Origin of the sequence: Candidatus Pelagibacter sp. HIMB1623 (assembly GCF_052047695.1) — a bacterium.
In the GTDB taxonomy this organism is placed as follows: Bacteria; Pseudomonadota; Alphaproteobacteria; order Pelagibacterales; family Pelagibacteraceae; genus Pelagibacter.
Genome location: NZ_JBNAJN010000013.1, coordinates 288,358 through 346,028, shown reverse-complemented (window position 1 = coordinate 346,028; position 57,671 = coordinate 288,358). Strand labels below are relative to the sequence as shown.

54 protein-coding genes (2 of these 54 only partly in view) are annotated in these 57,671 nt (G+C 31.4%); 16 read left to right on the top strand and 38 right to left on the bottom strand.

From position 1 onward, the window contains the following. Together ACTTBN_RS06260 and ACTTBN_RS06255 are read right to left on the bottom strand one after the other, a co-directional pair. Positions 1–555, bottom strand: partial view of a quinone-dependent dihydroorotate dehydrogenase gene (locus ACTTBN_RS06260; RefSeq protein WP_440681550.1) — the 5' portion only. Its footprint begins 498 nt before the window's first position; 555 of the gene's 1,053 nt are visible here — the first part of the coding sequence; the start codon lies at positions 553–555; the stop codon falls past the left edge of the window. Continuing rightward, entirely contained in the window at positions 555–2,117 is a 1,563-nt protein-coding gene (locus ACTTBN_RS06255) for a lysine--tRNA ligase (RefSeq protein ID WP_440681549.1), read from the bottom strand. Before ACTTBN_RS06255 ends, ACTTBN_RS06260 begins: the two co-directional genes overlap by 1 nt. An 87-nt stretch (positions 2,118–2,204) precedes the next feature. On the opposite strand from ACTTBN_RS06255, the gene ACTTBN_RS06250 reads away from it, so the two are divergent. From ACTTBN_RS06250 to ACTTBN_RS06240, 3 genes are read left to right on the top strand one after another with little or no spacing between them, the layout of a single operon-like run. After that, positions 2,205–3,644, top strand: coding sequence for a TrkH family potassium uptake protein (locus ACTTBN_RS06250; RefSeq protein WP_440681548.1), 1,440 nt, complete (start codon positions 2,205–2,207; stop codon positions 3,642–3,644). Positions 3,645–3,646: 2 nt separating this feature from the next. Further along, positions 3,647–5,023: an AmpG family muropeptide MFS transporter gene (locus ACTTBN_RS06245; RefSeq protein ID WP_440681547.1), complete on the top strand. Its 1,377-nt coding sequence runs from the start codon at positions 3,647–3,649 to the stop codon at positions 5,021–5,023. Further along, the gene (locus ACTTBN_RS06240; protein WP_440681546.1) at positions 5,013–5,756 is read left to right on the top strand and encodes a C40 family peptidase; all 744 of its coding nucleotides are present in this window, start codon (positions 5,013–5,015) and stop codon (positions 5,754–5,756) included. The genes ACTTBN_RS06245 and ACTTBN_RS06240 overlap by 11 nt, the downstream gene beginning before the upstream one ends. Here the strand turns inward: ACTTBN_RS06240 and ACTTBN_RS06235 are convergent. Both ACTTBN_RS06235 and hisC read right to left on the bottom strand, forming a co-directional pair. Then, a complete protein-coding gene (locus ACTTBN_RS06235) occupies positions 5,753–6,649 on the bottom strand; it encodes a prephenate dehydrogenase (protein WP_440681545.1) in 897 nt (298 codons plus the stop codon). The genes ACTTBN_RS06240 and ACTTBN_RS06235 overlap by 4 nt on opposite strands. Further along, positions 6,650–7,732 (bottom strand): histidinol-phosphate transaminase, encoded by a 1,083-nt coding sequence (hisC, locus tag ACTTBN_RS06230; RefSeq protein WP_440681544.1) that lies wholly within the window; start codon positions 7,730–7,732, stop codon positions 6,650–6,652. Between the two features lie 192 nt (positions 7,733–7,924). Here hisC and metX point away from each other — a divergent pair, with 192 nt between their 5' ends. The 12 genes from metX to ACTTBN_RS06170 all read left to right on the top strand — a co-directional run bounded on the left by metX (position 7,925) and on the right by ACTTBN_RS06170 (position 16,954). Then, positions 7,925–9,055, top strand: coding sequence for a homoserine O-acetyltransferase MetX (gene metX, locus ACTTBN_RS06225; protein ID WP_440681543.1), 1,131 nt, complete (start codon positions 7,925–7,927; stop codon positions 9,053–9,055). Then, the gene (gene metW / locus ACTTBN_RS06220) at positions 9,045–9,641 is read left to right on the top strand and encodes a methionine biosynthesis protein MetW (RefSeq protein ID WP_262589873.1); all 597 of its coding nucleotides are present in this window, start codon (positions 9,045–9,047) and stop codon (positions 9,639–9,641) included. Before metX ends, metW begins: the two co-directional genes overlap by 11 nt. Beyond that, on the top strand, positions 9,642–10,361 hold the full coding sequence (gloB, locus tag ACTTBN_RS06215; protein WP_440672573.1) for a hydroxyacylglutathione hydrolase: 720 nt from the start codon (positions 9,642–9,644) through the stop codon (positions 10,359–10,361). A 66-nt stretch (positions 10,362–10,427) separates the two neighbouring features. Then, positions 10,428–10,826 (top strand): 50S ribosomal protein L21, encoded by a 399-nt coding sequence (rplU, locus tag ACTTBN_RS06210; protein ID WP_075506490.1) that lies wholly within the window; start codon positions 10,428–10,430, stop codon positions 10,824–10,826. A gap of 14 nt (positions 10,827–10,840) precedes the next feature. Then, entirely contained in the window at positions 10,841–11,095 is a 255-nt protein-coding gene (gene rpmA, locus ACTTBN_RS06205) for a 50S ribosomal protein L27 (RefSeq protein WP_075506491.1), read from the top strand. 26 nt (positions 11,096–11,121) lie between these two features. Beyond that, on the top strand, positions 11,122–12,105 hold the full coding sequence (cgtA, locus tag ACTTBN_RS06200; RefSeq protein ID WP_440681542.1) for an Obg family GTPase CgtA: 984 nt from the start codon (positions 11,122–11,124) through the stop codon (positions 12,103–12,105). After that, positions 12,095–13,201: a glutamate 5-kinase gene (proB, locus tag ACTTBN_RS06195; RefSeq protein ID WP_440613704.1), complete on the top strand. Its 1,107-nt coding sequence runs from the start codon at positions 12,095–12,097 to the stop codon at positions 13,199–13,201. Before cgtA ends, proB begins: the two co-directional genes overlap by 11 nt. Continuing rightward, positions 13,202–14,452: a glutamate-5-semialdehyde dehydrogenase gene (locus ACTTBN_RS06190; RefSeq protein ID WP_440681540.1), complete on the top strand. Its 1,251-nt coding sequence runs from the start codon at positions 13,202–13,204 to the stop codon at positions 14,450–14,452. 1 nt (position 14,453) lies between these two features. Further along, a complete protein-coding gene (nadD, locus tag ACTTBN_RS06185; RefSeq protein WP_440681539.1) occupies positions 14,454–14,975 on the top strand; it encodes a nicotinate (nicotinamide) nucleotide adenylyltransferase in 522 nt (173 codons plus the stop codon). A gap of 17 nt (positions 14,976–14,992) precedes the next feature. Then, on the top strand, positions 14,993–15,343 hold the full coding sequence (gene rsfS / locus ACTTBN_RS06180; protein WP_440681537.1) for a ribosome silencing factor: 351 nt from the start codon (positions 14,993–14,995) through the stop codon (positions 15,341–15,343). After that, positions 15,340–16,476 carry a S41 family peptidase gene (locus ACTTBN_RS06175; RefSeq protein WP_262589881.1) on the top strand — a complete coding sequence of 379 codons (1,137 nt, stop codon included), beginning with the start codon at positions 15,340–15,342 and terminating at the stop codon, positions 16,474–16,476. The genes rsfS and ACTTBN_RS06175 overlap by 4 nt, the downstream gene beginning before the upstream one ends. A 1-nt stretch (position 16,477) precedes the next feature. After that, the gene (locus tag ACTTBN_RS06170; RefSeq protein WP_440681536.1) at positions 16,478–16,954 is read left to right on the top strand and encodes an RNA pyrophosphohydrolase; all 477 of its coding nucleotides are present in this window, start codon (positions 16,478–16,480) and stop codon (positions 16,952–16,954) included. Here the strand turns inward: ACTTBN_RS06170 and atpC are convergent. From atpC to ACTTBN_RS06115, 11 genes are all read right to left on the bottom strand, one after another. Then, positions 16,947–17,339: an ATP synthase F1 subunit epsilon gene (gene atpC, locus ACTTBN_RS06165; RefSeq protein WP_440681534.1), complete on the bottom strand. Its 393-nt coding sequence runs from the start codon at positions 17,337–17,339 to the stop codon at positions 16,947–16,949. The genes ACTTBN_RS06170 and atpC overlap by 8 nt on opposite strands. After that, entirely contained in the window at positions 17,339–18,757 is a 1,419-nt protein-coding gene (gene atpD, locus ACTTBN_RS06160; protein WP_440681533.1) for a F0F1 ATP synthase subunit beta, read from the bottom strand. The genes atpC and atpD overlap by 1 nt, the downstream gene beginning before the upstream one ends. Before the next feature lie 2 nt (positions 18,758–18,759). After that, positions 18,760–19,632, bottom strand: coding sequence for a F0F1 ATP synthase subunit gamma (locus ACTTBN_RS06155; RefSeq protein WP_440681532.1), 873 nt, complete (start codon positions 19,630–19,632; stop codon positions 18,760–18,762). Positions 19,633–19,638: 6 nt separating this feature from the next. Beyond that, on the bottom strand, positions 19,639–21,174 hold the full coding sequence (atpA, locus tag ACTTBN_RS06150; RefSeq protein ID WP_440681530.1) for a F0F1 ATP synthase subunit alpha: 1,536 nt from the start codon (positions 21,172–21,174) through the stop codon (positions 19,639–19,641). Beyond that, a complete protein-coding gene (atpH, locus tag ACTTBN_RS06145; RefSeq protein WP_440681529.1) occupies positions 21,175–21,732 on the bottom strand; it encodes an ATP synthase F1 subunit delta in 558 nt (185 codons plus the stop codon). 109 nt (positions 21,733–21,841) lie between these two features. Then, positions 21,842–23,797, bottom strand: a complete 1,956-nt coding sequence (gene priA / locus ACTTBN_RS06140; protein WP_440681528.1) for a replication restart helicase PriA — start codon at positions 23,795–23,797, stop codon at positions 21,842–21,844. Between the two features lie 300 nt (positions 23,798–24,097). Further along, positions 24,098–25,444: an aminomethyl transferase family protein gene (locus tag ACTTBN_RS06135; RefSeq protein ID WP_440681527.1), complete on the bottom strand. Its 1,347-nt coding sequence runs from the start codon at positions 25,442–25,444 to the stop codon at positions 24,098–24,100. A gap of 5 nt (positions 25,445–25,449) precedes the next feature. Further along, positions 25,450–26,553, bottom strand: a complete 1,104-nt coding sequence (locus tag ACTTBN_RS06130; RefSeq protein ID WP_440681526.1) for an aminomethyltransferase family protein — start codon at positions 26,551–26,553, stop codon at positions 25,450–25,452. Between the two features lie 451 nt (positions 26,554–27,004). Beyond that, positions 27,005–27,796 (bottom strand): crotonase/enoyl-CoA hydratase family protein, encoded by a 792-nt coding sequence (locus ACTTBN_RS06125; protein WP_440681525.1) that lies wholly within the window; start codon positions 27,794–27,796, stop codon positions 27,005–27,007. After that, positions 27,793–29,406 (bottom strand): class I adenylate-forming enzyme family protein, encoded by a 1,614-nt coding sequence (locus ACTTBN_RS06120; protein WP_440681524.1) that lies wholly within the window; start codon positions 29,404–29,406, stop codon positions 27,793–27,795. The genes ACTTBN_RS06125 and ACTTBN_RS06120 overlap by 4 nt, the downstream gene beginning before the upstream one ends. A gap of 2 nt (positions 29,407–29,408) precedes the next feature. After that, on the bottom strand, positions 29,409–30,620 hold the full coding sequence (locus tag ACTTBN_RS06115; RefSeq protein ID WP_440681523.1) for an aminomethyltransferase family protein: 1,212 nt from the start codon (positions 30,618–30,620) through the stop codon (positions 29,409–29,411). Positions 30,621–30,769: 149 nt separating this feature from the next. Between ACTTBN_RS06115 and ACTTBN_RS06110 the strand changes: the two genes are divergently transcribed. Then, positions 30,770–31,669 carry a LysR family transcriptional regulator gene (locus ACTTBN_RS06110; RefSeq protein ID WP_440681522.1) on the top strand — a complete coding sequence of 300 codons (900 nt, stop codon included), beginning with the start codon at positions 30,770–30,772 and terminating at the stop codon, positions 31,667–31,669. 202 nt (positions 31,670–31,871) lie between these two features. On the opposite strand, the gene lpdA is transcribed toward ACTTBN_RS06110, so the two are convergent. The 23 genes in view from lpdA to ffh are tightly spaced (at most 39 nt apart) and all read right to left on the bottom strand, a layout consistent with a single transcriptional unit that may run on beyond the window. Then, positions 31,872–33,272 (bottom strand): dihydrolipoyl dehydrogenase, encoded by a 1,401-nt coding sequence (lpdA, locus tag ACTTBN_RS06105; protein ID WP_440681521.1) that lies wholly within the window; start codon positions 33,270–33,272, stop codon positions 31,872–31,874. After that, positions 33,273–34,571: a 2-oxoglutarate dehydrogenase complex dihydrolipoyllysine-residue succinyltransferase gene (gene odhB, locus ACTTBN_RS06100; protein WP_440681520.1), complete on the bottom strand. Its 1,299-nt coding sequence runs from the start codon at positions 34,569–34,571 to the stop codon at positions 33,273–33,275. A 6-nt stretch (positions 34,572–34,577) separates the two neighbouring features. Further along, a complete protein-coding gene (locus tag ACTTBN_RS06095; protein ID WP_440681519.1) occupies positions 34,578–37,496 on the bottom strand; it encodes a 2-oxoglutarate dehydrogenase E1 component in 2,919 nt (972 codons plus the stop codon). A gap of 36 nt (positions 37,497–37,532) precedes the next feature. Next, complete coding sequence (gene sucD / locus ACTTBN_RS06090; RefSeq protein WP_440681517.1) at positions 37,533–38,408, bottom strand: succinate--CoA ligase subunit alpha; 876 nt, start codon at positions 38,406–38,408, stop codon at positions 37,533–37,535. Continuing rightward, positions 38,409–39,569, bottom strand: a complete 1,161-nt coding sequence (gene sucC, locus ACTTBN_RS06085) for an ADP-forming succinate--CoA ligase subunit beta (RefSeq protein WP_440681516.1) — start codon at positions 39,567–39,569, stop codon at positions 38,409–38,411. Between the two features lie 2 nt (positions 39,570–39,571). Next, positions 39,572–40,534, bottom strand: a complete 963-nt coding sequence (gene mdh / locus ACTTBN_RS06080; protein WP_440681515.1) for a malate dehydrogenase — start codon at positions 40,532–40,534, stop codon at positions 39,572–39,574. Positions 40,535–40,544: 10 nt separating this feature from the next. Then, positions 40,545–42,038, bottom strand: a complete 1,494-nt coding sequence (locus tag ACTTBN_RS06075; RefSeq protein WP_440681514.1) for a CoA-acylating methylmalonate-semialdehyde dehydrogenase — start codon at positions 42,036–42,038, stop codon at positions 40,545–40,547. A gap of 39 nt (positions 42,039–42,077) precedes the next feature. Next, a complete protein-coding gene (locus ACTTBN_RS06070) occupies positions 42,078–42,857 on the bottom strand; it encodes a succinate dehydrogenase iron-sulfur subunit (RefSeq protein WP_440681513.1) in 780 nt (259 codons plus the stop codon). Beyond that, positions 42,857–44,632, bottom strand: a complete 1,776-nt coding sequence (gene sdhA / locus ACTTBN_RS06065; RefSeq protein WP_440681512.1) for a succinate dehydrogenase flavoprotein subunit — start codon at positions 44,630–44,632, stop codon at positions 42,857–42,859. Before sdhA ends, ACTTBN_RS06070 begins: the two co-directional genes overlap by 1 nt. Beyond that, positions 44,632–44,958 carry a succinate dehydrogenase, hydrophobic membrane anchor protein gene (gene sdhD / locus ACTTBN_RS06060; protein ID WP_440681511.1) on the bottom strand — a complete coding sequence of 109 codons (327 nt, stop codon included), beginning with the start codon at positions 44,956–44,958 and terminating at the stop codon, positions 44,632–44,634. Before sdhD ends, sdhA begins: the two co-directional genes overlap by 1 nt. A gap of 1 nt (position 44,959) precedes the next feature. Beyond that, complete coding sequence (gene sdhC / locus ACTTBN_RS06055) at positions 44,960–45,343, bottom strand: succinate dehydrogenase, cytochrome b556 subunit (protein ID WP_440681510.1); 384 nt, start codon at positions 45,341–45,343, stop codon at positions 44,960–44,962. Continuing rightward, on the bottom strand, positions 45,333–46,340 hold the full coding sequence (locus tag ACTTBN_RS06050) for an aspartate-semialdehyde dehydrogenase (RefSeq protein ID WP_440681509.1): 1,008 nt from the start codon (positions 46,338–46,340) through the stop codon (positions 45,333–45,335). Before ACTTBN_RS06050 ends, sdhC begins: the two co-directional genes overlap by 11 nt. A 15-nt stretch (positions 46,341–46,355) precedes the next feature. Then, positions 46,356–47,465, bottom strand: a complete 1,110-nt coding sequence (locus tag ACTTBN_RS06045; RefSeq protein WP_440681508.1) for a dimethylsulfoniopropionate demethylase — start codon at positions 47,463–47,465, stop codon at positions 46,356–46,358. Then, entirely contained in the window at positions 47,462–48,238 is a 777-nt protein-coding gene (locus ACTTBN_RS06040; protein WP_440681507.1) for an alpha/beta fold hydrolase, read from the bottom strand. Before ACTTBN_RS06040 ends, ACTTBN_RS06045 begins: the two co-directional genes overlap by 4 nt. Before the next feature lie 8 nt (positions 48,239–48,246). Then, complete coding sequence (locus ACTTBN_RS06035; RefSeq protein ID WP_262589904.1) at positions 48,247–49,863, bottom strand: acyl-CoA synthetase; 1,617 nt, start codon at positions 49,861–49,863, stop codon at positions 48,247–48,249. A 2-nt stretch (positions 49,864–49,865) separates the two neighbouring features. Continuing rightward, positions 49,866–51,629 carry an acyl-CoA dehydrogenase family protein gene (locus ACTTBN_RS06030; RefSeq protein WP_440681506.1) on the bottom strand — a complete coding sequence of 588 codons (1,764 nt, stop codon included), beginning with the start codon at positions 51,627–51,629 and terminating at the stop codon, positions 49,866–49,868. Between the two features lie 26 nt (positions 51,630–51,655). Beyond that, on the bottom strand, positions 51,656–52,762 hold the full coding sequence (leuB, locus tag ACTTBN_RS06025; protein WP_262589906.1) for a 3-isopropylmalate dehydrogenase: 1,107 nt from the start codon (positions 52,760–52,762) through the stop codon (positions 51,656–51,658). Beyond that, a complete protein-coding gene (gene leuD, locus ACTTBN_RS06020; protein WP_262589907.1) occupies positions 52,755–53,360 on the bottom strand; it encodes a 3-isopropylmalate dehydratase small subunit in 606 nt (201 codons plus the stop codon). Before leuD ends, leuB begins: the two co-directional genes overlap by 8 nt. Next, on the bottom strand, positions 53,361–54,764 hold the full coding sequence (gene leuC / locus ACTTBN_RS06015) for a 3-isopropylmalate dehydratase large subunit (protein ID WP_440681505.1): 1,404 nt from the start codon (positions 54,762–54,764) through the stop codon (positions 53,361–53,363). Positions 54,765–54,775: 11 nt separating this feature from the next. Next, positions 54,776–55,312 (bottom strand): 50S ribosomal protein L19, encoded by a 537-nt coding sequence (rplS, locus tag ACTTBN_RS06010; RefSeq protein WP_440681504.1) that lies wholly within the window; start codon positions 55,310–55,312, stop codon positions 54,776–54,778. 16 nt (positions 55,313–55,328) lie between these two features. Beyond that, positions 55,329–56,015, bottom strand: coding sequence for a tRNA (guanosine(37)-N1)-methyltransferase TrmD (gene trmD, locus ACTTBN_RS06005; protein ID WP_440681503.1), 687 nt, complete (start codon positions 56,013–56,015; stop codon positions 55,329–55,331). Positions 56,016–56,029: 14 nt separating this feature from the next. Then, the gene (gene rpsP / locus ACTTBN_RS06000) at positions 56,030–56,686 is read right to left on the bottom strand and encodes a 30S ribosomal protein S16 (RefSeq protein WP_440681502.1); all 657 of its coding nucleotides are present in this window, start codon (positions 56,684–56,686) and stop codon (positions 56,030–56,032) included. 17 nt (positions 56,687–56,703) lie between these two features. After that, a protein-coding gene (ffh, locus tag ACTTBN_RS05995; protein WP_262589911.1) for a signal recognition particle protein crosses the window boundary here: on the bottom strand, positions 56,704–57,671 show its 3' portion. Its footprint extends 391 nt past the window's final position; 968 of the gene's 1,359 nt are visible here — the last part of the coding sequence; its start codon lies off the right edge, out of view; the stop codon is at positions 56,704–56,706.

The window sequence follows — 57,671 nt, the reverse complement described above, 5'->3', positions numbered from 1 at the left end:
TTTATTTTCATCATGAAAATTTCTTAAATTTTCAGTATTAGGAGAAGAAATATTTATTGTAATATAGTCAGCAACTTCATAAAATTTTTCTAATCCAATTAAATAATCATTCAATCGATTATCAGAGTCTTTATTTGGTCCAACATTTACTCCAAGTATTCCAATTTTTTTATTTGATTTTATTCTATTTAAAATAGTTTCAGATCCTTGATTGTTGAATCCCAATCTATTAATTAACGCTTGATCTTCAACTAATCTAAATACTCTTGGCTTTTCATTACCATATTGTTTTAAAGGAGTAACAGTTCCAACTTCAACAAAACCAAATCCCAATTTAAACAAAGGATTGTAAACTTCTGCATTTTTGTCAAAACCAGCTGCTATTCCTATTGGATTGCTTAAATCTTTACCAAATATTTGTGTTTTGAAAATTGGATCATTTTTATTTTCATCAAATACATTTGATACTAAATTAAATTTTAAAGATTGAATTGCTAGAGTATGGGCTTTTTCTGGATCTAATTTAAAAATTAAAGATCTTAAATTTGAATACATTATTTGAGTTTACTCATTATAAGGTCTTTTGTTTCATTAACACCAAAAAAACTTATAAAAAATCCCATTCTTGGACCATTTTCATCACCAAAAACCACCTCATAAATAAGTTTAAACCAATCTCTTAAATTTTCAGCATAACCATTTTCTTTTCCAGTAGAATAAATCAAAGTTTGGATTTCCTCTGGTGGCATCTGATCATTGCATTTTTCTAAAGTTGAAATTAAAGCCTCAAGAGCTTTTTTTTCATCTTCAGAAGGTTTTTTGTATTTTTTTTGAGACTTAATTACATCATTAAAATATTTAATTGCGTAGCCTACTAATGCATCAAAAATTGGAAAGTTAGTTTCTTGAATATTTGGTTTGTATTTTTTTACAAATTTCCATAACAAATCTTTACTATCTGCATTACTTGTTTCTACTAAGTTCAATAACATTGAAAAACTCATAATCATATCTTCTTTTGGAATGCTGCCATTGTGGACATGCCACACTGGATTCATTACTAATTGCTGCTCAGTCTGTTTTTTAGATTTTTCAATGTTATCCAAATATTCATCTACTGCTTTTGGAACTATTTCTTTATAAAGTTTTTTAGCTCTTTTTGGATTTTGATACATATATAGAGATAAACTTTCTGGTGAAGCATACTTCAACCATTGATCAATAGTTATTCCATTACCTTTAGATTTAGAAATTTTCTCACCCTTTTCATCTAGAAAAAGTTCATATGCAAACCCTGATGGATTCTTTTTACCCAATAAATTAATGATTTTTGTAGATAAAATTGCACTTTCAATCAAATCCTTACCATACATTTCAAAATCAATATCTAAAGCAAACCATCTCATTGCCCAATCTACTTTCCACTGTAATTTACAATTCCCGTCTAAAATACTACTCTCTAATTTTTTACCTTTATTATCGAATATTATTTTAGAATTAGACTGATCAATTTCTATTACAGGTATTTCCAAAACATGACCAGTATCAGGACATACTGGTAAAAAAGGACTGTATGTTTTTTGTCTTTCTTTCCCAAGTGTTGGTAAAATAATATTCATTATTCCTTCATAATTTTCTAAAATGATTTTCAAAGTTGGATTAAAAAATCCTGCCTTGTACAAAGATGTGGAACTTTTAAAATTATATTTAAAATTAAAACTGTTTAAAAAATCCTTCAGCATTTCATTATTATGTTCTCCAAAACTATTAAATTTTTGAAAAGGATCAGGTACTTGCGTTAAAGGTTTGTGAAGGTTTTGTTGCAACAATTCTTGGTTAGGAACATTATCTGGAACTTTTCTTAAGCCATCCATGTCATCTGAAAATGTAATAATTTCTGTTGGTAAATCTGTGAGTTGATTAAGTGCATTTACCATCATTGAAGTTCGTGCAACTTCTCCAAAAGTTCCTATGTGAGGTAATCCACTTGGACCATATCCAGTTTGGAGAGTAATCTTACCTTTTTTTTCAATAAAAGCTTTTCTTTCACGAAGCATTTTTTTAGCTTCAACAAAAGGCCAAGCACTTGTCTTTTCTAGGACATCTTTTTTAATCATGAATTGCTCTTTTTAACCTTAAACTAGTGATTATATTAATTCTTATAGAGTTGAAATTTATTTACCATAAAATATTGTTCTTTCAAAATGTCTAATTACAAAACTGTTTTTTTTACACTGGGAATTTTGCAAATAATATTGGGTGTATCAATGTTCATCCCAATTATAGTACAATTCTTTTACTCTGAGATAGACTCATCTTTCTTTGGTTCATCTATTGTAACTATAATTTTTGGAACTTTGTTTTTTTTATCTAATTTAGATCATGATAAAAAACTTAATCTACAACAAGCTTTTTTATTAACCGCCTTATCTTGGATTAGTATTGCAATATTTGGGTCTTTACCGTTTGTATTCTCTAGTATTGAGCTTTCAATTACAGACTCCTTTTTTGAAAGTATGTCAGGAATTACTACAACTGGATCTACTATAATCTCAGATTTAGAGAATGCCCCAAAAAGTCTTCTTTTATGGAGAGCTATTTTACAATGGCTAGGTGGAATTGGAATAATTGTAATGGCGATTACTTTAATGCCAATAATGAATGTTGGAGGTATGCAATTATTTAAAATTTCAAGTAATGACTCTTCAGAAAAAATACTCCCTAAGTCAAAAGAAATAGCACTTAGACTTATTTATATTTACTCAGGATTAACAGGAGTTTGTGCAATCACTTATTGGATATTTGGTATGGGTAAATTTGACAGCTTAACCCACTCAATGACTACAATTGCTACTGGGGGCTTTTCTAACTACAATGAGTCCATTGGATACTTTAATAGTTTACCAATTGAAATTTCGTCAATGTTTTTTATTATATTAGGAAGTATTCCTTTTATTGCTTACATTAAATTTATAAGTGGAAACAAAAAAATTTTTTTAAATGATATTCAAATCAAAACTTTTTTAAAAATAATAATATTCACTGTTATTATTTTATCTATTTATCTATTATTTTCTAACCACGAAAACTTTAATTTAAGATCAATATTTTTTAATACTATATCAATCCTGAGTGGTACTGGTTATGTAAACGCAGAATTTGATAGATGGGGTAGTTTTCCTATAACTTTATTTCTTGCGCTAATGTTTATAGGTGGATGTGCAGGATCTACAGCTTGTGGTGTAAAAATATTTAGAATTCAAATTCTTTATCTATTTATTCTAAACCAATTAAAAAAAATAATTTATCCTAAAGGAGTATTTGTAATTAAGTATGATCAAAGTTCAGTTGATGAAAAGTTTATAGCTTCAATTATTTCATTTATTTATTTTTATATCGTAATATTTTTTATTCTTACTACATTATTATCCTTAACTGGTTTAGATTTTATTACTGCTATCTCAGGTGCCGCTACATCTATTTCAAATGTTGGACCTGGTCTTGGTCCAATAATTGGTCCAAATGGAGATTTTTCTTCATTACCAGATCTTTCTAAGTGGATTTTAACAGTTGGTATGATTTTAGGTAGACTTGAGCTGTTTGCGATATTAGTATTGTTTTTACCATCATTTTGGAAAAATTAATTATGTCTGAAATAAAAAAAACATCTTGGTTAGAATCCATCTCAGTTTACAAAGATATCCGAATGCTAAGAATTTTATTACTTGGTGCAATCAGTGGATTTCCATGGGTATTGATTGCTAGTAGTTTAAGTCTTTGGTTAAAAGAAGAAGGATTAAGTAGATCTACTATCGGATGGGCAGGACTTATTTTTGGAGTTTATGCTTTTAATTATCTTTGGGCACCAATTATAGATAGAATTCAAATTCCTTTCCTAACTAAAAAATTAGGTCACCGAAGAGGATGGATTGTTTTAATGCAATTAGTAATTCTATTAAGTTTACTAGTTTGGAGTATTATAAATCCTACAGAAAATTTAGCATTGATAATTACAGTTGGATTAATCATTGCTATAGCATCAGCAACTCAAGACATAACGGTAGATGCATTAAGAATTGAACAAATTAACGAAAATGAGGGAAAATCAATGGCAGCTGGTGCTGCTATGGCTGTAGTTGGTTGGTGGACAGGTTACAAATTAGGTGGTGTAGTTGCTTTATTTACTGCAGAGTTCTTTGAAAATATTGGTATCCAAGATTACTGGCAAGCAACTTTTTTAATTTTAGGTGTTCTAATTATTTTAATGAATATCGCCCTAATGTTTGTTCATGAACCAATAGAAACTGACAGACAATCAAAACAAAAAGAAACTGACAATCTAATTAAAGGTAAACTAGGATCTAGCAATATCATTACAACTTTTGTTGCCTATATAACTGGAACAATTGGTGGGCCCATTATTAGCTTTTTTAAAAAAAATGGTTTTGCCATAGCTGCAGGAATTTTAGGATTTGTCTTTTTATTTAAAATTGGAGAAGCGTTCATGGGTAGAATGTCGATTGTATTTTATAAAGAAATAGGCTTCTCAAAAGGACAAATAGCAATCTATTCGAAAGGCCTGGGTTGGATCACAACTGTCGTATTTACTTTAATTGGTGGGGTAATGGCCATGAGGGCTGGAACTATAAAAACTATGTTCTTTGCTGGAGGATTAATGGCGATCACAAATCTGTTATTTGCTGTATTAGCATGGACTGGTAAATCTGAACTATTATTTGCAATAGCAGTTATTGCTGACGATATTACTGCAGCTTTTGCCACTGTTGCATTTGTAGCCTTTATATCTTTACTGGTTGATCGAACATATACAGCAACACAATACGCATTACTTGCTTCTATAGGAACTGCTGGAAGGACAACTTTAGCATCATCATCAGGAGCTTTGGTAGATTGGTTAAACGGAGATTGGGGAACATTTTTTGTCTTAACAACTATTATGGTAATTCCTTCATTAATATGTTTATGGATGATAAAAAATAAAATTAAAATTGGTGCAAAATAAATTTTGTTTTATAGGTAGTTTTTCTAATATTTATAAAAAACCTTCTAAATTTTCAGAAGTAACTTCACAAATATTGTATGGAGAAAAATTTAAAATTTTATCTAAAAATAAAAATTGGATAAAAATAAAATCTAATTTTGACAATTATACTGGTTATATTCAAAATAAAGATTATTCAAAAGAATTTAAAGCTAATTATAAAGTAAGTAGCTTAAAAGCAAATATCTATAAAAAACCAAATTTAAAAACAAATATTTTCCTGTCTCTTGGATCAAAGTTGTCGGTTAAAGAAACTAATAAAAATTATGCCAGAATTGATAAAAATAAGTGGATCAAAAAAAGAGATATAAAAAATATAAATTATAAAGAAAAAAGCTTCATTAAAATTTTTAAAAAATTTTTGAATATAAAATATATCTGGGGTGGAAAAAGTTATAGAGGAATAGATTGCTCTGCCTTATTACAAATATTTTACTATTATAATAACAAGTTTTTTCCTCGAGATACGAAGGATCAAATTAAATATTTAAAAGGAAAAATAAAAAGAAATTATCAAAAAGGAGATATCATTTTTTGGAAAGGACATGTAGCAATGTGTTTAAATCCCAAGCAATTAATACATGCATATGGACCTGAAAAAAAAGTATTGATTATGCCTATACTTAAAACAATTAAAAGAATTGAAAAAACTGCAAAACTTAAAGTTAAAAAAATAGCTAAAATTAAAATTTAGCTTCTTCCAAAATCTGGCTTATTAATATCTTGTTTAAGTTTAATAATTTTTGATCTGACTTTTTTAGTTTGAATAAGCTTGTTAATAATCGATTTATTATTTTTTGAATTAATATCAGATTTAAATGATTTCAAATTTTTAATAAACAAATCAATAGCATTTGAAATATTTTTATTGTTGTTAAAAAAAATATCTCGCCACATAATTTCATTAGAAGCTGCTATTCTTGAAAAATCTCTTAGTCCTCCTGCGCTGTATTTAATTAAATCATAGCTTTGTTTTTTCTCAAAATCCTGAGCTGACTTAACTAAATTATATGCAATTAAGTGAGGCAAATGACTAGTTATTGAAAAAATTTTATCATGTTTTTCAGGTGACATAATTGTTACTTTTGATCCAATTTTCTCCCAAAATTTTTTTAGAAAATTTAAATTTTTTTTAATTGTATTTTTTTCTTTAATTAAAATACACCATCTATCCTCAAACATATTGCTCTTTCCGTGCTGTGGTCCACTTACCTCAGAACCAGCAATTGGATGACTGGAAGTCCATGCAATTCCTTTTTTTAAAAATTTTTTTATTATTTTTGATGATTCGATTTTTGAAGAACCAACATCAGTAATTAATGTGTTGGGTAAAATATAATTATTTATTTTCATAATTATATTTTTGTATTCACTCATGGGTGTACAAAAAATAATAAAATTAGATTTTGTTACAGCTTCTTTTAATGAGCTTACTACCTTTCCAGGTAGTTTAAGATTTTCGATTTTTGATACATTCTTTTTTGACTTTTCATAAATGTATATCTTATCTGCTAATTTATTTTTATGTATAGATCTTAAAACTGAAGATCCAAGTAAACCACAACCTATGATTAAAATATTTTTCATTTAATTAAAAATCTTTCTTACTGCATTCATGAATATTAAATTTTCTCTAGATGAGCCAATAGTTAATCTCAATTTGTTTTTAATATGATAACCATCTTCAGTAGATCTTAATATAATTCCTTTATTTTTTAATTTTTGGTAAAGAAAATTTGCTGAATATTTACAGTCATCAAAATTTAATAGTAAAAAATTTGCCGATACAGCATTTGAAAAAATATTATATTTTTCGAGAAATTTTTTTAGTCTAGTTGCATAATTTAAATTATGTCTAATTGACTTTTGAATGAATTGCTTATCCTTCAAAGACTCTGCGGCCGCAACTTGAGCCAAACCATTTACATTAAAAGGTGGTTTAATAACATTTAACGCTCTAATTATCTTTTTCGATCCATATCCCCAGCCAATTCTTAATGAGGCCAAACCAAACATTTTAGAAAATGTTCGTAATATAAACACGTTGTCTTTATTTTTAAATAATTCTAAACCAGAGCTGTAATCATCATTTTTCATATATTCTGAGTACGCGTCATCAATTACTAATAAAATATTTTTATTCAACTTTCTTCTAAGTTCTAATATCTCTTTTTTAGTTAAATATGTTCCTGTTGGATTGTTTGGATTTGCAATAAAGACTATTTTGGTTTTCTTAGATACTTTTTTCAATATTTCTTCAATTGAAACTTTAAAATTATTTTCTTTTGCAAATACAACTTTTGCACCAACAATTTTTGCATAAATCCTGTACATTAAAAAACTATATTGAGGAACAATCACTTCATCCTTTGAATGTAGATATAATTGACATAACATTTGAATTACCTCGTCAGAGCCTGCTCCACATATGATCTTATCAAAATTACATTTGTACGCTTTGGATATTGCCATTTTAAGATTAGTAGATTTTCCATCTGGATATTTATCTAATACTAAATTTTTTTGAGATATTGCTTTTTTTGCTAATGGGCTCATCCCTAGAGCAGACTCGTTAGCTGATAATTTAATGACCTTTTTAACTTTGTTAATTTTAGATTTGCCAGGCTTATAAGCTTCTATGTTAAATTTTTTAAATTTAGGTGTGCTCATTTTTTTTATTTTTATGAGCTCTTTATAGATAAAAAAACAAATATTTATAGAGAATATGATCTTATTTTAAAAAATTGACATAAATTACAAGTTCTTGTACAAAATTTACGCGCTGATTTAACTGAATTGCGAGCGCTTAAAAAAAACCGCTAAAATAGTTTTTTTTCTCACAATTCATCTAAAGGCTTTAAAATGAATACAGAAAAAAATATTAAGACATTAATTATAAAAAAACCTCTTAAATTAGATTGCGGTAAAACTATAAACAATTTTCCAATTGCATTCGAAACTTATGGGTCTTTAAATGAGAATAAAGACAACGCTATATTAGTATTTCATGCACTAACTGGAGATCAATTTGTAACTGGTTTAAATCCTGTTACTAAAAAAGATGGTTGGTGGAGTTTTGCTGTAGGTCCAAACAAAGCAATAGATACCAATAAATATTTTGTTATTTGTTCAAATGTAATTGGTGGATGTATGGGATCTTATGGACCAGGCCATAAAGATCCTGAAACACAGAAAACTTTTGGAACTGATTTTCCAGTTATTACAATTAATGACATAGTGAATGCACAATATAATTTACTTGAACACTTTGGAATTGATCAACTATTTGCAATTACCGGAGGTTCCATGGGAGGCATGCAGGTTCTTCAATTTATCACCAACTTTCCTGATAAAGCTAAAACTGTTATACCCATTGCTACAACCTCAAGTCATTCAGCACAAAATATTGCTTTTAATGAACTAGGAAGACAAGCAATCACTGCTGACAGCGATTGGAAAGATGGAAATTATGAAGCTAATAACACCAACCCAGGTAAAGGGCTTGCTGTTGCAAGAATGGCAGCTCATATAACTTATCTCTCAAAAAAAGGTTTGCAGGAAAAGTTTGGGAGAAAATTGCAAGAAAGAGAAGATTTGAAATTTGGTTTTGATGCAGATTTTCAAATTGAGAGTTATTTGAGATACCAAGGATCTGTGTTTGTAGATAGATTTGATGCAAACAGTTACCTCTACATAACTAGGGCTATGGATTATTTTGATTTAGTTAAACAATTTAATGGAAATTTGTCTGATGCATTTAAAAATACAAAAGCTAAATTTTTTGTTATTTCTTTTACTTCTGATTGGCTTTATCCAACCCAAGAAAATAAAGATATTGTTATAGCTTTAAATTCTATTGGAGCAGATGTTGGTTTCGTAGAAATTGTATCTGATAAAGGTCACGACTCTTTTTTATTAGATGTTCCTGATTTTTTAAACGCACTGAAGAATTTCTTAGACAAATCTTATGCAGAGTTAAACAATGAAAAATGAATTTAAAGTAATATCAGATTTAATTGAAGATAATAAAAAAGTTCTAGATGTAGGTTGTGCAGATGGAACTTTGATGCAATTTTTAAAAGAACATAAAAATATAAATGTAAGAGGACTAGAGATTTCTAAGGAAAAAGTACAAGAATGTATTGCAAAAGGATTAACTGTAATAGAAGGTAACGCAGAGAAAGACTTAAAACAATTTCCTGATAAATCGTTTGACTATGTAGTATTGAGTCAAACACTCCAAGCATTTTTAAGCCCTGAAATTGTTTTAGATGAACTTTTAAGAGTTGGAAAAAAAGCAATTGTAACGATACCAAATTTTGGTAATTGGCAAGTTAGATTGCATCTATTATTTAAAGGTACAATGCCAATAACAAAATCTTTGCCAGAACAATGGCACAGTACACCTAATTTACATATGTGCACAATTAAAGATTTTGTAAATTTTATAAAATTTAAAGAAATTAAAATGATAAAAACTTTAGCTTTAAATAGTAACAACACTTCAAATATAACAAATAGTAATTTAGGAACTAAAAATTTATTTGCTGATCTTGGAATATTTTTAATAGAAAAATAAATGAAAGTTGAAATTATACCCTGCCTACAAGATAATTATAGTTATTTAATTATTGATAATGACAAACAGGAAGCATGTGTTGTTGATCCAAGTGAAGCTAAACCAATAATCAATTACTTAAACGATAAAAATATTAAATTAAAATATATCTTAAATACTCATCATCATTATGATCATGTTGGGGGTAATACTGAATTAAAAAAAAAATTTGGATCTGTTGTTTTAGGATTTAATGGAGATGCAAAAAGGATACCAGAGATTGATATCTTGTTAAAAGATAATGAAATTTGGAATAGCGGAAATTTTAAAGCTAAAATTATTCATATTCCTGGACACACAACAGGACATATTTGTTTTTATTTTTTTGAAGAAAACTTACTATTCACTGGAGATACTCTCTTCTCACTTGGATGTGGTAGAATTTTTGAGGGTACATATGAGCAAATGTATAACTCTTTAAATAAATTAAAATCTTTACCTAAAGAAACAAAAATCTATTGTGGCCATGAATATACTTTAAATAATTCAAAATTCTGCTTGGAACATGATTCTGAAAACTCTTCTTTGTTAAAGAAAATAGAATTTATAAAACAACAAAGAAATAATAATTTGCCTACTATTCCATCAACCTTACAAGATGAAATTGATTGTAATATTTTTTTAAGAGCTAATGACCTAAAATCCTTTTCAAAATTAAGGGATTTAAAGGATAATTTCTAACTAATTCAGCTTGACTATAGGCTTCCGGTAACTATATTGCGGTTACTTAAAATTAATATTCATACTATGTCATACGCAGTAATAAAAACAGGTGGAAAACAGTACAAAGTTAAATCTGGTGAAATATTAAAAATTGAAAAATTACCAGATTCAAAGCCTGAAACTAAGATAGAATTTAATGAAATCCTAGCATATGGGGATGATAAAAATATTGAGGTTGGAACTCCTAATATTGAAGGTGCCAAGGTAGAGGCAGACTTAATTAAAAATAGTAAAAATAGAACAATTCTAATTTTCAAAAAAAGAAGAAGACAAAATTCAAGAAGAAAAAATGGACACAGACAACAATTTTCTTTGATAAGAATTAACAAAATTTTTTCAAAAGATGGTAAAGTATTATCTGAAGCTGAAAAAATTAAACCAGCTCCCAAAAAAGAAGAAGTTAAGGAAGCTGCAAGTAAATAGTTATTAGGTAAATTATGGCAACAAAAAAAGCAGGTGGATCATCGAGAAACGGACGAGATAGTGCTGGTCGAAGACTTGGTGTTAAAAAATACGGTGGAGAAACTGTAATACCTGGAAATATAATTGTTAGACAAAGAGGAACAAAAATTTTTCCTGGCGAAAATGTTGGAATGGGAAAAGATCATTCAATTTTTTCTGTTATCAAAGGTAAAGTTGTATTCAAAAAATCTAAATTAGATAGAACTTACGTTTCAGTAAAACCCAATTAATAGTACAACCAAGAAAATGTTGTATTATGAAATTTCTCGATCAAGTTAAAATTTATATTAAGGCTGGAAACGGCGGTGATGGTTCACCAAGTTTTAGAAGAGAAAAGTATGTTGAGTTTGGAGGACCTGATGGAGGCGATGGAGGCAGGGGTGGCTCTGTCATTTTAAAATCAGAAGAAAACTTAAACACTTTAATTGATTACAGATATCAACAACATCATAAAGCTCAGCGTGGAGAGAATGGTTCTGGTCAAAATCGAACAGGTAAAAGTGGTGATGATTTGGTTTTAAAAGTTCCTCTTGGAACCCAGGTATTTGAAGAAGATAACAAAACTCTATTATTTGATTTTAATAAAAAAGGAGAAGAGTACATTGCTGCTAATGGTGGCAAAGGTGGTTTGGGAAATACTAGATTTAAAAGTTCTACAAACAGAGCTCCAAGAAAATTTACGAAAGGAACTTTGGGAGAAGAGTTTACAATTTGGTTACAACTTAAAACAATAGCTGATATCGGAATTATCGGATTACCTAACGCAGGAAAATCAAGTTTGTTGGCAGCACTTACAAACGCAAATCCTAAAATTGCTAATTATAAATTTACAACACTTAATCCTAACTTAGGTGTTGCTAGCTATGATGATAAAGAAATCACAATAGCCGATATACCAGGATTAGTAGAAGGTGCCCATGAAGGTGTTGGACTTGGGATACAGTTTTTAAAACATATAGAAAGATGCAAATCTTTATTACATTTAATTGATATTACTAATCTTGATCTTAAGGAATCTTATGATCAGGTTAAAAATGAACTTAAAAATTACAGTTCTAAAATGCTTGAAAAGAGAGAGTTAATTGTGTTTAACAAAATAGATTTAATTGATGAAGACACAGCCAAAGATGTAATTGATGATTTCTCTAAAGATAAAAATTGTGAGATAATGACTATGACAACTTTAAATAAAGAGTCGGTTTCAAAAATTAAGGCAAAATTATTATCCTATGTATCTTAAAAACTCGAAAATTATTGTTATTAAAATTGGTTCATCTTTATTAGTTGATGAAAATAAAAAAATTAGAAAAAAATGGCTTTCAAGCTTTGCGAGGGACATCAAAAAACTAAAAGATAAAAATCAAAAAATAGTCATTGTTAGTTCAGGTGCCATCGCTCTTGGATGTAAAAAAATGAATTTTAACAAAAAAAATATTAAGTTAGATAAAAGTCAAGCAATTGCATCTATTGGCCAAATTGAACTAATGAATTTATTCTCTCAGACCTTCTCAAAATTCAAATTAAATATTTCACAAATTTTGTTAACTCTAGAAGATACGGAGGAACGAAGAAGGTCCTTAAATGCCAAAAGAACATTCGAAAATTTATTCGAACTTGGATTTATCCCAGTTGTTAATGAGAATGATACAATTGCAACAACTGAAATAAAATATGGAGATAATGATAGATTGGCATCTAGAGTAGCTCAAATTACAAACGCTGATACGTTAATTTTACTTTCAGATGTAGATGGCCTTTTTACAAAAAATCCAAAAGTAAATAAAGACGCTAAACTAATAAAAATAGTAAATGATATAAACAAAGACTTAAAAGAAATTAATATCAAAGGAATTAATGAATATGGAAGTGGAGGAATGCAAACAAAAATTGAAGCTGCTAAAATTTGTCAATTAGCTGGCAGCAGTATGATTATTGCAAACGGACTGTATTCAAATCCTATTTCAAAAATTATTGAAAAAAATAATTGTACATGGTTCAGCCCAAAGGTCTCTAAACTTCATGCTAGAAAAAAATGGATAATTAGCTCAATTGCACCTAAAGGAAATATTGTAATTGATGATGGAGCCAAAAAAGCGTTAAAGCTTGGAAAAAGTTTACTAGCTGCAGGTATTAAAAATGTATCAGGAAGATTTAACAAAGGTGATCATATAAAAGTTTTAGATAAAAAAAATAATGAATGTGCTAGGGGTTTAAGTTCTTTTTCTTCTGATGAAGTAAAAAAAATTATGGGACACCATTCGAATGAAATTCAAAAATTACTTGGGTATGTTGCAAAATCTGAAGTTATTCATAAAGATGATATGGTAGAAGTATAAATGAATAATTATATGAATTTAATCGGTAAAAGAGCAAGAAAAGCAAGTCAATATAAAATAGACACAAACGTTAAAAATAGTGTTTTAGCCTCCTATGCCAAAATGCTTAACGAAAACAAAGATTTAATAATTAAAGAAAATACTAAAGATATTAATTACGCAAAAAAAATAGGATTAAAAGAAAATTTAATTAATAGACTTCATTTAAATGAAAAAAAAATAAACGACATCAGAAATTCTATTATTAGTATTATTAAATTTAAAGATCCCATTAATCATGTTCTAGAAAAGTGGAAAAGACCTAATGGATTAAATATTAGTAGAGTATCAATTCCAATAGGAGTTATTGGTGTAATTTATGAAAGTAGGCCAAATGTTACATCAGATGTTGCGGGTTTATGTTTCAAATCAGGTAATGCAGTAATCTTAAGAGGAGGTTCTGAGGCAATCAATTCAAATAGAATTTTGTCAAAACTTTTTAGAAAAGCGCTCAAAAAAAATAAAGTAGATGAAAACTTTATACAATTTATAGACTCTAAAAACAGAAAGATGGTTGATGTAATGCTTTCCAAAATGAAAGAATATATTGATGTTATAATCCCACGTGGTGGAAAAAATCTTGTAAGAAAAGTTCAAGAACTTTCTAAGGTTCCTATAATTGGTCATCTTGAGGGTATTTGTCATACATATGTCGACAAAGACGCTGAATTAAAGATGGCAAATAGAGTTGTTACTAACGCAAAATTAAGAAACACCAGCATATGTGGGGCGACCGAAACCATTATTCTACATAAAAATATTGTTAAAAAATTTAGCAATACAATCCTGGGTAATTTAGAAAAAAATGGTTGTAAAATTTATGGAGAAAAGACTTTGGCTAAATTTTATAAAGGTAAAATTTTTAAAGCTACTGAAAAAGATTGGTCTACAGAATATTTAAGCTCAGCAGTTTCTGTTAAAATAGTAAACAACCTCAATGAAGCTATAAGTCATATTAATAAGTATGGAACAATGCATACAGACTCAATAATTACAAAAAACAAAAAAACAGCTAATCAATTTCTAAAAGAAGTCAAAAGCTCTATTGCTATGCATAACACTTCAACTCAATTTGCAGATGGAGGTGAATTTGGGTTCGGAGGAGAAGTTGGAATTTCTACCAATGTACTACCACCAAGAGGACCTGTAGGACTTAATCAACTTATTTCATACAAATATCAAATTACAAGTAACGGTAAAATAAGAAAATAACTTGAAATCAAACAAGACAAAAATAGGAATTTTAGGAGGATCATTTGATCCTGCTCATAAAGGTCATCTAGCAATTTCAAAAGAAGCAAAAAAAAGATTTGAGCTTAAAAACATTATTTGGGCAATCACAAAAAAAAATCCATTTAAAAACCAGAGCGAAACCTCAGTTACTGAAAGAATAAAATTCTGTAAAAAAATTATTGGTAAAAATTCATTTATAAAAGTGAGATTTTACGAAAATAAAATTAATTCAAATAAAACAATCGATTTAATTAATCATTTAAAAAAAAATAAAAATATTGAAATCTATTTTTTAATGGGAGCAGATAACTTAATAAATTTTCACAAATGGTATAAATCAAAATCTATTTCACAAAAGTGTAATATTTTAGTTTTCGATAGACATGGCTATAAAAAAAACTCATTAAAATCAAAGACATTTAAGGCTCTCAGTAATACCACCCTCAAATTTATAGAGTTTAATAAAGTCAACATTTCATCTTCTCAATTAAGAAAAATTTGATAGTCTAAATTTAATTAATGGATAAAATTTCAGATCTCAAAGAAATTGTAATTACCACATTAGATCTTAACAAAGCTGAGGACATAGTAACTATTGATCTTAAAGATAAAAGTTCGATGGCAGATTATATGATAATAGCAAGCGGTACATCATCTAGACATATACAATCTTTATCTGAACAAGTGTTAGAAAAGCTTAAAGATAATGGAATTAAAGACTCTAAAATTGAGGGTAAAGAAAGTGGTGAATGGAAATTGGTAGACGGTATAGATCTAATCGTTCATATTTTTCATCCAGAGAAAAGAAAATTTTATGAATTAGAAAAAATCTGGTCAGAATTTATTCCTAAAGAAAAAATAATGATATGAAAATAATTAAATATTACTCAATTATTTTTTTATCATTTTTTTATTTAAGTTCAGCAAACTCTTCTGAAGTAGATATTTACAAAAAGATAGATTTATTTGGCGAGGTTTTAGAAAAAATAAATAGAGAATATATTGATGAGATCAATCAATCTGAAAGCATGGACTCTGCTATCAATGGCTTACTTCAATCTTTAGACCCTTATTCCTCTTATATGTCTCCTGAAATTCTAGAGGAAATGCAAACTGAAACTAGCGGTGAATTTGGCGGCCTTGGAATTGAGGTAAGTATGGAAGCAGGAGTTGTTAAAGTTATTTCACCTATTGATGACACACCAGCGTCAAAAGCTGGATTAAAAGCTGGTGATTACATTGTGAAAATTAATGATACCCAAGTTCAAGGGAAATCTCTAAGTGAAGCTGTTGATTTAATGCGAGGCCCAGTAGGTTCAAGTATAGAATTAACAGTTAGACGAAGAGGAGAAAAAAAAGCACTAACATTTAATATCACTAGAGAGATAATTGAAATTCAATCAGTTAAGTCAGAATTATTAGAAGAAAATATTGGCTATATTAGATTAACTTCATTTAATGAAAACAGTAGTGATCAAATAGAAAAACAAATAAAGAAATTAAAAAAAAATAAAAATCTTAATTCATTTATTTTGGATTTAAGAAATAATCCAGGTGGATTACTAAACCAAGCAATAAGAATATCTGATTTCTTTTTAGAAAATGGTGAAATTGTCTCTACTAAAAGTAGAAAAAAATCTGATAATAGAAAATGGTTTGCAAAAAAAGGAGACATAACTGACGGAAAAACATTATTAGTACTGATAAATTATGGATCAGCTTCAGCATCAGAAATTGTTGCAGGAGCTTTAAAAGATCACAAAAGAGCAATTGTTATAGGTGAAAACAGTTATGGTAAAGGTTCAGTTCAATCTATTATTCCTCTTAAAAATAGAGGCGCAATACGTTTAACTGTTGCAAAATATTATCTTCCATCTGGGAAATCTATATCTGAGGTTGGTGTACGTCCAGACATTGAGGTGAATGAAGAAGGTGATAATTTTAAAATAAGAACTGACACTGATAATCAACTAAATTACGCAATTAAATTACTCAACGGATAAAATGAAAAAAGATTTACATAATCTTCCACTAAGAAGTGGAGTAGGAATTGTTGTGTTAAATAAAGAGAACAAAGTGTTTGTTGCCAAAAGAATAGATAACCCCAAAAATTTTTGGCAAATGCCGCAAGGCGGTGTAGATGAAGGTGAGGATTTTTTAAAAGCTGCTTACAGAGAACTTGAGGAAGAGACCAGTATTAAAAATGTTGAATTAGTAAAAGAATTAGATGGAACCATAACTTATCAACTTCCAGATAGATTGCTTGGTTTGATTTGGAAAGGAAAGTACAGAGGTCAAAAACAAAAATGGTTTTTAATGAGATTTGTTGGGTCAGATAGTGAAATAAATATCAAAACTAAACACCCTGAGTTTTTAGAGTGGAAATGGGTAGAGCTAGACAAAATAACAGACTTAGTGGTTGATTTTAAACTACACGTGTACAAAGAAGTTAAAGATAAAGTAAAAAAAATTCTTAATTAAGAGTTTTTAAAACTTCAATTTTTTGATCTACTAAATATTTAGCTTGATCATTAATATCTGACTTTCCTGACTCTTCTTCAGCTTTTTTCAGTAAATCCTGTTGAACAGATTTATCCATATCAGACAAATTATAAATTGAGCTAGTTAGAATAGATAAATTATTATTTTTAAACTCTACTATACCATCCTCAACATAATAATTTTCATCACCAGATTTTGAGCTTACTTTGATGATGCCTGGTTTTAAAAATGAGATAATTGAAATGTGATCCTTTAATATCCCCATTTCTCCTTCAAAAGCAGGTACTACTACTTCTGATACATCTTCTTTAACCAAAAAAGATTTTTCAGGATTTACTATCTCAATTTTAAATTCTTCGCTCATTAAGCTGCAGCTTCTTTTTCCATTTTTTGAGCTTTTTCAATAGCCTCTTCAATTGTACCAACCATGTAGAAAGCTGCTTCTGGCAGGTGATCATATTCACCTTTACAGATTGCATCAAATCCTTTGATTGTAGATTCAAGATCAACTAATTTTCCTGGTGAACCTGTAAATACTTCTGCAACAAAGAATGGTTGAGATAAAAATCTTTGAATTTTTCTTGCTCTTGCTACAACTAATTTATCTTCCTCAGATAATTCATCCATACCAAGAATAGCAATAATATCTTGAAGAGATTTATAAGATTGTAAAATTCTTTGAACATCTCTTGCTACTCTATAATGTTCATCACCTACAACTCTTGGATCTAAAATTCTTGAAGTAGAATCTAATGGGTCTACTGCAGGATAAATACCAATCTCAGCTATCTGTCTTGAAAGTACTGTGGTTGCATCCAAGTGAGCAAATGATGTTGCAGGCGCTGGATCAGTTAAGTCATCGGCTGGAACATAAATTGCTTGAACAGAAGTAATTGATCCTTTGTTAGTTGTTGTAATTCTTTCTTGAAGGTTACCCATATCGGTTGCCAAAGTAGGTTGATATCCTACAGCTGACGGAATTCTTCCTAAAAGAGCTGATACCTCTGAACCTGCTTGTGTAAATCTAAATATGTTATCAACGAAGAATAACACGTCTTGTCCTTCTTGATCTCTAAAATATTCTGCTACTGTTAATCCAGTAAGAGCAACCCTAGCTCTTGCTCCTGGAGGTTCGTTCATTTGTCCATAAACTAAAGCTGCTTTAGAACCAGGACCATCTTTTTTTATTACCCCTGAATCCATCATTTCATGATAAAGGTCATTTCCTTCTCTAGTTCTTTCTCCAACTCCAGCAAAAACTGAAAATCCACCATGTGCTTTTGCAACGTTGTTAATCAATTCCATAATTAAAACTGTCTTACCAACACCAGCACCTCCAAATAGTCCAATTTTTCCTCCTTTGGCATATGGTGCTAATAAGTCGATAACTTTAATACCAGTAACTAATATTTCAGTTTCAGTTGATTGATCATTAAATTCAGGTGCAGCTCTGTGAATAGGCCAGCTTTCTTTTGTTTTAACCTCACCTCTTTCATCAATTGGCTCACCAATTACATTAATAATTCTACCAAGTGTTTCTGGTCCAACAGGTACCTGGATGGGAGCATTCGTATTTACAACTTCATCTCCTCTTTTTAATCCTTCAGTAGCATCCATTGCGATTGTTCTAACAGTAGATTCTCCTAAATGCTGAGCAACTTCTAAAACTAATCTATTGTCTCCATTTTTACACTCTAATGCTGTTAAAATTTCTGGTAATTCTCCCTCAAATTTTACGTCTACTACTGCTCCAATAACTTGTGTGATTATTCCTTTGCTCATAATTATAAACTTTCCGCTCCTGATATGATTTCTATTAGTTCTTTAGTAATTGCTGCCTGACGACTTCTATTATACTCGATAGTAAGTTTGTCAACCATTTCACCTGCGTTTCGGGTTGCATTATCCATTGCGCTCATTCTGGATCCTTGCTCGCTAGCTGAATTCTCTAACATTGCCTTGAATATTTGGGTTGAAATATTTTTTGGCAACAAATTGCTTAAAATTTCATCTTCGTCTGGTTCAAATTCATAACTTTCCTCTGAACTATTTTCACTTTCTTCATTATTCAAAGGTATTATTTGTTGAGCTTGAGGGATTTGAGTAATAACGTTTTTAAATTTATTATAAAATATTGTACACACATCAAACTCACCAGCTTCAAATTTTTCAATAATGATTTTTCCAACTTTATCTGCATCAAAATAATTAGCATTTTTTGATTCTTTAAAGGAAATGTTTTCAATTATTTTATCACCATAAGTTCTCTTAAGTTGGTCATTGCCTTTTGAACCTACAGTAATAATTTTAAGTTCTTTATTCTCATCTAAAATTTTAGAAAAGTAACTTTTTGCTTTCTTAATTATGTTGGAATTAAACCCACCACAAAGACCTCTATCTGATGTCATAACAACACAAAGATGAACTTTGTCTTGTCCTGTACCAGCTAATAACTTTGGTGCATTTTCTTTATCTGAAATTCCACTGGAAAGGTTTAAAATTACATTATTCATTTTTTCTGAATAAGGCCTTCCCTTTTCAGCACTTTCTTGTGCTTTTCTTAGTTTTGCAGCCGCAACCATTTTCATAGCTTTTGTAATTTTTTGAGTAGATTTTACACTAGCTATTCTTTTTTTTAGGTCGTCTAAACTTGCCATAACTAATTATGATTTAAGGGTTTCCTTTAATTGAGTAATTAATTCAACCAATAACTTTTCTTTATCTTCTTCAAGTTTTCCTGAACTTTGTATTGAATCAATTATCTCAGGTTTTTCTGATTTACATTTCTCTATGATCTTACTTTCAAAACCTGCAACATCTTTTAAATCGATATCATCAAGATATCCTTTAACACCACAGAAAACCGAAATTACTTGTTCAGCAACTGTCATTGGAGAATATTGTTTTTGCTTTAAAAGCTCAGTCAATTTTGACCCTCTATTCAATAACTGTTGAGTAGAAGCATCTAAATCTGAACCAAATTGAGCAAATGCCGCCATTTCTCTATATTGAGCAAGTTCAAGTTTCATAGATCCTGAAACTTTTTTCATAGCTTTAGTTTGTGCAGACGAACCTACCCTTGAAACTGATAAACCAACGTTAATTGCAGGTCTTATTCCTTGGTTGAATAATTCAGTTTCCAAGAAAATCTGTCCATCTGTAATTGAAATTACGTTTGTTGGAATAAACGCAGATACGTCTCCACCTTGAGTTTCAATAATTGGAAGTGCTGTTAGAGATCCTCCACCATGTTCATCACTCAATTTCGCAGCTCTTTCTAATAATCTACTATGTAAATAGAATACATCTCCTGGATAAGCCTCACGTCCTGGAGGTCTTCTAAGTAAAAGTGACATTTGTCTATAAGCAACTGCTTGTTTTGATAAATCATCATAGATAATTAACGCGTGCATTCCGTTATCTCTGAAATATTCACCCATAGCACAACCAGTATATGGAGCTAAAAACTGAAGTGGCGCTGAGTCTGATGCTGTTGCTGCAACAATTGTTGTATATTCCATTGCACCAGCTTCTTCTAATGTTTTTTGAATTTGTCTAACAGTTGATCTTTTCTGACCTACAGCAACATAAATACAATATAATTTTTGTTTTTCGTCACCTGATTCATTAATCTTTTTTTGGTTTATGATCGCGTCAACTGCAACAGCAGTTTTTCCTGTTTGTCTATCACCAATAATTAATTCCCTTTGTCCTCTACCAATTGGAACTAAGCTATCAATTGATTTTAACCCTGTTTGCATTGGTTCATTAACTGATTGTCTTGGGATTATTCCAGGAGCTTTTACTTCAACCCTGCTTTTCTTTACGCCTTTATCCAATGGACCTTTTCCATCAATAGGATTACCCAATCCATCTACTACTCTACCTAATAATTCTTTTCCAACTGGTGTATCAACAATATTTCCTGTTCTTTTAACAACATCGCCCTCTTTTATATTTCTATCATCACCAAAAATTACAACACCAACGTTTTCACTTTCTAAGTTTAGAGCCATCCCTTTTGAACCATCAGAAAATTCAACCATCTCTCCAGCTTCAACATTATCAAGACCGTAAATTCTAGCGATACCGTCTCCAACTGATAAAACCTGACCTACTTCTGAAACTTCAGCTTTATCTCCAAAATTTTTTATTTGCTCTTTTAATATCTTTGTAACTTCTGAAGGATTTATTTCCATTTATGCCTCTATCATTCTATTTTCGATTTGTTGTAATTTATTTTTAATTGAGGTATCAACCATAGTACTTCCAACTTGTACTACCAAACCCCCTATTAAACTCTCATCATGCTTATAGTTTAATTTTATTTTTGAACTAAAATTTTTAGTTAATTCTTCAGTTATATTAGAAATTTCTTCACTAGATAATTCTTTTGCAGACTTTAGTTCTGCCTTTAACTCACCCCTCTTTTTAGAACAAATTTCAATAAAACTTTTTAAAATTCTTTCGATGAAGAAAAATCTTCTTTTTTTAATTAAGAAACTTAAAAAATTTTTTAACAAAGATTCGAATTTATAATTTTCAGAAATCATATTTACAACTCTTAGTAAGTCATCTTGGCTTGTAGTAGGATCTTTAATCAAATTTGAAAAATCATCACTTTGGTCTAATAATTTTAATATTGATAATACTTGTTCTTCTATAGAAGAGAGTAAATTACTTTCGCTAGATAATTCAAAAAGCGCGAGAGAATATCTCTCTGCTGAAGTAATTGAAAATCCTGTATCTTTGCTCAACTTAATACCTCTGTTATGTTGAAGATTATTTTAAAATCACGCCTTAATTAGCATATGACCTTTATGTCTTCAAGTGACGGATTAGTGAAAAAGCTCTTTTTTTTTGGGATTAATTGAAGTTAATTGGATCAACATCAACTGAAAGTTTTATTCCTGATGAAAATTTGTAATTTGGGATAGCATCAGCAATAGAGCCTTGCAATTTCATTGATTTATTTCCTCTAATAAGAAATCTTATCCTAAATTTTTTATTCAATCTAAACAAAGGAGCATCCACTGGACCTAGGATATTTGCTTGAACTTTGCTTTTTAAGTAATCTTTGAATTTAAAAGCTTCCATCTCAAGCTTCTTTTGATTTTCACTTGTCAAAATTAAAGAAATAAACCTTTGATAAGGAGGGAGTTTGTTTTTTTTTCGAATATCTAATTCTCTTTGTAAAAATAAATCAGGATTTTTATTAGTAATTTCAGAAATCATATTTTTATTATGATTGTGTGTTTGAAAATAAACTGTTGCTGGTTTGCCTGTTCTACCAGCACGTCCCGATAATTGATGATAAAGCTGTAGATTTTTTTCTGCTCCTCTTAAATCATGACCTTGAGAGGATAGATCAATATCAACTACAACTATACAATTTAGATTTGGAAAGTGAAAACCTTTTGAAATTAATTGAGTACCTACTAATATATGAATTTCATTATTAATTATCTTATCTAATTTAGAAATAGAGTCCTTTTTGTTCATTGTGTCACTAGAAAAAATTTCAACTTCTTTATTTGGAAATTTTTTTTTAACTTCTTCTGAAATTCTCTCTACTCCTGGTCCGCTAAATATAAAATCACATTCTCCATCTTTTGAGCATTTTCTTTTTAATAAAGTTTTAAATCCACAATAATGACATAAAAGATTATTTTTATTTTTATGATAAACAAGATTGATACTACAATTGGGACAAGAATAACTAGTAAAACATTTATTACATAGAGCGTGAGGAGAAAAACCTCTTCTATTTAAAAAAAATAAAATTTGATCTTTTTTATCAAGATGAAAATTTACTTTTTCAACAATTTTATTTGATAACCATGATTGTTTTTCAAGTTTAGTTTGATTCAAATCAATAATTTCATAATTTGGCAAAGACGCATTTTTATATCTTTCATTAAGTCTAGATAAGGAATATTTGCCTTTTTGAATATTTTCGAAAGTCTCTATTGAAGGAACTGCGGTAATTAAATTAATAGGAATGTTTTCAAAAGACGCTCTTGAAATAGCCATATCTCTAGCATTATAAGTTACTCCTTCGTCTTGCTTAAAAGACTGATCATGTTCTTCATCTACAATTATGATACCTAATTTTTTAAATGGTAAAAATAAAGATGATCTAGCTCCTATAATTACTTTTATTTCACCATTTGATATTCCACTCCATATTATTTCTTTCTTTTTTTTTGAAATGTTTGAATGCCAAATTGCTGCTTTAAATCCAAAATACTCATTAAATTTTTTTTCAAATTGACTGGTTAAACCGATTTCTGGAAGCAAAATTAACCCCTGATAGCCTTGTTTTACAAGGTTTTTTAAAGCCTCAAAATATACTAACGTTTTTCCAGATCCAGTCGTTCCTTGCAAAACATGCACTCTGAACTTCTTGTTGTTCTTACTCATTTGTTCAAAAGCTTTTGTTTGATCAGCTGTTAGTTTTATTAAATTTTTTTTAATTTCAGTTTTAAAAAAATCATAGAAACTTTTTTCTTTATCTTCTATAGCGCTACTGCTCAATAATACTAATTTCAATGCCATTCCTTTTGGAATGATATTATAAACAGAAAACCAATTCAGAAACTTTATGGTATTGGAGTTTAAAGGAGTTACATTTAATCTCCTTAAGATACTTTTTACTTTAAACTTTTTATTATTACTCTTTTCAAACTCATCCCAAACCACCCCTGTAATTTTTGATTTTCCAAAAGGTACTAAAACATAGTCGCCTAATTTTAAATCAATATCACTCTCATATGTAAATGGATGATTAAAAATATTAGGTAACAGAATCGGATATTTCATATTTTTATAATATGAAAAAAAATTAAGAGCGTATCGGTTTTTTTACGACCACTCTATTTCTATTGATAAACAATAATTCTAAACGCACTATTAGCTTCCATCTTTCTGTACCATTAATAAACCATTAAACTAATTGAAATATTAAAGTTTAATTATCAATTCCAGTACTTTTTGAATCTATTTTAAATCTTTTTTATGGTCAATTTATTAATTAGAATTATACATTCCCTAAGCCTGAGAGGTGGCTTGTGATTGATAGAGTCAATATTTTTACAGTTTGAAGTAAAACCAATTTCAAAGTTAACCAATATTATCAATTACCTCCCTAGTGTTTGGATTTTTTGATTTGGTAAAAGGTATTGGAACTACTATAGCTTCTTCAGTTGTTGAGGAAGATTGATATTTTTCAGGTAATTCAATTAAGTATTTTTTACCTAACTTTCCAATTGGAAAATTGTTTTTTGATAGATCACCTTCATACGGAACATACCCCATTGCTATATTTGTTTTTTTATCAGGGTGATACCAAGGCGATGTAACAAATCCTACTGGTTCTTGACTTTCAATATTTAATATCGGCCAAAAGTCAGTTGCAAAGTCTAGAACAGGTTTCCCTGAAAATTCTAAACCAACTAGTTGAAGTTTGAAGGGTTTTTTGCCGTCTTTCAAATCACTTTTCATTTCTTCTAAGACTTTTCTTCCAATATAGTCTCCTTTTTTATCCCATTCGCCCTTTCCAGATAATGAAACTTGATAACCTAAATTACATTGAAAAGGGTTATGTTCATTATCCATATCTTGGCCCCAAGATAAAATGCCAGCCTGAATTCTTCTGCAATGTGATGGTGCTGTTACCATCAAATTATGATTCTTACCTTTAGAGACAATTTCATCCCATACTTCATCTGCGTATAAAGTTGAGTTTAAAAGATAAATTTCATAACCTTCTTCTCCAGAAAATCCAGTTTGAGATATTATACAATCTCTTCCTGCTACTTTTGCTTTTGCTAAACCATAAAAAGGCATATTGGAAACATCTATTTGACTACCAACCAAATCATGCATTAAGTTTTTTGATTTTGGTCCTTGTACTTGTAGGGGGCAAACATCAATTTCCTTAATTTCAACATCAAATTTATTGTCATGATTAATACCTTGTAAATAAATTCCAATATCACTATCGGAAAGGCTAAACCAAAATTCATCTTCGGATATTCTTAGAAGAATAGGATCATTTAAAACACCTCCGTATTGGTTACACAAAATCACATATCTTGCACGCATAGGTGAAATTTTAGTTGCATCTCTTGTAATTACATAATCTACAAATTTTTCTGCATCAGGACCCTTAACTCTAATTTGTCTTTCGACAGCAACATTCCATAATGTTACATCATTCATTAAAGCTTCGTATTCAACCATAGGACCACCATCTTCTGGTTTAGAATAGCCAAATGGATGGAACACTCTGTTATAAACAGTTGCTCTCCAAGCTCCATGGTTAATTGATTTATGCCAAAAAGGAGATTTACGAACCTTATTCCAAATTAACATTTGAACTGGGGTATCACCTGATTGTCTTAAATTGTAAGGAACTTTTCTGTCTGATTGATCTACAGAAGTAATATGATTAGTTTTGTTTGTCATATGAATTATGAGTGTGTTCTAGTTTTTTTAGGATCGTAAAACGGTAAACTAGAGACAATTGCATTTAGCTTCTTATCAGAAGTATTTATTACAACTGCTGTTTCTGGTTTAGAACAATCAACATCGATATGACCCAATGCCAAAGATTTACCCATTCTCTTTGAGTAACAAGGACTGTTAACAACACCAACTTTTTTATCATTAACCAAAATTTCTTCACCACCAGCTAATCCTTCGTTATGATCTATATCTAAACCTACATTTGTAAAATTTAGTTTATCTTTAACGTTCATTGCTGCATCATAACCACGATAACCAGATTTGCCTTTAGACATTGTCCAATGCAAATTGACTTCCCAAGGTGAATGCTCATTAGTCATGTCGTATCCATAAAATAATAACCCGGCTTCAATTCTGGCTTTATCTAGAGCTGTAAATGACGCGGGCATCACTCCTAAATTTTTACCTGCTTCTAAAATATTATCCCAAACAGCAACTGCATCAGTGCCAGAGACAAATAACTCAAAACCTTTTTCACCTGAATAGCCTGTTCTAGATAAGACACATTTTTTTCCAAACAATTCAGTTTCGTGGTGATTAAAATATTTTAAAGACTCTAAATCTATAGGTGTATGATTTTTTAAAACCTCTAAAGCATTAGGGCCTTGAAGAGAAATATCATGTAAGTCATCATCAAATTTTACATCTACCTCTTTCCCTTTTGCACTTTTCTGAATAAGTTCCATACTTTCTCCTGAACCATGCACAAAAATAAATTCGTTTTCATTTTTGTAAACGATAGCATCATCAGCTATGAAACCTTTATCATTCAAGACTATTCCATAACTAGATTGTCCAGGTTGAAGTTTTTTAATCTCTCTTGAAAAAACGTGGTTTAAAACTTCTTCCGAATCTTTGCCACTAACTCTTATTTTTTTTAATCCAGACATATCAATAATGCCAGCACCTTCTCTTATTGCATCATGTTCTTTATCTGGGTCAGTATTATAAGACCAAGCAGTACCCATTCCATTCCAGTCTTCTAGACCTGATCCTAAATTTTTATGCTTTTCAGCTAATGCTGATGTTCTTGAATTTGGTTTTGTCATTTATCCCCCTTAATTATTTTTTTTGTTAATTTTAAAAAACTTTGAATTTAAAGAGAATTATTTAGCTATGAAACTTTATTATAGTTTTGAGGGAAAGTTGTACTAAACATAAAACAATGTTTAGAAGTATTTTTTTTAAAATAAAAAATCATTTTATTAATTTTAAATTTCATAAAAAATATTAATATTTTTTTAATATTGAGTAAAGCAATAATTTACTATACCACACCAATGTCATTGGAGCACTATTGGAGCAATAGAGGTACCATGCAGATCTCAAAATTTGAAAGTTCAATTGACCCTTACCCAGTAAAATAAATTTAGGAGTCCCTACTGCTTTTGGTTTATACAAAGAAATAGAAAGTTAACCTTGTGAAAAACTAAAAACCACGATCCCTAAAAATTTTTTCATTATCTACAATTCATTGTAGTTAATTTAATTAACAAATCATTATTCATCTTCAAATTTTCCACTTCTTCCCTTGCCATTTACAAATTTTAAAGCACCCTTAATACCTTTTATGATTTCTTCTTTGCTTCCAGACCATTCTTGTTTCATAGCATCACGAATTGAAAGCCCATGCTGAGATCTCACTGACTTAAGATCTTTGAGCATCGAACTTTGAGGAAATTTTGCTAAAGTGTGAGCCAAAGTTTCAGCTTTACTTCGCGCTTCACCTTCTGGAACAACATATTCGCAAAGCCCAATCTTTAAAGCTTCATCTGCCTCAACTCTTCGACCAGTAAGAATTAAATCCATAGCACGTCCCTCTCCAATTAAACGAGGTAATCGAACTGTGCCACCATCAATAAGAGGTATACCCCATCGACGATTATACACCCCCATATAAGATGTTTCTTCCATAACTCTAATATCACACCAAATTGCAACTTCCATACCACCCGCAACTGCAGCACCTGAAACTGCTGCTATAACAGGTTTCGATAATTCAAGACGACTTATTCCCATGACTGCCATAGGCGGTTCTCCAGCATCTGGGAAATTATAAGGCTCAAGTGCATCTGATCCAGAAAGAGTAGAAGCGTACTTTAGATCCCAACCTGAACAGAAAGCTCCACCTTCGCCCCATAGCACTGCAACGTGAGCAGTTTTATCTTTATTGAATTCATTGAAAGCATTGTAAATAGCTTTTGCGCTTTCAGGATCAATTGCATTTCGCGCCTTAGGTCGAGAATGAATAATTGTCCACACTGTACCTTTTTTTTCTATACGAACACTCATGTTAAAACCTTACCATAGTTACCATCAAGATATTGATCTTTGATTGTAAATTTTTGAACTTTACCTGAACCTGTTAATGGAAAATTTGGCACTTGTACCCATATTGAAGGGGTTTTTTGTGGCGACAAGTGAGTACGACAATGACTTTTTAAGCTATCTACTTTTGGCGTAGTATCAGACAATATAAATGCAGCTATTATCTCACCCCATTTTTCATCTGGCAAACCTATCACTGCTACTTGATTAACATCTGCATGTGTTACAAGAACTGCTTCTATTTCAGCAGGAAAATGATTTTCACCTCCACGAATTATCATATCTTTAACTCTTCCAGTAACACGTACAAAACCTTGTTCATCCATTTTACCAAGATCACCAGTATGTAACCAACCTTCTTTATCTATTGCATCATTTGTTGCTTTAGGATTATCATTATATCCAATCATCACAGCATAAGACTTTGCACATATTTCACCGACTTCATTAATTGGAAGCACTTTATTATCGTTTGTTGAACGAATTGAAACTTCGGTATGAGGAAGTGGTTGACCTGCTGTTTCAACTATTTGCTCAACAGTTGCTTCAATTGGATTAAGACAAATCATAGGACTATGCTCTGTTTGTCCAAAAGCACTGAGTAAATGACAGCCTAACTTTTCTTTTACTCTACGAACAAGGTCAGGTGGTACAGGTGCACCACCTGTTGATATGGCTTCAAGTGAAGACATATTTCGAGGGATACTTTCAAGAGATTCTAGTAGATTGAACAACATTGTGGGAACAGCAAAACAGGTTGTAACGCCTTGTTGTTCAATTAACTTTGCAAAGTTATCAGCGTTGTATCTTTTAATTAATAACATTTTACAAGCAGCCTGAAGACAACCTAATGCACCTGTTGCACATCCTGCTGTATGAAATAGTGGCATAAAATTTGCCCATACTGAATGAGGTCCTACATTTTTTCGAGCGCAAAAGAGTCTAGCATTATTTAAAAGATTTTTATGACTTAACACTGCTCCTTTTGGAAAACCTGTGGTTCCTGAAGTATATTGAATTTGAGCAGCATCCTCTGGTTTTACTTCTGGTAATTTTGTATTTTGATTTTTGTTTGCATAAAGACTTTCTTGATTTTCTAAATTAACTACTTCACGAATTAGATTGTTACCTTTCATTGCTTCTTTTGCAATATCACCCATTGGGTTGTCTCTAAATTCATTAATTAAGAACAAACCAACTGCACCAGATTGTTCTATTACATATTTTAATTCTGCAGCTTGAAATGAAGGGTTTGCAGTAACAAGAACTAAACCAGATAATGCACAAGCATACTCCATAAAGATCCACTCAGGAATATTTGGAGCCCATACAACAACCTTCTCTCCTACTTTAAACCTCGTAGTTAGAGCTTTTGCAAGGAGATCAGATTGTTTAAATAAATCTGAATAATTCCATGACTTTCCACATTCACCATCATCCATCACATCTACCATAGCAACTGCGTTAGGGTGGGTATCTGAAATCTCTTTTAATAAATCTCCAATAGTTATATCTCTAATCTCTGCATCATTCTGAGCTTTAAAATGAGAATTAGTAAGTTTAACTTTATACATAATTATTTTGATGAAATTGGTTTTGTTGGAATATCAATTAATTTTCCACGAGGAATTAAACGTTCCTCATCATACATTGGCAATCTACAAAGTTCAGCATCTTGTAGTGAGCCATCTACACATTTAACTTTAACTTTTGTTCCTGGACCATTTACTGCATCATCCATTCTTACAATGCAAACTCCACATTCTTGATAGGGTGAATAACCTGACGAACAAACATGTCCTACAATTTTATCATCTAATAAGATATTCTTTCCTAATTGAGCCACACCATTATTAACTCTCATTCCCCAAGTACGACATTTCTTATCTGATGCCTCTAAAGCCTTACGGCCTATAAAATTACGATCATCGAACTCGACAAAATTACCAAGGCCTGCTTCAAATGGAGTTGTGTTTTCTCCAAAATCAGAACCTGCATTTAATAACCCAGCTTCTATTCTTCTTGCACGAAAAACAGGAGTGCCAGTTAATAAAATATCAAATTTCTTTCCTACCTCCATGATATGATTGCCTATTGCTGCAATATCAGTATCTGGTAAAAGATAAATCTCCCAACCAAGTTCATTAGTAAAGCCAGAACGGCTTATCCAACATGTTTGATTTGCTATACTCATTTCTGCGCAATCAAAATATCTGAAAGGATCAGGTAATGGATTATCTATTACTTCTTTTAATAAATCTAACGAACGAGGTCCTTGAACTTGACTTATCCAAACATTTGGGTCGGTTATCTTTACATCTAAATCTTCAGCATGAGCTTTATACCAGCTGAACAAATCACCATCAGCCTGTGCCATCCAAAATTTATTTTGCTCTAACCGTAAGAGCACTCCGTCTGTAATCATGCCGCCATCATGGTAGCAAGCAAATTGGTATGAACATCGTCCTGGTTTTAGTTTACTGACATTACGAGTAAATACTTTATTAAGAAGTTTTTCTGCATCTGGTCCACTGATTTCAATTGGTAATTCTCCTGTGTGTCTAAAAATTACATTTGTTCTAACAGCCCAATACATTTCATCATCAGTTGCTGTATCTAATTTTTCAGGGGTAAGTCTTGAGTTATATAAAGTGTATTCTGGATCGTAGGGCAACTCCATATAGCTAAGTGGATGAGGTGGCATTGTACGGGACAATTCACGTGGGCGCTGCCCTTCACTTAAAATGGCTTTTGCAACAAATCTTGTATTTTTAAGTGTAAGTGTCATTAATTATACGTTCAAAAAAATTGTTATATTAAAAAGTATAGATTTATAATTATTAAGTTAAGCTAGTAATTTATTGACTTCAAAACTAAAATATTAAACAATTTGTTTAAATAATTTGAACGATATATATGCCTTTGTACTCTTATGATATGCTACGTACTTTTCAAGTAGTAGCTAAGAACCTTAGTATGACTGAGGCTGCTTTAAAACTTAATCAATCAAAAGGTTCTATAAGTTATCAAATTAAAACTTTGGAAAACCAATTAGGTTTTACACTTTTTGAGCGAAGCAATGCGCGTTTACATCTTACTTCAAAGGGACAAAAATTATTAAATGTCTCTACATTATCTTTGGATCAAATTGATCAAGAAATTGAATTATTAAAATTTAAGAAGCCCACTCCACTTACAATTGCTTTACAATCTTATTTTCTTAGTAGATGGCTATCACCACGTTTAATGAAGTTTACTGCTAAACATCCAGAAATTGGACTTCGTTTTGTGCCTTTAAATTTCATAAATGAAATGGATAATATTGAAGCTGACATCTCTATTTGTTGGGGAAAAGAGGGGATGATTAATTCACCACATGAAAGACTTATTAGTTGTCCAGCTTGTCCAACGGCCAATAGTCAAATTGCTGAAAGAGTTAAAAAAGAGGGATTGGATAAAATTATTTTGACAACACCTCTATTGTTTGACTCATCTGAAAGTATAGGTTGGCAGGATTGGTTTAGTCATGCTGGTATTGATTTTAAAAAATCAATACAAGGAGTTTCTATTTCAGATTCTAATAGCCGTGTCCAAGCAGTTATTGATGGGCAAGGTATAGCACTTTGGGATAATCTGGTATCCCCTGAAATTAACTCAGGGAATTTACATTATCTATCTAATATTCAGTTAGATGAATATGGTTATTATATAAGAGTAAAAGAAAATATTCTTGAGAATGATACTGTTAAACTTTTTTTTAAATGGATAAAAGAGGAAGGCAATAGTATTTCATCTTCCAAGATTACCAAATCCTTAACCTTCACTCAAGAACGATAAAAGAACAATACACTCTCTTGACCATAACTTTACCATAGAGTTTTTGGCCACGTTACCATTAAGATAACCATTAAATTAAATGTGAAAGTTTAAAAAAGCTTTTAATAACAACAAATGAAAAATGTTTAATTAATTTGTCTAAATTAATTACTATCCTCTATTACCAAGGATAATTTTAGATTATGTAGGATAATATAGGATTCTAAGAGTGTATTGCTCTTTTATCTACTGATAATGCAGCTTCTTTTACTGCTTCTGAAAAAGTTGGGTGAGCATGGCATGTTCTTGCTATATCCTCTGAGCTTGCACCAAATTCCATTGCAACACCTATTTCAGCAATCAATTCCCCTGCATGAGGTCCTATAATATGAGCTCCTAATACTTTATCTGTTTGCTCATCTGCTAATATTTTTACAAAACCTTCCGCATCATCTATTGCTTTTGCTCTGGAGTTAGCCATAAACGAAAACTTGCCAACTTTATATTTCTGATTTTGTTCCTTAAGTTGTTCTTCGGTTTTTCCAATAGAAGCTACTTCTGGTGTTGTATACACAACGCCAGGTATAGTATCATAATTAACATGACCTGACTGACCAACAATGTTTTCTGCTACAGCAATTCCTTCATCTTCAGCTTTGTGAGCAAGCATTGGTCCTGCTATTACATCGCCAATAGCAAAAATATTTTCAACATTAGTTTTAAAAGTTTTATCAGTTTTTATTCTTTTTCTTTCATCTAAATCAATTCCTACTGCATCTAAATTTAATCCCTCAGTATTTGGTTTTCTTCCAACAGAAATTAATACAACATCACATTCAAAAGTATTTTTTTTTCCATCTTTATCTACTGTAGAAACAACTACTCCATTGTTATTTTTCTGAATTGTTTCAACTTTGTTTTGCATATTAAATTTAATGCCTTGTTTTTTTAAAATTTTCATAAACTCAGTTGAAATTTCTTTATCCATTCCAGGTGTAATATGATCTAAAAATTCTACGACCTGAACTTCTGAACCTAATCTTGACCAAACTGAACCCATCTCTAAACCAATGTAGCCACCTCCAACTACAACCATTTTATTTGGTACTTTTTCTAATTTTAAAGCCCCTGTAGAGGAAACAATTACTTTTTCATCAATATCAATTCCAGGCAATGAAACTGGCACAGATCCGGTTGCTATTACTGTTTTTTCTGACTCAATAATTGTCTCATTATTCTTATCATCTTTAATTGAGATCTGATTTTTTGATTTAAAACTTCCGTGACCTTTAAAATAAGTAACTTTGTTTTTTTTTAAAAGAAATTCAACACCTTTGGTCAATATTGTTACAGCTTTATCTTTACTTTTCATCATCTTTTGAAGGTTAAGTTTCACCTCACCTATCTCTATGCCCTTATTAGATAAATTTTTTACTTTATGAAATTCTTCCGAAAGATTTAATAAACTTTTTGAGGGTATGCAGCCAACATTTAAGCAAGTTCCGCCTAATGAACCTCTCGATTCTATACATGCTGTTTTTAAACCTAATTGTGCAAGTCTAATTGCACAAACATAACCTCCAGGACCTCCTCCAATAACTACAGCTTGAAATTTTTCTGACATTTAAATATCCAAAAATAATCTTCTAGGATCTTCTAGATTTTCTTTAATCATTTTTAAAAAAGAAACAGACTCTTTGCCATCAATAATTCTGTGATCATAAGATAGAGCCAGATACATAATTGGCCTAATTTTTATTTCACCATCTACTACCACGGGTCTTTCAACAATATTATGCATACCTAGAACACCTGATTGTGGTAAATTTAGAATTGGAGTCGATAACATTGAACCATATACTCCACCATTACTAATAGTAAATGTTCCACCTTGCAGATCTTCGATTGTTAATTTTCCATCTCTAGCTTTTTCAGAAATATCTTTGATATTTTTTTCAATATCTGCAAACGAAAGTTCGTCTGCATTTCTCAAAACTGGAACTACCAATCCTTTATCTGTACCAACTGCGAAGCTTATGTTGTAATAATTTTTATATATTATCTCATCGCCATCAATCTCAGCATTAACTGCAGGGAAATGTTTTAATGCAACCACACAAGCCTTAACGAAAAAAGACATAAAACCTAATTTAATTCCATATCTTGATTGAAAATCTTGTTGATTTTCTTTTCTCATCTCCATGATAGTAGACATATCAACTTCATTAAAAGTAGTTAATAGAGCAGCATTTTCTTGCGCTTGTTTAAGTCTTTTGGCAATAGTTTGTCTCAATCTAGTCATTTTAATTCTTTCTTCTTGACCATATTGAATTTTTCTCTCTGAAGGTTTTGGATTTGCTCCCATCAAACTAATGAGATCACCTTTTAATACTCTTCCATCTTTTCCTGATCCTTGAACTGAAGCAATATCTATATTGTTTTCAGCTACAATTTTTCTAACAGCTGGTGATAAAGTTTCATTTCTTATCTCCTCAACAACAGGCTTATTTTCTACCACTTCTTCTGTTAGTATTAATGGCTCAGGTTTCTTCTGCTCTGTTTTTGGTTCTTCAAATACTTTGGGTTCTTTTTTGTTGGTATCTAATTTAATTACATTTGTTTCTCTAGTTTCTTCGGCTAACTTTTTTGGTTCATCTTTCTTTTTTGGAGGAACAACTTTATTTTCACTTTCTGATACAGAGCCTAGTAACGCACCAACTTCAACGACTGATCCATCTGCTGAATTAATTTCTGTTAAAACACCGGATATGGGTGATGGCACTTCTAAATTTACTTTATCAGTTTCAAGTTCAACTACTGGCTCATCAGCTTCTACTCTATCACCAGCATTTTTTAGCCATTTTGCTACTGTTGCTTCTGTTATGCTTTCACCAAGAACTGGGACTACAATTTTTTCACTCATTTTAATTTATTCGAATACCTTATTTATTATTTCTTGTTGCTGAGAATTATGCCTCTTTGCATATCCAGTTGCTGGAGTTGCATCAGGGCTTCTTCCTATATAAGAAATTTTATTATATTTAGCCTTTAAAGTATCTAATGTCCATTGAATATAATCTCTAACTGAAAACCATGCACCCATATTTTTAGGTTCTTCTTGGCACCAATAAAATTCTGCATTTTCTGCATAAGGTTTAAGTTCATTTACTAAAGCTTTTGCTGGAAAAGGATAAAGTTGTTCTATTCTAAACATAATAACATCATCTCTTTTTAATTTTTCTCTAGCATCTAGCAAGTCGAAGTAAACTTTTCCTGAGCATAAAATAACTTTTTTAATCTCTGAGCTTTGTTTAAGTTTAATAAATCCTTTTGATTTTGGATCAATCGCATGATCCCATAAAACTCTATGAAATGTATTTTCTTTATTAAAATCTTCTAAATTAGAAACACAATATTTATTTCTAAGTAAGGATTTTGGTGTCATTATTATCAATGGTTTTCTAAAATCTCTATGCATTTGACGTCTTAAAGCATGATAATAATTTGCAGGAGTCGTGCAATTCATGACTTGCATATTATCATTTGAACATAACTGTAAAAATCTCTCTAATCTAGCTGACGAGTGTTCGGGACCTTGTCCTTCGTATCCATGCGGTAACAACATTACAATCCCTGAAGCTCTATTCCACTTTCTCTCACCAGATGCTATAAACTGGTCAATGACTACTTGAGCTCCGTTAGCAAAGTCTCCAAACTGTGCTTCCCAAATTGTAAGAGTGTTTGGTTCAACTAAACTATATCCATATTCAAATCCTAAAACTGCGAGCTCAGATAAAAAACTATCAACAACTTCGAATTGTTTTTGATCTTTTGAAATATTATTTAAAGGAACATACCTAGAGTTATCAACTTGATTTCTTAAAACCGAATGTCTTTGGCTAAAAGTTCCTCTACCAGAGTCTTGCCCAACCAATCTTACTGGATATCCTTCAACCAACAACGAACCAAAAGCAAGTGCTTCAGCTGATGACCAATCAATTCCAGTCCCTTTTTCAACTGACTCTTTTCTAACATTAAGAATTTTAGAAATAGTTTTATGAATATTTTTTTCAACTGGTACTGAATTAATTTTTTCTGAAATAAATTTCAACTTATCTTCATCGAAACCTGAAACTCCTCTTTTATCTTTACCTTTCTCAGGTTTATATCTAGACCATGTTCCCTCAAACCATTCTATTTTAGGATTATAATCTTTTGCACTTTTATACTGATCATTCAATAAATCCTTAAATGATTTAACATTTTGATCTAATAATTCCTTAGTAATTGTATTTTCACTAACTAGTTTACTTCCATAAATCTTATAAACACTTGGGTGAGCTTTTATCTTCTGATACATCAATGGCTGAGTGAATGATGGCTCATCTCCCTCATTATGACCAAATCTTCTGTAGCAAATTAAATCTACAACAACATCTCTATTAAACTTTAATCTGAACTCTGTTGCGATTCTAGTCGCATAAACAACTGCTTCTGGGTCATCTCCATTGACATGCAAAATTGGTGCCTCAACCATTTTAGCAACATCAGATGGATAAGGTGATGATCTTGCAAACCTAGGACTTGTTGTAAAACCAATTTGATTATTAACAATTATATGAATAGTTCCACCAGTATTATGTCCTGGAAGACCCGACATAGCAAAACATTCTGCAACTACTCCTTGACCAGCGAATGCTGCATCCCCATGTATTAATATTGGGATAACTTTATTTCTCTCTTTGTCTTTATGAAAAAATTGTTTGGCTCTAGTTTGACCAAGAACCACAGGGTTTACTGCTTCAAGGTGAGAAGGATTATCCGTAAGACTAACATGAACAGAATTACCATCAAACTGTCTATCAGAAGATGCTCCAAGATGATATTTTACGTCTCCAGCACTATCCTCAGTTTCATCACTAAATTCTCCAGCAAATTCATTAAATATTCTTTTATAAGATTTTTGTAATACGTTGGCCAAAACATTTAATCGACCTCTATGAGACATTCCAATTTTAACTTCTTTAATTTGTTTTTGACCACCAATTTTGATTATTTGTTCAAGTGCAGGTATTAAACTTTCTCCACCATCTAAACCAAATCTTTTTGTCCCAACATATTTTGTAGCTAAAAATTTCTCAAATCCCTCTGCTTGCACTAATTTATTTAATATCGCTTCTTTTCCATTTTTTGTAAACTGTAGTGCAGTTTCGTCTTGTTCAATCCTATCTCTAAACCACATTCTTTCCTCTGGGTTAGAAATGTGCATAAATTCATAACCTATTTTTCCACAATAGGTTTTTTTCATAAACTTTAAAATCTCTCTAATATTCGCATACTTTTTATTTATCACTCCATTTAGAAAAATTTTTTTATCGTATTGTTCTTTTTTAAAACCATAAAACTCTGGGTGAAGCTCGTCTAAATATTCAGACTCCCTCATTCCTAAAGGATCAAGATCGGCTAATAAGTGCCCTCTTAACCTATATGCTCTAATTAAAGCAACAGCACTTATCGAATCTTTGTTTGAGTCTGCAAGTAGTTGGAAATTAAATTTTTCTGAAGTGTCTATTTTTTCATTATTTAGACTGTTATTTTCGTCTTCTTCAATTTTTTTTTGCAGCTCATCAATATTTACTTTAGTTTTTTCTGGACTCCATGATGGTCCATTTATTTCATTAGCAATCACTTTTAATTCATCGCCTATTCCCTCGAAATAATTTAACCAACTTTCTGGAAGATCTTTATCTTTATTGATAAATTTTAAGTACATTTGTTCAATGAATGCACTATTTGATTTATGTAAAAATGAGCTTTTTTCGAAGTCGAGATTTTTTGATGATGACATCTTTTTTATTTAATATATCTCTCTAAAAATATTTTTTCAATTAGACAGTTTATCAAATAAAGTTTTGCCGATTATTGATGGAGATTTTGCTACAGTAATTCCACATTCTTCCATTTTTTTTATTTTATCTTCAGCACCACCTTTGCCTCCAGAAATAATTGCCCCTGCATGTCCCATTCTTCTTCCAGGTGGAGCTGTAATTCCTGCGATAAATCCTACTGTTGGTTTCTTAATTTTATGATTTTTTAGAAATTCGGCCGCTTCTTCCTCAGCAGAACCACCAATTTCTCCAATCATTAAAATTGATTGTGTTTCATCATCGTTTAAAAATAAATCTAAACAATCAATAAAATTCGTACCATTGATTGGATCTCCTCCTATCCCAATACATGTAGATTGCCCTAAACCATTTTCTGTTGTTTGAGCCACAGCCTCATAAGTCAAGGTTCCAGATCTTGAAACAATACCAACTGAACCTCTTTTATGAATATTACCAGGCATAATTCCAATTTTACATTCATCAGGAGTAATTATACCTGGACAATTTGGACCTATAAGTCTACTTTGAGATCTATCTAATTTTTTTCTTACCTTAAGCATATCTTGAATTGGGATACCTTCGGTAATGCAAACAATTAATTCAACTGAAGCATCGATAGCTTCTATAATTGCTGCTGCAGCAAATTTTGCAGGCACGTAAATCATAGTGGCATCTGCCCCAACTGCATCTTTGGCTTCAGCTACAGAATTAAATACTGGTCTATCTAAATGCTTTTGACCTCCCTTTTTAGGAGTAACACCTCCTACTAAATTTGTTCCATATTTTATTGCTTGCTCAGAATGGAAAGTTCCATGTGCACCTGTAAAACCCTGACAAATTACTTTAGTTTCTTTATTAACTAAAACTGACATTTATTGAATAGCCTCAACAATTTTTTTAGCAGCATCATCTAAGTTCTCTGCTGAAATTAATTTTAAACCCGAATTATCTAAAATTTCTTTTCCCTCTTTAAAATTTGTCCCTGCAAGACGAACCACTAAAGGTACGCTAATATTTATTTCTTTTGCAGCATCCACAACTCCTTGTGCAAGTACATCACACCTCATTATTCCACCAAAAATATTTATTAAAATTCCCTTAACATTTTTGTCTGAAAGAATAATTTTAAATGCTGCAGAAACTTTTTCTTTTGAAGCTCCGCCCCCAACATCTAAGAAATTAGCTGGCTCTTTACCATATAATTTAATGATATCCATAGTTGCCATTGCTAATCCAGCGCCATTAACCATACATCCAATACTTCCATCAAGTTTGATATAAGCTAGATCATGTTTGCTCGCTTCAATCTCAGTAGGATCTTCTTCATTTAGATCTCTTAATTCTAGAATTTCAGGGTGTCTAAATAATGCATTAGAGTCAAAATTAACTTTTGCATCTAGACAAACAATTTTTCCCTCTTTTGTTAAAATTAAAGGATTTACCTCAACCATATTTGCATCTGTACTAATAAACATTTTATAAATTGATTTGATTAATGAAATCGCTTGCTCTTTTGCACCACTCTTTAAATCAAAAATTTTAATTACTGCCTCACAATCTTCATCTGATATTTCTTCAGCTATATCAACCTTAGTTGTAATAATTTTTTCTGGATTTGAGCTTGCTACTTCTTCAATATCCATTCCACCTTGATCACTCGAAATAAAAGCAATCTTTGAACTCGCTCTATCAACTAAACATGATAAATAGAATTCCTTTTCTATGTTTGAAGATTCTTCAACATATAATCGCTTAACCTCTCTACCCTCTGGTCCAGTTTGATGAGTTACCAATGTTTTTCCAAGCAGCTCATTTGCCGAGTTTTTTAATTCTTCAAGTGTGTTTAGAATTTTAACTCCTCCTGCTTTACCTCTACCACCAGCATGAATTTGAGCCTTTAAAACATACTTTTCAGTTTTTAAATTTTTTGCTTTTTCAATTAAATCATCAACATTTGTTGAAAAAACTCCTGCTGGAACTATTGCTCCATATTTCTTTAAAATTTCTTTTGCTTGGTGCTCGTGAATGTTCATTATTATTTTGAGAGATCTGGATCTATTTTAGAAGCAGCTTCCCAAAGAGCTTTAACAGCATCAATTGAATGCATAAACTCTTTATTCTCTTTTTCATCTAAATCTACTACTTCAATTTTCTCAACTCCGTCTTTACCAATTACAACTGGTACTCCTGCATAAACATTTTCTACTCCGTACTCACCATTTAACTGCACTGCACAAGGTAATAATTTTTTTTCATCTTTTAAATATGACTCAGCCATTTGAACTCCTGATGCTGCAGGAGCATAAAAAGCAGAACCTTTTTCTAAATACTTAACAATTTCTGCTCCACCGTCTCTAGTTCTTTGATTGATTTCTTCAACTCTGTCTTGAGAAATTTTTCCCTCTTTAACGAGATCTAATAAAGGTTTGCCAGATACTTTTGTAAATCTTGGCATTGGAACCATAGTATCCCCATGACCACCCATAACCATTGCTTCAATCTCTTTCACAGGCACACCAAACTCTAAAGATAAAAATAATTTAAATCTCGAGCTATCTAAAATTCCTGCCATACCTACAACTTTATTTGCAGGTAAACCTGAAAACTTTTGGAAAGCCATAACCATTACGTCTAAAGGGTTAGTGATGCAAATTACAAAAGCATTTGGAGCATTTTCTTTTACTCCTTTAGCTACCTGTTTAATAATTTTTAAATTTATTCCAAGAAGATCATCTCTACTCATTCCTGGCTTTCTAGGAACTCCTGCCGTAATAATAATAACGTCAGAATCTTTAATATCTTTATAATCATCTGTGCCTGATAATTTTACATTAAATCCATCAACTGATGATGATTGAGCTATATCTAAAGCTTTTCCTTTAGCTATGCCGCTTGCAACATCAAATAAAACAACCTCATCAACAAGCTCTTTTATTCCAATCAAATGTGCTAATGTTCCACCTATTTGGCCTGCGCCAATTAAAGATATTTTTTTCATTTATTTCCTTTTATTTCATTGTTGGCATTACAAATTCTGCGTTTGTACGCACACCTGAAGGCCATCGTGATGTTACAGTTTTAAGTTTAGTATAGAATTTTATTCCTTCCATGCCATGCATGCCGCTATCTCCAAATAATGATCTTTTCCAACCACCAAAACTATGAAAGGCCATAGGAACTGGAATTGGAACATTGATACCAACCATTCCTACTTGAATTTTACTAGCAAATGTTCTACCTGCATCACCATCTCTAGTATAAATACTTACTCCATTTCCGTATTCATGATCATTGATTAGTTTTGCAGCCTCTTCAAAAGTTTTAACTCTAACAACAGATAGCACTGGGCCAAAAATTTCTTCTTTATAAATTCTCATGTCTTTATTAACATGATCAAATAAACAACCACCAATATAAAATCCATTCTCATAGCCTTGGAGTTTTAAGTTTCTTCCATCAACAACTAGTTTTGCTCCCTCTTCAACTCCTAAATCAACATAACTTTTAACTTTTTCTAAATGCTCTTTTGTAACCAAAGGTCCCATTTCAGAAGTTTTATCCATACCTGGACCTACTTTTAAAGCTTCTGCTTTTTTAGAAAGTCTTGAAACAAGTTCATCACCAATATCTCCAACAGCGACTGCAACAGATTGAGCCATACATCTTTCACCTGCAGATCCATAAGCTGCACCCATCAATCCATTTACTGCACCATCCAAGTCACAATCTGGCATAACCACTAAATGATTTTTTGCACCTCCAAGTGCTTGTACTCTTTTTTCATTTTTGGCTGAATTTTCATAGATATATTTTGCAATTGGAGTAGATCCAACAAAGCTTACAGCTTTAATGTCTTTATTTTCTAAAATTGCATCAACAGCTTCTTTGTCACCATTAACAACATTAAATACTCCCTCCGGTAATCCAGCTTCACTCAGTAGCTCAGCTAATCTAATTGCACATGAAGGATCTTTTTCTGATGGTTTTAATATAAATGTATTTCCGCAAGCAATTGCTATTGGAAACATCCACATTGGTACCATTGCAGGAAAGTTAAATGGAGTAATTCCAGCTACTACCCCTAAAGGTTGTCTCATTGACCAACTGTCAACATTTGTTCCAACGTTTTCTGAATATTCACCTTTTAACAAATGAGGAATTCCACAAGCAAACTCTACTACTTCAAGCCCTCTTGTTAAAGATCCTCTAGCATCCTCAAAAACTTTTCCATGTTCTGATACTATTAACTTTGTTAATTCATCAGAGTTTTTTTCTATTAATTCTTTAAATTTAAATATTATCCTTGCTCTTTGTAATGAGGGTTTTGCAGACCAAGTTTCAAATGCTTTTTTTGCTGCTTCTACAGCTTGATCTAAATCAGACTTACTTGCAAGTCTTACCTCTGATTCTTGTTCTCCTGTTGCAGGATTAAATACCTTTCCTTTTCTATCAGATGAACCTGGAATTATTTTTCCATTAACAAAGTGCTCTATTAATTTCATGAATACGGTCTTTTAAATCAAAAAAACCTAATAGTCTATTTAAACATTAGCAGTAGCTAACATTTTTTTAATTTCTGCAATTGCTTTTGCTGGATTTAGGCCTTTAGGACAAGCATTTGTACAATTTAAAATAGTATGACATCTGTAAAGTTTTAATTCATCAGCAACTTTTTTTAATCTTGCTTTTCTTTCTTCATCCCTACTATCAACTATCCATCGATATGCTTGCAGAAGCACTGCTGGACCTAAGTATTTATCTCCATTCCACCAATAACTTGGGCAAGATGTTGAACAACATGCACACATAATACACTCATAAGCGCCATCAAGTTTTGCCCTGTCTTCTTGGGATTGATAAATTTCTGTTGTTTCTTTTTTTGAATTATTTTTTAGCCAAGGTTCAATGGATTCATACTGTTTATACAATCCGTCTAAATCACCAATTAAATCTCTTTTAACTTTCAAATGTGGTAGTGGATATATGTCTATATCTCCATCAATTTCTGAATGAGGTGTTGTGCAGGCTAAACCATTTTTACCACCCATGTTCATAGCACAAGAACCACAAACTCCATGAGCACAAGATCTTCTATAAGCTAGTGTTGGGTCAATTTCGTTTTTAATTTTATTTAAAATATCCAAAACTTTTGATGGACAATTATCCATATCAACTTCGTAAGTATCAATTCTAGGATTTTCTTCAGTAGACGGATCCCATCTATAAACATTTACTTTTCTAAGATTTTTAGAACCTGTTTTGTCTTTAAAATATTTACCTTTTTTGACTTCAGAATTTTTTGGTAAATTTAATTGTACCATTAGTATACCCGTTCTTGTGGTGGGAAATATTGAACTTCATTGGTCAAAGTTGACTTGTGAACTGGTCTGTAACTAATTTTTGTATTTTTTCCGTCACACCAAGCAAGGGTATGTTGCATAAACTTTTCATCATCTCTTTTTGGATAATCATCTCTTGCATGCGCTCCTCTGCTTTCTTTTCTGTGATATGCAGATTCAACTGTTGTTACTGCCTGTCTAATTAAATTATCAAATTCTAAAGTTTCAACTAAATCGGTATTAAACACTAAAGATCTATCTTTAACAGAAATAGACTCCATTCCATCATAAGTTTTTCTAATATCATCAACACCTTCTTTTAGATTTTTTTCTGTTCTAAATACTGCGCATTTAGATTGCATTGTTTTTTGCATTGAAAGTCTAAGGTCTGCAGTACTATTATTTCCATCTGCATTTCTTAATTTGTCAAATCTGTCTAAACATTTTTGTGTCTCAGACTCAGGTATTTCTTCATGAGGCGTTCCAGGCTTAACTAATTCTGCTGCTCTCTTTGCTGCTGCTCTTCCGAATACTACTAAATCAATTAGTGAATTAGAGCCAAGTCTATTCGCGCCATGAACAGAAACACATGCTGCTTCTCCTATAGCCATCAGACCCGGAACAGTTTTTTCTGAACCATTAACAGTCAAAACTTCTGCTTTATAATTTGTTGGAATTCCTCCCATATTATAATGAACCGTTGGTACAACTGGTATAGGCTCTTTAGTTACATCTACATTTGCAAACAGTCTTGCTGCATCAGTAATTCCTGGAAGTCTACTTTCAATAATCTCTTTATCCAAATGACTTAAGTTTAAATGAACATGATCTTGATCTTTTCCAACGCCTCTTCCTTCATTTATTTCAATAGACATCGATCTACTAACAACATCTCTAGATGCTAAATCTTTTGCATTTGGAGCATATCTTTCCATAAATCTCTCACCCTTAGAATTTGTTAAATAACCACCCTCTCCTCGAGCACCTTCTGTTATTAATGTACCATGACCATAAATTCCTGTTGGATGAAATTGAACAAACTCCATATCCTGAAGGGGCAATCCAGCTCTTAAAACCATTGCATTTCCATCTCCTGTACAAGTATGTGCAGAAGTAGCTGAATAATAGACTTTCCCATATCCACCTGTTGCTATAATCACAGTATGTGCTCTAAATCTATGGATTGTTCCATCATTTAAATTCCACGCAATTAATCCCTTACACGCCCCATCTTTCATTAAAAGATCTAATGCAAAATATTCAATAAAAAATTCTGTGTTATGTTTTAAGGCCTGTCCATAAAGCGTATGAAGAATTGCATGACCAGTTCTATCTGCAGCAGCACATGTTCTTTGTACAATTCCATTTCCATAATTTTTTGTCATTCCACCAAAAGGTCTTTGATATATTTTTCCTTCTTCAGTTCTGCTAAATGGAACTCCATATTTTTCTAGCTCTAAAACTGCTTTTGGAGCTTCTTTACATAAATACTCAATACTATCTTGATCTCCTAACCAATCTGCACCTTTAACCGTATCATACATGTGCCATCTCCAGTCATCTTCTCCCATGTTACCAAGTGCAGCTGAAATACCTCCTTGTGCAGCAGATGTGTGGCTTCTAGTTGGAAATACTTTTGAAATACAGGCTGTTTTCAATCCAGCTTCGCTTAATCCAACAGCAGCTCTCAAGCCAGATCCACCAGCTCCTAAGACAACTACATCATATTCATGATCTATAATATTATAAGCACTCATTATTTTAGATTAAGTAAAATTATTATTGTTAATAATGGGATGATTATAGCAGAAATATAGAGAAGTCTGTTTGCGACATATTTGGTTTTTTCGTTAGAAATATAGTCCTCAAAAACCTCACTAATACTTAAGGCAGAAAAAAAATAAGAAAAAATTAAAAATATACTAAATATAAACTTATTTGTTTTATTTGAAAAAAAACTAACTACTTCAGAATAATCTCCATCATAAACTGATATGAAATTAATTATAAACCAAAGCATTAAAGGGACTAAAATTATTGATGATAATTTTAAAAACACCCATTTTTTTGTAGCTAAATTCATATTAAAAAAAGTTTTTTCCAATTAAGTAAAATAAAATAGTTAAAATTAGTGAACCAAAGATTACAATCAAGCCTGTTATACGAGTAGTTTTTAGTTCATAGCCATAACCCATATCCATAATCAAATGTCTAATTTCACTAAGTATTTGAAAGCTAAAAGACCAAGTTAATCCTATTGCAACAAATTTTCCAAGAAACGAATTTAAAAAAAGATTTATCAAATCATATTTAGGTTCTCCCAAAACTAACCATGAAGCCCAGACACAAACTAAAGTTATTGCTATGATATTAATTATTCCAGTTATTCTATGTGAAATAGATACAAGAGATGATATGTGCCATCTATAAATTTGTATATGAGGAGAAAGGGGTCTTTTACTTTCCATAAAAATTATTTTTTATTAATGTCTCCGCAATTTCAACTGCATTTAAAGCTGCACCTCTAAGTAAATTATCTGAGACAATCCACATATTTAAGCAATTCTTTTTAGTCTTATCTTCTCTAATTCTTGAAATGAATGTCTCATCTTTTCCAGCGGCTTCAAGTGGTGTTGAATATCCACCATCTTGTCTCTCATCAATAACTTTACAACCTTCCATTTTCTCAAGACATTCTTTAATTTGATCAATTGTAAATTCTTTTTCTAATTCTAAATTTACTGCTTCAGAATGAGAAACTAAAACTGGTACTCTTACACAAGTTGCTGATAATTCAATATTTTGATCTAGAATTTTTTTAGTCTCATTGGTCATTTTTAATTCCTCTTTTGTGTATCCGTCATCAGCAAATACATCGATATGTGGAATTAAATTAAATGAAATTTGTTTTGTAAAATTTTTTGATTCAATTGCTTTGTTTTCTAGTGCTAGCTTAGTCTGTTCTACTAATTCATCCATTGGTGCTTTACCACCACCAGATACTGACTGATAAGTAGCTACAATTACTCTTTTTATTTTAAATAAATCATGGATTGGTTTTAGTGGTAAGACTAATTGTGCAGTTGAGCAATTAGGATTAGCAATAATATTTTTTTTTATATTTTTTAAGTCATCCGCATTTACTTGGGGTACAATTAGAGGAACATCAGGATCCATTCTATAATAACTAGAATTATCTATTACAATGCTGTGATTTGCTGCTTTTGAGGCATAAGCTTCTGAAATTTTTCCACCTGCTGCAAAAAAAGTAATTTTTGCTTTTGAAAAATCAAAAGTCTCTAAATTTTCAACTTCTATGTCTTTTCCTTTAAAATTAATTTTTGAACCCGCACTTCTTTCAGATGCAACTAAAAAAATTTCTGAAATAGGCAAATTTTTCCTCTCAAGTACTTCTAGTACTTTTCTTCCAACATTGCCCGTGGCTCCGACTATAGCTATATTCATGATGGGGTTGTTATACTAAATGAAAGGTAAATCGCAAACTTTTCCAGCGCAATTATGTCCATTTACAACAACTTTTACATTTTGCTCAAGATTCCAGTATCCTTTTTGCATCATAGCTATACCAATTACTTTTTTGAAGTGAGGTGAATAGCAAGCAGATCTTAATTCTCCAATTAGGTTGTTGTTTTCATCTTTCAAATCCAGAGAACCTGTTACACTAATTTCATTAATATCAATTTTTATACCCATCAATTTTTTGGTAATTCCTTCTTCTTTTATTTTTATTAATTTTTCCTTACCCAAAAACTTTGCATCACTATCTAAGTTAACATACTTATCGAAACCACACTCAAACGGGTTATCATTATTATCCATATCGTTTCCAAATGATAAAAGAGCACTTTCAATCCTTTCTATTAAATTAGGGCATCCAGGCTTAACATTAAATTCTTTACCAGCTTCAAATAAATGATCATATAACTTTTGACCAGACTCAGTATTTTGAACATAAATCTCATAGCCCCCTTGCTTAGACCAACCTGACTGTGCAATTAAATGATCAACTCCTTCAAAATTAAAATAATCAAATCCAAAAAATTTCAATTTAGTTATTTTTTCACCAAAAACTTTTTCCATTAACTTAAATGATTTTGGACCTTGAACGGCCATGATGTCAACATTTGGTTCAAAAATTTTAACATCAAATTTATTTCCAATCGCTAATCCTTTTGCAAATAAAATTACATCAGAGTCTGCAATAGATATCCACCATTTCTCTTGATTTAATCTAAGCACTACAGGGTCATTAATTAATCCACCCTGATCATCTATAATAGGGCAATAATAACATCTGCCATCTTTAGATTTAGATAAATCTCTACAAGTCATTAATTGAACTAATTTACCTGAATCTTTTCCTGAAATTTCAACTTGTCTTTCTGCTGCAACATCCCAAATTTGAACATGTTCTTTTAGGTGATGATAAGAATCTTCTACAGATCCAAATGCTGCTGGCAGCAACATGTGATTATAGATTGTATAAGCTGTTACACCTTGTTTTTCTATTCTTGAAGTATAAGGCGTACTTCTAAGTCTTCTAGATTTTGCTATTGAATAATTTTTCATTTATTTAAAAATTCTAAAACCTTGTCTCGCATTTCAAATGCTTTTTCAATCATAATCATATGTCCACATCCTTCTATTACATGAATAGTTGAATTTTTGATTAATTGAGAAAATTTTTTACCAGATTCTAAATTAACCATTTTATCTAAAGAACCAAAAACAAACATTGATGGAACATCAATAGACCCAGCTGCGTTTGAACCATTTTTATAATTATTACAAGCTATAAGATCTACAGCAAGTATTTCACTAATATCTTTTGGAGATTGAATAATTCTTTCAACTGGATTTCCACCTATAAATTTTTTTGAGCCTTCATATCCCCACTTCATCATTAACTTTACTGCATCAGAATCTCCGTTTTCCGCGAGTTCAATCAAATCAGGATGAACAGGCATTTTGTTAGATCCACCTACAAAGACTATTTTTTTTAGTCTATCTTTGTATCTATGGGAATACTCAAGTATTTCTAAACATCCTTGTGAATGACCAACTAAAATTAAATTTTGAAGATCTAAGGCATCAAATACAAGTTCCAACCATTCTGCTATTTCCTCAATAGTTTTTAAACATGGCCCCTCAGAATTTCCATGTCCTGGTAAATCAATAGATAATACATTGAAATTATTATTTGAAAAAAATTGCTCACTTAATGACCAAACAATATGGGATAAGCCACTTCCATGAAGAAAAACAATGGTATCTCTGTTTTTATCTATACCTTTGCCATTGTCTGAAGCAAAAATACTTTTATTTTCGATTTCAAATATCAATTAGATTCCTAAACTTTTTTTCTCAGTTCAAACTTCTGTATTTTTCCAGTTGATGTCTTAGGTAGTTCACAAAAAACGACCTTTTTGGGGACTTTAAATCCAGCCAAAGTTTCTTTACAAAAATCAATTAATTCTTTTTCAGTAACAGGCTTATCTTGAACCATCTCGATGAAAGCACAAGGTACTTCTCCCCATTTTTCATCTGGTTTAGCAACTACTGCTGCTATTGAAACTGAAGGATGTTTAGATAAGGTATTTTCAATTTCTATTGATGAAATATTTTCTCCCCCTGAGATAATAATATCCTTAGATCTATCTTGAATTTTCACATATCCATCAGGAAACATAACTGCCAAGTCACCACTGTGAAACCATCCATCTTTCATAGCTTTGTCGGTAGCTTCTTTATCTTTAAAGTAACCTTTCATTACTACGTTTCCTCTAATCATGATCTCACCGATAGTTTTTCCGTCTTTAGGAACTTCTTTCATCGTTTCTGGATCTAAAACTGTTACTCCTTCTGTATTGGGATACCTTACTCCTTGTCTTGCCTTAATCTCATTTTGTTTATCTTCATCTAAATCATTCCATCCATCATTCCATGCACATTGTGTAACATGACCGTAGGTTTCTGTAAGGCCGTAAACATGCATAACTTCAAATCCAAGAGATTTCATTTTTTTAAAAATAATACTTGGAGGAGGTGCTCCAGCAGTTAAGACATAAACTTTATGCTTTAATTTTTTTCTATCACTTTCGGGAGCTCCCGTTATCATATTTAAAACTATTGGTGCTCCTCCAAAATGAGTAATGTCATATTTATCAATAAGCTCAAAAATTTTCTTAACATCAATATTTCTTAAACAAATTGTCCTTCCATTTAACATTGGAACTGTCCATGGATAGCACCATCCATTACAATGAAACATTGGAACAACTGTTAAAAAGTTTAAACGATTAGGCATGTTCCAAGCAACAGTGCTTCCCGTAGACATTAAGTAGGCACCTCTATGATGGTAAACAACACCTTTGGGGTTGCCAGTTGTACCTGAAGTATAACTTAAAGATATTGCCTGCCATTCATCATCAGGCATTTTCCAATCAAAATTCTCATCTCCAGTATTTAAAAAACTTTCGTATTCTAAATCTCCAATTTTTTCCAATTTCGATTGATCAGCATGTTTGTCGTTAATATCTATAACAGTGATTTTTTTATTTAAATTTTTTAAAGCTTTTTTTACTTCTACATGTAATTGTCTATCTACAACCAATACCTTCGCATCACTGTGATTTAAAATATAATTAATTGTATTAGCATCTAATCTTATATTTATTGTATTTAAAACAGCTCCTGTCATTGGAACTGAGTAGTGTGCCTCAAAAATTTCAGGAGTATTAAAAGCTAAAAAAGATACTGTATCTCCTTTTTGAATACCAATTTTAGAAAGTGCACTGGCAAATTTTACTGCTCTTTTATAAACTTCATTCCAAGTATAGCTTCTATCCTCATAAACTATAGCCTCATAATCAGGATAAACATCTTTGGCTCTTTGTAAAAATGTTAGTGGTGTTAATGGAACATAATTTGCATTATTTCTATCCAGATTAATATCGTAATGATTCATTATTAATTAAATTTAAATTTCATTATATTTGAGCTACCTGAAACTGCAGATTTATAATGATATTCTGCTCTTGGTAATACTTTTTCAAAATAGAATGTAGCTGTATTAATTTTATCTATATAAAAATCTTTATTTGAATCTAAATCTCTAAAACTTACCTGTAAAATTTTTATCCACGAATATCCTAATGAAACATAACCGAGTGTTTTTAAATAATCGTTCGCTGCAGAACTTGCATCATCTTTTTCTGTTGTTGTTTTATCTTTAATCCAGACAGTAAATTTAGATAATACATCTATATAGTGGTTAAGTTCTTTTAAAAAAGGTTTTACTTTCTCATTTTCACTTTCACATTCAGTTTTAATCATATCTAAAAATTTATTTATTATATCTCCATTTTTATTTGATAATTTCCTAAACACTAGATCGGCAGCTTGAACAGAATTTGTGCCCTCGTAAATTGGAGTTATTCTATTATCACGGTATAGTTGCTCAATTCCTTGATCTTTAGTAAATCCATAGCCTCCATGAATTTGCATTGCATCGCTCGTAATCTCCATGGCTAAATCAGTAAATAATGATTTTACTACTGGTGTCATCAAAGAAACATAATCAGAAGCTTCCTTTTTAATTTTTTCATCTTGATGATGAAGGCTAACTTCAGTTTGTTGTGACAGCCAAAAACATAAAGCTCTTTCACCTTCAATAATTGACTTCATATTTAACAAAGATCTTCTTATGTCAGCATGTTCAATAATAAAATCAGCACCATTCGTAGACTTTGAGTTATGTGTTTTACCCTGTTTTCTTTCCTTGGCATATGAAAGTGAATTTTGATAAGCTATTTCGGATATTCCTAATCCTTGTATTCCAACGACAATTCTTTCTAAGTTCATCATTGTAAACATCTGGTTAAGTCCCTTATTTTTTGAACCTATCATGTATCCTGTTGCTTCATCAAAATTTAAAACACATGTTGCAGAGCCTTTGATGCCCATTTTATGCTCCACAGAACCAGTGTACACTCCGTTTCTAGGGCCTAGAGATCTATCTTCTTTCAAAAGGAACTTTGGTACAAGGAACAAACTTATCCCTTTTGTCCCTGCAGGAGAGTCAGTCGCTCTAGCTATTACTAAATGTATAATATTTTCTGTAAGATCATGATCTCCTGAGGTAATAAAAATCTTTTGACCACTAATTTTATAAGTACCATCCTTTTGCTCTACAGCTTTAGTTTTTAACATACCCAAATCAGTTCCACATACTGGTTCCGTTAAACACATTGTGCCACTCCATTTACCCTCAACCATTTTTGGAAGGTATATATCTTTCATTTCATCAGTTGCATGACGTAAAAGACAATTATAAGCGCCTATAGTTAATTCACTATAAAGCTTAAACGCTAGTGAGGTTGAAGACATCATTTCATCAAAAAAAGCACTCACTGTTTTGGGCATTCCTTGTCCTCCATATTTTGGATCACAAGACAATGATATCCATCCATCTTCAATATATTTCTGATAAGCTTCTTTATATCCTGGTGGAGTTCTAACAACTCCATTTTCTAAAACTGCTGGATTTTCATCACCTGCTTTAGCAAGTGGTAAAATTAAATTTTGATTAATTTTAGCTGCTTCTTCTAAAATATCTTTTACCAAATCTGATGTGACTTCATTATATCTTTCAAGTTCATTATAATTTTTGTTATCTCTTAATTTTTCATAGAGAAACATCATATCTTTGACAGGTGCAGAATAATTTGGCATTTGAAAAGCTTAGAATACTTAGAGATTTATTGCAATTTTGAAATTATCGCATCACCCATTTGCGAAGTAGATACTTCTTTCATCCCCTCAGAAAGGATATCTTTTGTTCTTAGTCCATCATTTAATACAGCTTGTACCGCATTTTCTAATGCATCAGCCTCATTATCAAGATCTAAAGAATATCTTAAAGCCATTGCAAAACTTAATACTGTTGCGATTGGATTTGCTAGCCCTTTTCCTGCAATATCAGGAGCTGAACCATGTATGGGTTCATACATTGCTCTCATTTCACCATCTTTATTTTTTGCACCTAAGGATGCTGAAGGTAATAACCCTAGAGATCCTGTTAGCATTGAAGCTTGATCTGAAAGCATATCACCAAATAAATTATCAGTAACAATTACATCAAACTGTTTTGGATTTCTAAGTAATTGCATTGCACAGTTATCTGCAAGCATATGACTTAGCTCAACATCTTTGTATTCTTTTTCATGAAGTTCCTGAACTTCTTCTTTCCATAGTTGTCCAGCTTCCATAACATTAGATTTCTCACAAGATGTAACTTTATTTGATCTTTTTCTAGCAAGATCAAATGCAACTCTTGCAACTCTAGTAATTTCACTAGTGGTATAAGTGTGAGTATTTATTCCTTTTCTTTCACCATTTTCTATTGGTTTAATACCTCTTGGTTCACCAAAATAAATTCCACCTGTTAATTCTCTTACAATCATTATATCTAAACCCGAAACTACTTCTGGTTTAAGTGTTGATGCACCAACTAACTGTTCAAAACATATGGCAGGTCTCAAATTTGCAAATAATTTTAATTCTTTTCTTAATTTTAATAAAGCTCTCTCCGGTTTTTTTGAAAACTCAATATTATCCCACTTAGGTCCTCCAACTGCACCAAGCATAACAACTTCACTCTCTAAAGCTTTATAAAAAACTTCATCTGTTATAGGTGTACCGTGTTTATCGTAAGAACATCCACCCGCAAGATCTTCATCTATTTCAAAGTCTAAAGATTTTTTATCATTGAACCAATTAATTATTTTTCTAACTTCTCCAATTACCTCAGGTCCAATACCATCACCTGGTAATAATAGAATTTTTCTTTTTTTTACTTTAATCATTAAAAACCCAAGGTTTTTTATCTTTTAACTGATTTTCAAAATTTTGAATTTTATCAGATTTTTTTAAAGAAAGAGCAATGTCATCTAATCCTTCTAACAAACATTTTTTCTTAAATGGATCTATTTCAAATTTAATTTCATTGTTTCCGTAAATAATTTTTTGATCATTTAAGTCTACAGAAATTTCTTCTTTTCTATTTGCATATTCAGAAAGTTCTTTTATTTTTTCTTCTTCAAGAATTATTGGTAAAATTCCATTTTTAAAACAATTACTATAAAAAATATCAGCATAACTTGAACTAATTACACAAGTAATTCCAAAATCTAACAATGCCCATGGAGCATGCTCTCTTGATGAACCACATCCAAAATTGTTTCCTGCAATTAAAATTTTTGAGTTATTAAATGGTTCCTGATTTAATACAAAATCATTAATTTCTTTTCCATTATCGTCATATCTCATTTCAAAAAACAAATTTTTTCCAAGTCCCGTTCTTTTTATTGTTTTTAAAAATTGCTTAGGAATAATCATATCTGTATCAATATTTACGATTGGTAAATAAGCTGGAATACTTTTTAGTGTATTAAATTTTTGCATTTAATTTTGATACTTTCTTACGTCATCTAAATTACCAGAGATTGCAGCTGCAGCTGCCATCCCAGGGCTTACTAAATGCGTTCTGCCACCTCTTCCCTGTCTTCCTTCAAAGTTTCTGTTTGAAGTAGATGCACATCTTTCTTCTGGTTTTAATTTATCTGCATTCATTGCTAAACACATAGAACAGCCTGGCTCTCTCCATTCAAACCCTGAATTTACAAAGATTTTATCTAAACCTTCTTGCTCAGCTTGTTCTTTAACCAATCCTGACCCAGGAACTACAATGGCATTTACATGAGATGATATTTTTTTATCCTTTAAGATTTTGGCAGCTTCTCTTAAATCTTCAATTCTTCCATTTGTACAGCTTCCAATAAATACTTTATCTATCTTAATATCAGTTGCTGCCATATCAGGTGTTAATCCCATATATTTTAGTGCTCTTTCAATTGAGTTCTTTTTATCCTCATCTTTTTCATTTTGAGGATTAGGTACTTTTCCATCAATTGTAATTACATCTTGAGGTGAAGTCCCCCAAGTAATCATCGGTAAAATCTCATTTGCATTAAGATTTATTTCTTTGTCAAAAGTTGCATCAGCATCTGTTTTTAAACTATTCCAATATACCAATGCCTTTTCCCAATTTTCTCCTTTTGGAGACATGGGTTTACCTTTTAAATATTCAAATATTTTTTCATCTGGAGCAATTAATCCAGCTCTTGCACCACCCTCAATGGTCATATTGCAAATAGTCATTCTCTGTTCAACACTTAAAGATCTTATTAAATCTCCAGCATACTCAACTACACAACCTGTTCCACCTGCAGTACCAATCCTTCCAATGATTTGAAGTATTACATCTTTAGATGTTACTCCTAATGGTAGTGTTCCATTAACATTAATTCTAAAATTTTTTGCTTTCTTTTGAACGAGTGTTTGCGTTGCTAAAACATGTTCAACTTCAGATGTTCCAATACCAAAAGCTAATGAGCCAAAAGCACCATGTGTTGCCGTATGACTATCTCCACACACAATAACTGTTCCTGGTTGAGTAAAGCCTTGTTCTGGTCCAATAATATGAACAATTCCTTGTCGTTTATCATCCATACCAAAAAGCTGCACACCAAATTCCTTACAATTTGACTCTAATGTATCAACTTGTAATTTCGATTCCTGGTCTGATATCCCTTTAGTTCTATCTGTTGTTGGAACATTATGATCAGCAACAGCTAAAGTAAAATTAGGATGACGAACTTTTCTATTTGAATTTCTTAAACCTTCAAACGCTTGTGGACTAGTAACTTCATGAATTAAGTGTCTATCGACAAACAATAAAGCTGTTCCATCTTCTTGCTGATCTACTAGATGATCATTCCAAATTTTATCGTAAAGAGTAGTGGACATTGAAAAAAAAATTATTTTTTTTCTGAAGTACTTTCTGTTGATTGTTCAGCAGTAGCTTCTTCTTTTGGAACTTCTGTTGCTGGAGCTGCTTCTACTTTAAGAGCCTCTTCTTTTGGAGCTTCTGTCGGTGGAGCTACATTTTCTTCAGTAACTGTTTCAGGTTTTGCATCAACATCAATACCAATTTTTTTTCTGATTTTTTCTGCAATCCTTGCTGATTTACCTGTTCTATCTCTTAGATAGTATAATTTTGCTCTTCTTACTTTTCCTGATCTAATAACTTTAATTGAGTCAATTAGAGTTCCATAAAGTGGAAATGTTCTTTCAACACCTTCACCAAAAGAAATTTTTCTAACTGTGAAAGACGAGTTTAAATCTCTGCTTTTTTTTGCAATACAAACGCCTTCAAAATATTGAATTCTCTCTTTTTTTCCCTCTGTAATTCTAACACCTACTTTAACTACATCTCCAGGGTAGAATTCAGGTATCTTTTTTTCTGAAAGTATTTTTTTAACGTTATGTTGATTTATCTCTTCAATTGTTTTCATAGTTATATTTATCAAATTAATTCTTCTTATATTTTTCCCATAAATCTGGTCTTCGGACGCGTGTTATAGCCTCAGATTGAGATAAACGCCAGTGTTTAATTTTACTGTGATCTCCTGACAAAAGTACTTCTGGAACCGCTTTTTCCTCCCAAATTTGAGGTTTTGTGAACTGAGGATACTCTAATAATCCATTTTCAAAACTTTCGTTTACCGTAGAATTCTCATTTCCCAGAACACCGGGTAAAAGTCTCAAAATACTATCAATCACCACAAATGCTGCTGACTCTCCTCCTGATAAAATAAAGTCTCCAATACTAACTTCTTCTATATTTCTCGTGCTTAACACTCTTTCATCAACTCCTTCGAAGTGTCCACAAATTATCGAAACCGATTTTTCCTTTGATAGTTCTTTGGCATAATTTTGATCAAATTTTTTTCCTCTTGGAGATAAATATATTATTTTTTCTCCCTCATTTTTATTTTGATCTAATGATTTTGCTAATACATCAGCTTTCATCAACATACCTGAACCACCTCCATAAGGAGTATCATCTACAGTTTTGTGTTTATCATCAGCAGCATCTCTAATGTTTACTACTTTTAAATTCCAAATATTTTTAGACATTGCTTTTCCATATAGACCTTTAGACAAAGGACCAGGAAAAATATCTGGATAAAGTGTAAACACTTGAGCTTGCCACATATACTTTCCTCAGTTTATTTTTTTTCCTCAGCTGGAGCTTCTTCTTTAGGAGCTTCTGCTGCTGGAGCTGCTTCTTCTTTAGGAGCTTCTGCTGCTGGAGCTGCTTCTGCTGCTGGAGCTGCCTCTGCTGCTGGAGCTGCTTCTGCTTTAGGAGCTTCTTCCTTTGGAGCTTCTGCTGCTGGAGCTGCTTCTGCTGCTGGAGCTGCTTCTGCTTTAGGAGCTTCTTCCTTTGGAGCTTCTGCTGCTGGAGCTGCTTCTGCTGCTGGTGCTGCTTCTGCTTTAGGAGCTTCTTCCTTTGGAGCTTCTGCTGCTGGAGCTGCTTCTGCTGCTGGTGCTTTAGGAGCTTCTGCACCATCTTCCTCTTTTTTATTTCTTTCTTTTTTAGGAACAGCTTTATTTGGATTATTTCCAGCTGCTGGCATAGGGATTAAATCATTTTCACCTAAAATTCTTGCAACTCTTGTTGTTGGTTTAGCGCCTTGACCTAGCCAATATTTAATTCTTTCAGCTTCAAGACCTACTCTTTCTTTTTTATCTTTAGGAAGTAGTGGGTTAAAAAAACCAACTTTTTCTATAAATCTTCCATCTCTTGGGAAACGACTGTCAGCTACAACAACTTTGTAAACTGGTCTCTTTTTAGAGCCGCCCCTTGATAATCTAAGTTTTAACATTTGTTCTCCTTATTTTATTATTTTAGTTTATTAAATAGCTCTGGTGGTATCCCTTGATCAGACATACCTTTCAGATTTCCTTTTGACATCTTTTTCATCATTTCAGACATCATTTTAAATTGCTTAAGCAATTTATTGATAGTGGCTGGATCTGTGCCAGAGCCATTAGCAATTCTTTTTTTTCTTGAACCATCAATTACTTTTGGATTCTCTCTCTCTTTTTTTGTCATTGATAAAATGATAGCTTCGTTTTTTGTTATAATACTTTCGTCAATCCCTGCTGAATCCATTTGAGATTTAATTTTAGATACTCCGGGCATAAAAGACATGATCCCCTCAATGCCTCCCATTTTTTTCATTTGTCTTAATTGAGAAAGGTAATCTTCCATAGAGAATTGACCCTTTTTTAAATTTTCTTCAGCTTTTTTAATGTTCTCTTCACCTAAATCTTGTGCAGCTTTTTCTACAAGGGAAACAATGTCTCCCATTCCTAAAATTCTATTTGCTATTCTATCTGGATGAAATACCTCAAAATTCTCTATTTTTTCCCCTATACCCAAAAATTTTATAGGAACATTTGATACATATTTCATACTCACGGCAGCTCCACCTCTCGCATCACCGTCAGCTCTAGTTAAGATTATTCCAGATAAGTTAACTGTATTTTTGAATTCTTTTGCAACTGAAGCAGCAACTTGACCTGTAAGGGAGTCCGCTACAAGAAAAGTTTCTGCTGGATTAATAATGCTCTCAATTTGTTTGATCTCGCTCATCATTTGTAAATCAATTTGAGTTCTCCCAGCTGTATCAAACAAAATTATATCTGCTCCATTTAGATTTGCTGCACTCATGGCTCTTTGGCAAATATCAGTTGGTTGTTGACCTTCAATAATTGGAAGTGTCAAAATATTATTCTGTTCACCTAAAGATCTAAGCTGTTCTTGTGCTGCTGGCCTATAAATATCCAAACTGACCATCATCACTT

Bases quoted from the DNA above. Each gene is read 5' to 3' on its own strand.
- ACTTBN_RS06255 (WP_440681549.1), bottom strand. From the start codon at position 2,117: ATGATTAAAAAAGATGTCCTAGAAAAGACAAGTGCTTGGCCTTTTGTT.
- ACTTBN_RS06250 (WP_440681548.1), top strand. From the start codon at position 2,205: ATGTCTAATTACAAAACTGTTTTTTTTACACTGGGAATTTTGCAAATA.
- ACTTBN_RS06245 (WP_440681547.1), top strand. From the start codon at position 3,647: ATGTCTGAAATAAAAAAAACATCTTGGTTAGAATCCATCTCAGTTTAC.
- ACTTBN_RS06235 (WP_440681545.1), bottom strand. From the start codon at position 6,649: ATGAAAAATATTTTAATCATAGGTTGTGGTTTACTTGGATCTTCAGTT.
- hisC (WP_440681544.1), bottom strand. From the start codon at position 7,732: ATGAGCACACCTAAATTTAAAAAATTTAACATAGAAGCTTATAAGCCT.
- metX (WP_440681543.1), top strand. From the start codon at position 7,925: ATGAATACAGAAAAAAATATTAAGACATTAATTATAAAAAAACCTCTT.
- metW (WP_262589873.1), top strand. From the start codon at position 9,045: ATGAAAAATGAATTTAAAGTAATATCAGATTTAATTGAAGATAATAAA.
- gloB (WP_440672573.1), top strand. From the start codon at position 9,642: ATGAAAGTTGAAATTATACCCTGCCTACAAGATAATTATAGTTATTTA.
- rplU (WP_075506490.1), top strand. From the start codon at position 10,428: ATGTCATACGCAGTAATAAAAACAGGTGGAAAACAGTACAAAGTTAAA.
- rpmA (WP_075506491.1), top strand. From the start codon at position 10,841: ATGGCAACAAAAAAAGCAGGTGGATCATCGAGAAACGGACGAGATAGT.
- cgtA (WP_440681542.1), top strand. From the start codon at position 11,122: ATGAAATTTCTCGATCAAGTTAAAATTTATATTAAGGCTGGAAACGGC.
- proB (WP_440613704.1), top strand. From the start codon at position 12,095: ATGTATCTTAAAAACTCGAAAATTATTGTTATTAAAATTGGTTCATCT.
- ACTTBN_RS06190 (WP_440681540.1), top strand. From the start codon at position 13,202: ATGAATAATTATATGAATTTAATCGGTAAAAGAGCAAGAAAAGCAAGT.
- rsfS (WP_440681537.1), top strand. From the start codon at position 14,993: ATGGATAAAATTTCAGATCTCAAAGAAATTGTAATTACCACATTAGAT.
- ACTTBN_RS06175 (WP_262589881.1), top strand. From the start codon at position 15,340: ATGAAAATAATTAAATATTACTCAATTATTTTTTTATCATTTTTTTAT.
- ACTTBN_RS06170 (WP_440681536.1), top strand. From the start codon at position 16,478: ATGAAAAAAGATTTACATAATCTTCCACTAAGAAGTGGAGTAGGAATT.
- atpC (WP_440681534.1), bottom strand. From the start codon at position 17,339: ATGAGCGAAGAATTTAAAATTGAGATAGTAAATCCTGAAAAATCTTTT.
- atpD (WP_440681533.1), bottom strand. From the start codon at position 18,757: ATGAGCAAAGGAATAATCACACAAGTTATTGGAGCAGTAGTAGACGTA.
- ACTTBN_RS06155 (WP_440681532.1), bottom strand. From the start codon at position 19,632: ATGGCAAGTTTAGACGACCTAAAAAAAAGAATAGCTAGTGTAAAATCT.
- atpA (WP_440681530.1), bottom strand. From the start codon at position 21,174: ATGGAAATAAATCCTTCAGAAGTTACAAAGATATTAAAAGAGCAAATA.
- priA (WP_440681528.1), bottom strand. From the start codon at position 23,797: ATGAAATATCCGATTCTGTTACCTAATATTTTTAATCATCCATTTACA.
- ACTTBN_RS06135 (WP_440681527.1), bottom strand. From the start codon at position 25,444: ATGACAAACAAAACTAATCATATTACTTCTGTAGATCAATCAGACAGA.
- ACTTBN_RS06130 (WP_440681526.1), bottom strand. From the start codon at position 26,553: ATGACAAAACCAAATTCAAGAACATCAGCATTAGCTGAAAAGCATAAA.
- ACTTBN_RS06125 (WP_440681525.1), bottom strand. From the start codon at position 27,796: ATGAGTGTTCGTATAGAAAAAAAAGGTACAGTGTGGACAATTATTCAT.
- ACTTBN_RS06120 (WP_440681524.1), bottom strand. From the start codon at position 29,406: ATGTATAAAGTTAAACTTACTAATTCTCATTTTAAAGCTCAGAATGAT.
- ACTTBN_RS06115 (WP_440681523.1), bottom strand. From the start codon at position 30,620: ATGACACTTACACTTAAAAATACAAGATTTGTTGCAAAAGCCATTTTA.
- ACTTBN_RS06110 (WP_440681522.1), top strand. From the start codon at position 30,770: ATGCTACGTACTTTTCAAGTAGTAGCTAAGAACCTTAGTATGACTGAG.
- lpdA (WP_440681521.1), bottom strand. From the start codon at position 33,272: ATGTCAGAAAAATTTCAAGCTGTAGTTATTGGAGGAGGTCCTGGAGGT.
- odhB (WP_440681520.1), bottom strand. From the start codon at position 34,571: ATGAGTGAAAAAATTGTAGTCCCAGTTCTTGGTGAAAGCATAACAGAA.
- ACTTBN_RS06095 (WP_440681519.1), bottom strand. From the start codon at position 37,496: ATGTCATCATCAAAAAATCTCGACTTCGAAAAAAGCTCATTTTTACAT.
- sucD (WP_440681517.1), bottom strand. From the start codon at position 38,408: ATGTCAGTTTTAGTTAATAAAGAAACTAAAGTAATTTGTCAGGGTTTT.
- sucC (WP_440681516.1), bottom strand. From the start codon at position 39,569: ATGAACATTCACGAGCACCAAGCAAAAGAAATTTTAAAGAAATATGGA.
- mdh (WP_440681515.1), bottom strand. From the start codon at position 40,534: ATGAAAAAAATATCTTTAATTGGCGCAGGCCAAATAGGTGGAACATTA.
- ACTTBN_RS06075 (WP_440681514.1), bottom strand. From the start codon at position 42,038: ATGAAATTAATAGAGCACTTTGTTAATGGAAAAATAATTCCAGGTTCA.
- ACTTBN_RS06070 (WP_440681513.1), bottom strand. From the start codon at position 42,857: ATGGTACAATTAAATTTACCAAAAAATTCTGAAGTCAAAAAAGGTAAA.
- sdhA (WP_440681512.1), bottom strand. From the start codon at position 44,632: ATGAGTGCTTATAATATTATAGATCATGAATATGATGTAGTTGTCTTA.
- sdhD (WP_440681511.1), bottom strand. From the start codon at position 44,958: ATGAATTTAGCTACAAAAAAATGGGTGTTTTTAAAATTATCATCAATA.
- sdhC (WP_440681510.1), bottom strand. From the start codon at position 45,343: ATGGAAAGTAAAAGACCCCTTTCTCCTCATATACAAATTTATAGATGG.
- ACTTBN_RS06050 (WP_440681509.1), bottom strand. From the start codon at position 46,340: ATGAATATAGCTATAGTCGGAGCCACGGGCAATGTTGGAAGAAAAGTA.
- ACTTBN_RS06045 (WP_440681508.1), bottom strand. From the start codon at position 47,465: ATGAAAAATTATTCAATAGCAAAATCTAGAAGACTTAGAAGTACGCCT.
- ACTTBN_RS06035 (WP_262589904.1), bottom strand. From the start codon at position 49,863: ATGAATCATTACGATATTAATCTGGATAGAAATAATGCAAATTATGTT.
- ACTTBN_RS06030 (WP_440681506.1), bottom strand. From the start codon at position 51,629: ATGCCAAATTATTCTGCACCTGTCAAAGATATGATGTTTCTCTATGAA.
- leuB (WP_262589906.1), bottom strand. From the start codon at position 52,762: ATGATTAAAGTAAAAAAAAGAAAAATTCTATTATTACCAGGTGATGGT.
- leuD (WP_262589907.1), bottom strand. From the start codon at position 53,360: ATGCAAAAATTTAATACACTAAAAAGTATTCCAGCTTATTTACCAATC.
- leuC (WP_440681505.1), bottom strand. From the start codon at position 54,764: ATGTCCACTACTCTTTACGATAAAATTTGGAATGATCATCTAGTAGAT.
- rplS (WP_440681504.1), bottom strand. From the start codon at position 55,312: ATGAAAACAATTGAAGAGATAAATCAACATAACGTTAAAAAAATACTT.
- trmD (WP_440681503.1), bottom strand. From the start codon at position 56,015: ATGTGGCAAGCTCAAGTGTTTACACTTTATCCAGATATTTTTCCTGGT.
- rpsP (WP_440681502.1), bottom strand. From the start codon at position 56,686: ATGTTAAAACTTAGATTATCAAGGGGCGGCTCTAAAAAGAGACCAGTT.